This is a genomic window from Streptomyces sp. NPDC018029 (genome assembly GCF_044327655.1).
Lineage (GTDB): Bacteria > Actinomycetota > Actinomycetes > Streptomycetales > Streptomycetaceae > Streptomyces.
Genome location: NZ_JBIRFV010000016.1, coordinates 113475 through 170953, shown reverse-complemented (window position 1 = coordinate 170953; position 57479 = coordinate 113475). Strand labels below are relative to the sequence as shown.

The window sequence follows — 57479 nt, the reverse complement described above, 5'->3', positions numbered from 1 at the left end:
ATACACCAGCTCGGCCGGCCCTTTGACCCGCACCGTCTCGGCAAAAGACAGCGCCAGCTCATCCAGACGCCCCCACCGCTCGGCCAGGAACTGCAGACTGCGCAGCGCCGAACGGCTGTTGTCGGCCGTCACCTCCGCCAGCCACACCGCATCCTGGGGCCGCTCCCGCGCAGCGGTGAACTCATGCTCCAACGTCAGCCGGCACCGCCCCTCCCCCAGCGCCAGCACACTCCACCGCCCGGTCATGGACGTCGCAGGCGCCATCAACGGACCCTGCCTAAACGTGATACAACGCCGCGCGGCATCCTGCACCCGGTGGGAAATCCACGAGGCCACCTGCCCATCGGCCAGCGACCACACCCGCAGCCGCTCATGCACCCCATCAAAATCCAGCCGCTGCGCATACACCGTGCGCGGCAGATACAACGGCCAACGCTCCGGATCCGCAATCAACGCATAAGCAACCGACGCGGGCGCAGCCACCTCAGCAGTATGCGTCAACCGGTGCACACCCTCACCGGACACCAAACCCCCCTCTCACCCACACCAACAACACCCATCCCCCACCCCAACCGGCCCGCACCAGCCCCACCCCGGCCCGTTCCGGTCGGCACCATCCCGGCCGACCACAACACAAAGCCACAACAACCCCCCACCCGCCCCGCCCCCGCACCGGTCCTCACCCGCGCCGGCCCAGCCGTGCCCTGCCGGTCATGCCACCCCCGCCCCAGCCCGCACCGCGGCCTCGCGCCGTGCCGGCCGTGCCACCCCAGCCCCACCCCGCCGTGAGCCCGCGACGTGCCGGGCCGGTGCGGACCAGGCAGGCACCGATACCTGCCGGCGTCGTACCACCCCAGCCCCACCCGCCGCGGGCCCGCGACGTGCCGGGCCGGTGCGGACCGGGCCGGCACCGATACCTGCCGGCGGGACACCGGGTAGGCACCGATGCCGGTCGGCGGGACGGGGACGCAGGACCGGCGGCGGGGAGGAGACCAGCCCATGGCGTGCGGGCCCGCCCACCCGGGCCGGCCCCCACCCCGCCCGCTCCCGGACCCCACCCGGTCTGTCCGGGCGCCGGCCCGGCCTGGCGGGCCGGCGCCCGGACACAACCTGCAGACGCCCGGGAAAGGGGCCGGGCCAGGGCCCGGGACATGCAAAGAGACCGCTCACGCCAGAGTGGCCGCACCCGCTCGACCCAGGCCCGCACCCGGCTCGAGCCCACCTGCGCCCCCGACCAGCAAAAACCCCGCACACCCTCACACCCCCGGACCACGCCAGCACACCGCAGGCAGTGCGCCACGGACAGCACACCGCGGGCAGCGCACCAGCACACCGCGGGCAGTGCACCGCGGGCAGCACGCCGCGGGGTGCAGCGGCACGCACGCACGGCAGTGCACCGCAGGGGTGCAGCGGTGCACTGCGACGTACTGTGCGGTGGTGCGACTGCGCGGTGATGCGGGCGTGCGGTGGCGGGTGGGGTCAGGCGGCGTAGAGGTCGAAGGTCGAGCTGCGCCGCGGACCGGCCACCACATCCAGCTGCGGATCAACGGCCAGCATGGCCTGGTGCAGCCGCTGCACCTGCGGCGAGGGCTCCACCCCCAGCCCCTCGATCATCCGGATCCGCAGCTTGCGGTAGATCTCCAGCGCCGACGCCTGCCGCCCCGACCGGTACAACGCCACCATGGCCTGCGAATGCAGCCCCTCATGCTGGGGATAACGGGCCGTCAACTCGGTCAGCTCGGCAATCAGTTCGGAATGCCGGCCCAGCCGCAGATCCGCATCGATCCGCCGCTCCACCGTCCCCAGCCGGGACTCCTCCAGCCGCAGCACCTCGATCTCCAAAATCGGCCCCACCCGCACATCCACCAGCGCCGGCTCCCGCCACAACGCCAGCGCCCGGCGGAACCGGTCGGCCGCGGTGACATCATCCCCGCCCTCGAACGCCGCCCGCCCCTCCGCGGCCAGCCGCTCATACTGGTGCACATCCACACTCTCGGCCGGTATCTGCATCAGATACCCGCCATGCCGGGTCGCCAGCACCTCCTTGGCCGCACCCGGAGCATCCGGCCCCAACGCCGTCCCCAGATGCCGCCGCAACTGCAAAATGTACGTCTGCAACGTCGTCAGCGCACTCTGCGGCGGGGCCGTGCCCCACAACTCCTCCATCAGCGTCGGGACCGGCAACACCTGACCCGGGTAGAGGGCAAAAAGAGACAGAATCTGCCGCGGCTTACTCGCCGTCGGAACAATCGATCCCCCGTTGACCTCGGCGCTCAACGGACCCAGAACCTGAATCTTCACGGGACTCCTCCGTACATCGTCGAGTTCCTGCACTGCACCGCACCACCACCACACCACCACCCCGAAAACCCCCACCCCCCCAACACCAACAGACAACCCAACCCAACCCAGACACACCACCCACCCACACCGCGAACAGCACGGGCAGCACGCCCGGCACGAGCAGCACGCCCGGCCCACACGGCACGGGGCCCACGCACCACACACAGCACGGCCAGCAACACACGACACGGGCGGCATACGCGGCGCAGACAGCATCCGCACGGCACAAGCAGCACACACGGCACGGGCAGCATCCGCACGGCCCGGGGCAGCATGCGCACGGCGCACGGGCAGCACACGCACTCACCCGCCCGCCGCAGACCTCACAACAGACGACCCACGCCACCACAGGACACGCAAAGCCGCCGGCACGGCACGCGGAGCGGGAGACCCGAAAACCCGGACGAGACCAGAAACCCCCACCACCCGGAAAACCCGGAAAACCTGAAGGCCCCGGGAAACCCCAACAACACCCACAGCCTCAACAGCCCGGCCAACCCCAGCAGCGGCGCCAACCCGCCCAACGGGGCAGCCCTCAGGGCCCCGGGAAACCCGGACAGCCCGCGACACCCGGCCCGAGCAAAGCGCCCGGCCGGCACGCGAGCCACCACAAGCAGGACGAGACCAGACAGAAACCGACAGCACCACCGACGGCACCAACGACCGCCGCCCGCCCACCACCACCGACCCGCCCCACCCCCCGATGCCCACAGCCTCTCCCCCCAGAAGACGACACCGCCCACGGCCACCCACCCACCGCCGCACCCCGATTCAAAGCCAAACCCCCACCCCTGTCAATACAAAACCGCGCAGCTGGTTTCTACCCCCACACCACCACCCCTCCACCACCCCACCACACACCCACAACCCACCCACAAGGCACCAACCCGACACCCGCCGGACACGGAAGAAGCCCTTTGGTCAAGGAAGATGGGGGTGCGCCGGGCCGGTGAGCCGAGCAGCATGTGGGGGTGACTGATCTGCTGTGGGATGCCGTGGGTTCCTACTTCGACCCAGACGTGATGGGGACGTTGCCGGACGTGCGTGTCCCGAATGCCTCGATGAACGATTGGCAGGCAGTCCTCGACCTTGTCGCGGAGAAGGGCTGGAAGTGCCAGTACACCGAGGGAGAATCGGTGCTTCCGGTGCCCGGGGCGGATGCCGTGCTGTCCCGCCCGAGCGATGCCGAGTGTCCGAGCCCGCGGGTCTGGCCTGCCGACGATGTGCTGGCGATCTTCCGTTTCCGTGCCGCCGATGAAGTCGACTTCGACGTTGACGTGCGGGAGTTGCAGGGTCAGGAACGACTCGACGTGTTCTGCGGCTTCCTTCGGGAAATCGGGCGGCGGTTGGGTAAACCGGTACTGATGGGCCCGGAAGGCGACGGCGGTCATCCGATACTCGGCTTCGACGTCGAAGCCGATCGAGTCGTCCTTCTTGCAGATCCGCAGGTCAGTGACTGAAGAACCAAAGCCGTGGCGTCGGCAGTACGAAGGACTGCAGAGCCCGCACTCCTGCAAAGACTGAGAGTTGTGGAAGCTGGCCGACAGCTCCGGTGCTCGCGCCCGTGGCTACAGCAGACGCCCAGGGTGCCCGCTGCGAACGGCAGAAGTCTCGGGCGCCAGGGGCTGTCGCAACTCGCGGCTGTCGTGACTCTCCCGGATGCCGTGAGCCTGAAGGGCTGGGGGCGTAGAGAGCACACAGCGAGACGGCAATGCAGGCTGCCGGGGCTCGGCAGGCGCCAGGCGGACCGTGCCTCCCCGCGCCCGGCACGGCCGCCCGCCCCAGCGGCGCACCCGCCGCCTCCCCCTCTACCTACAAGCGCACAAGGCGGAGCGAGGCACGACAAGCACGGCGGCGGGGCGGGCCTGGCACATGGGCCGCGTGCTCCGGCGGACCGGTAAACGACAAGGCGGCCAACCGCGGGCCGCCTCCGTCCTCCGCCCCTGCACCCCGCCTCGGTGCGGTGTGCAGGGCCAGAGGCGCGGTGCGGCGGTGTGCGCGGCTACTGCGGAGGATTACCGTGCTTGCGCGACGGCAAATCGGCATGCTTCGTGCGCAGCATCGCCAGGGATTTGATGAGGACCTCGCGGGTCTCGGCCGGGTCGATGACGTCGTCGACCAGGCCGCGCTCGGCGGCGTAGTAGGGGTGCATCAGCTCGGCCTTGTACTCCTTGACCATCCGCGCCCGCATCGCCTCGGGGTCCTCGGCGGCCGCGATCTGACGCCGGAAGATCACGTTCGCGGCGCCCTCGGCACCCATCACCGCGATCTCGTTGGTCGGCCAGGCATAGGTCAAATCCGCGCCGATGGACTGACTGTCCATCACGATGTACGCGCCGCCGTACGCCTTGCGCAGGATCAGCGAGATCCGCGGCACAGTCGCATTGCAGTACGCATAGAGCAGCTTCGCCCCGTGCCGGATGATGCCGCCGTGCTCTTGGTCCACCCCGGGCAGGAAGCCCGGCACGTCCAGGAGGGTCAGGATCGGGATGTTGAAGGCGTCGCACATCTGCACGAAGCGCGCAGCCTTCTCGGACGCCTCGATGTCCAGCACTCCGGCCAGCACCTGCGGCTGATTGGCGACGATCCCCACCACCTGGCCGTCCAGGCGAGCCAGCACACACACGACGTTGCGCGCCCACCGCTCATGAACCTCCAGGACCTCCCCGTCATCGACGAGTTCCTCGATCACCCGGTGCATGTCATAGGGGCGGCTGCCATCGGCCGGCACCATCTCCCCCAGGCTCTCGGTGGTCCGCCCCGCCGGATCACTCGAGGCGACCGTCGGCGGCGCCTGCCGGTTGTTGGAAGGCAGCATCGAGATCAGGTAGCGGACCTCGGCCAGGCAGGTCTCTTCGTCGTCGTACGCGAAGTGGCACACGCCCGACGTCTCGGCGTGCACATCCGCGCCACCCAGACCGTTCTGACTGATCTCCTCGCCCGTCACCGCCCGCACCACATCCGGGCCGGTGATGAACATCTGCGAAGTGCCACGCACCATGAACACGAAATCAGTGAGAGCGGGCGAGTACGCCGCGCCGCCCGCGCACGGGCCGAGCATCACGCTGATCTGCGGGATGACACCGGACGCCTTGGTGTTGCGCTGGAAGATGCCGCCGTAGCCGGCGAGGGCCGAGACGCCCTCCTGGATGCGGGCCCCGGCGCCGTCGTTCAGGGAGACCAGCGGCGCACCGGCCGCGAGGGCCATGTCCATGATCTTGTGGATCTTCGCGGCATGCGCCTCCCCCAACGCCCCGCCGAAGATCCGGAAGTCGTGCGCGTAGACGAAGACCGTCCGGCCCTCCACCGTCCCCCAGCCGGTGACCACACCATCCGTATACGGCCGCTTCGCCTCCAGGCCGAAGCCCGTGGCCCGGTGCCTGCGCAACTGCTCGACCTCGTTGAACGAGTCCGGGTCGAGGAGCAGCTCGATCCGTTCACGTACCGTCAACTTGCCCTTGGCGTGCTGTGCCTCGGTCGCCTTCTCGCTCGGCCCGCGCAGCGCCTCCGCACGGATCTCCCGCAGCTCCGCCACCCGCCCCCCACCCACACCTGACCCCGATCCCGATGTCATCACAGCCCCTCCCTAGCAACACCAGATCAACACCAATACCGGCCCAACCCAACCCACCAGACCGGCCGCACCAACAGACCAACCCGGCCGAACAACGCGCCCAGGCGACCGAAAGCAGCTGGGCCCACAGGCACTCAACTCAAAGCCGACTCAACAAACAAACCGCTACAGCGGTTTTGTGCAGGGAGGCTCTACCGGTCGCGCTCCGTGGCTCGCCCTCCACCTCCCCAGAGGCGACGCGGACGGTTATCGCCAGCTGTGCGGCGCCCGGTACGCCCCCGCATGCTCCGGCGGCCGCCACACCACCCGGCGCTCCCGACTCACCACACCCGGCCCCACCGCCTGCTCCGGATCCCGGCCGGCCGCCAGCGACCACAACGCTACCGCCAGTACCGCCAGCTCCTCCTCGCTGGCCTGCCCCCGCACCACTTTCAGCAGGGCAACCCCACCCATCGCAGCGTCCACAACCCCACCTCCCCCCAAGTCCCCCCACGGTCAGCCCTCCGCCTCAAAACAGACTCGCATCTCCCTCAAACAGCCAACCCCACCGCGGTCCCTGGCTCTTCGAGTTGAACCAACCGTGTGGACCGTTGCCGTGCGCACCGTTGGGGGGATGCTCCGGCGAGAGCTGCAGGAACAGCAGGAACTAAGCGAGCACCCCCGGAAGGGCAGTGGCTCCTCAACGCCCTCTAGGACCTGGGCTTGAAGCTGCCGCAGCGGAAGCCTCTACGGTCCTGGGGAGAGCCGGAAATTCCGGCTCGGTGAAGCATCGTGAGGGAGGCGGCGATGGCCTGGCCGATCGCGGAGGTCGCCCGGATGTCGGGTGTGACGGCCCGGACACTGCGGCACTATGACGAGATCGGCCTGCTGCCGCCGGCCTGGCTCGGGGCCAACGGCCACCGCTACTACGAGGAACGCCAACTGCTGCGGCTGCAGCAGATCCTTGTGATGCGAGCGATGGACCTGGGGCTGCCTGAAATCGGCCGGGTCCTGGCCGCGCAGGTCGACGAGTTGGAGGCTCTGCGGGGTCATCACCGTCGGCTGCTCGCCGAGCGCGACCGGCTGAATGTCCTGGCAGGCACTGTCGCCCGCACGATCACCGAACTGGAGCAGTCCAGAAAGGACGGCACAGACATGATCAGCATCAGCCGGCCGGAGAACCTGTTCGAAGGCGTCCGATCTGCCGAGTGCATGAAGGCTCTGCGCGGTTTCCCGGAGCTGGTCGGGGCCATCGAACGGCACACCTCGGCGTTGAGCGAGGCCGAGATCGAGGCCGACGAGCGCGAGCGCACGGCGCAGATGATCCGGCTGGCCGAACTGCTGGCTGCCGGCCTGCCCGCTGACGCCGACGCGGTGCAGGCCGAGATCGACACCCAGTACCGGACGCTGGCCCGGATCCGGGCAGCCACCGCTGACGAGTACCGCGCGATCGGGCGGTCCTGCGTGGAGAACGAACACTGGCACGCGGTGTACGAATCGATCGCGCCGGGCCTGGCCGCATACCAGCGGGCCGCCATCGAGGCGTACGCCGCAACTCGGCTGCGCTGAGCCGAGGCAGGGCCGCCGCCGCGGGGGTGCGGCGGCCCTGCCGAGTCAGGTCATGTGAGCGCGGCATGATCCCCCACGGTGTCGGCCACGGGTGCTACGGCGTGTGTTGGTAGACGAACGGCACCGCGTCGAGCCGTGTTACCTGGTCGACTCCGGTGGCCTGTGATACCTCGTCGCCTTCGACACCGACGAGGACAACTGGCGTCTCTTCCGCCCGGACCGCCCAGTGCGCGGACGCAACAGCCGTTCGTCTGCTGGCATGCCGATCCGGCCTCAAGCCTGGCGAAGCTACCCGGCCCGGCCCTCCGGCCTTGCTAGCAGGTGCTGTCAGAGCCCTACTGCGTCTGGCGCGGTGCGGGCTGGCCGTCGTCCCAGAGCCGCAGCTGGCGCCACAGTGGGGATGGGCAGTCAGGAATCTTCACCATCACCTGGACCATCGGAATGGCGATCAGGTCGAAGGGGAGCACCATCCTGCGGCCCCGCCACTGGATGCCATGCCCCGGGCCACCTCGTACGCCCCGGATTCCGAGGAGCGAGATGTAGAAGAAGCCGTGGTAGCGACCGGCGAGAGAGTAGATGTCGATGCGGCCGGACTTTCCGGCCGGGATCTGATGGGTGCTGCTGGTGGAGTCGCCGTCTGCCCAACTGGTGGTGTTGGTCGTGCTGTAGGAGTACTGGAAGGTCGCGGTTCCGGAGACTTTCACGGGGTCCTTGCCGAGAGTGATCCCCAAGGATCCACCGGCAGACCACCCTGATGTGGTCGACTTGGTTTGCGTGACGGTGTGGGAGACCGTGTAGCTCAAGGAAGCTGGCCCTTGCACGCTGTCCGTCGACCTCAGCCAGGGGAAGTCGAGATCGGCCTCTCCGACGAACATGCACCGGTCAGTACCCACCAAGTCGACGAACTCGTCGAGGTGGTGCAGCAGTTCGTTCTCAAACCAGTGGTCCGTCTTCTTCGCGTGGGCCTCGTGCGCCCACACCTGGCGGTTGAAGGCCGCGTCGTTGAAGTACTGCGGTGCCGCGTTCTTGGCCAGTTGGAAGGCGTTTCCGGTGCGCACCATCGCCACCTGAGGATCGACGTCACGCCACTTGGCGCCCTGGGGGATGCCCTTGACTGCGGCGAAGTCCGGGACCTGGTAGCCGGTTGCGAACGGTACGAACGGCGGCGGGCCGACGGCGTACGTCAGCCCTTCTTCCGTACCATCGGCTGCCGCGTACTCCACTGTGTCCTCAGCCGAGTCTTCTGCGCGTTCCATTTGAACGAGAGGCATGTCGTTCGGGAACTGGGTCTCTTGCTCGCTACTCACGCTGCGGCCCCTTCCGTAAGCGTCCTGGCCGCGCCTGGCGTTCCTCATCGCGGCCTTCCATACCGCCAACGCGGCGGACACCCGTCGGGAAACGGCGTAAGCGGAGACTCTCACGGCTATGCCGTGCGCATCCCCGAGACTTCGAACTGGACAGTGCGGAGACAGGCACTCTCGACCGGAGCGAGCGCGCCGACGTCGTCGTCGTGACCGGAGGCCACGACAGGCGGCGAGGGCATCGTGGACATTCGCCTCGCGCCCCCGCCGTGGAGCACACACCCACACCCCTAACCAGGCGCAGTTTGAGATGAGCTTCTCACCTGAGGCGGGTCCAGGGCTTGTTGCAGATCAGCTTCTTGCCCGGGCTGACGCATGAGGTCTCGTGCACATGCCCGTCGGTGGTGATGGCCTTGATCCAGACGGTCTGGCCCTGCTCGCTGAGGGTGATGTCACAGGCGCGTGCGGGGTAGCCCTTGTTGTCGGACAGCTCCTGCCACACGATGTTCTTGGCCTTCTTGTCCCAGGCTCCGGCGTAGGCGCGGCCGTCGGCGAGGGCGACGGTGTGCTCCTCGTTCTTGTTGGGGGCGAAGGAGTCGATGGCCCGGCAGTTGGGCCCGCCGTGGCGGGGTTCGGTTGCGGCATGCGCCGGTGCGGCCAAGGCGGCCAGCGCCAAGATGAACGGGGCCGCAATGCCCAGGGCGCGACGTGTGTTGAGAGTCATGGTTCCTCTTTGCCGATCGGGAGTCAGTTGCCCGGAAAAGTCACGGGCACAGATCCCTCATCGGCGGCCCAGGACAACCACTGAAGACGGCTGATGTGATGATCACCCCTGTGGTCGTACGTTTCTTCCCAGCGCCACCCTGCTTGAGAAGACGGCTGTAAGCGCGGCTACTCCTAGTCGTTCTTCTTGACGCCCTTGTCGGTACAGGGCAGGCGGCCGTTGCCATAGGCGGTGGTGTAGTCGTCGGTGATGTCTCCGGTGACGCCGTTGATGGCGGTGGGAGAGATCTGGATGGCGCCGCTGAAGGGCCGCTCCACATCCCGGATGACGAGCAGGACAGTCGTGAGCAGGGCGGTGAGGACGATCAGGCCACCGGTGACGAGCAGGACGTTTTTGCGTGGGAGGCACAGAGCCAGGGCGACCACGAGGAAGGCCAGCGCGGCGAGGGTGAGCCAGTACACGGCGCTGGGGATGGCCGGAGTGGACTCGGCGATGCGGGTCTGGCGGGCCTCTGAGCGTTCCTTGTCCGCGGAGACCAGCATGTTGAAGGCGGAGGCCTCGGTGCCCATCTGCTTCAGGGCGGCACGGAAGTCAGTGGTCCAAGTGCTGGGTTGTTGTGCGCCGCGGCCGTCGGCCATGGCCGGCCATTCATAGGCGCGTACGGCGCGGGCATAGCAGACGACATCGCCCTGCAACCGCTGGCGCTGCGACGCGGGGGCGTAATCGGCGACTTCGAAAATGTGGTCCACCACGCCGGCCTCTTTCCGGGCGGCCTCGTCCGCTTTGCCGTTGGACGTGGAAGCGGTCACCAGTACGAAGGCGAGCACGAAAACGGTCAGGGTCTGCAGGGGTAGGACGAAGTCCCGAATCGTCAGGGAGGGGGTTTCCGTTTCCTCCAAGCGGCGGCGCAGCACCCAGTGAGCGGTCAGCCCGCCGATCAGAGCCAGGGCCGCTACGACGATGGTGATGATCACGCGATACCTGTTTCGTTCTGAGCCGACGCCCCGCGAAGCGATCATCACGCCCTGATCACCTCGTGCCTGTTCAGCGACCCGGCCGCGATGCGGCAGATCACCCTTTCAGCTGCTGGTTCGTGCGTGTTGCGCTGACCCTGCCTGCTGGTGACGGTCCCGCGGATCTGGTCGAGCTCCGTGTGTGTTGTTGCCTTGCTGCGCCGGAGCGGAGGTGGTTCACGGCTGTCGTGGGGACGAGCGCGCAATGGCTGGGCCGCCGCACACATCACCAACGACGCGCGTTTCCCACGAGCCGGGTCGATCCGGTCTCCACCAGGACGCAGCGTTACGCAACTGACAGGTTGGAAGTTGGCACAAACGCGGGCGCGTGCAGCAGCCGGTTCGCTGGTCGCGTGAGCGGACGGACATGAGGCCGACGGGAGCGGACGGACATGAGGCCGGCGGGAGCGGACGGATGTGGGGTCGGCGGGAGCGGACGGGTATGGATCTTGTGGAGGTCGGCGCGGTGCTCGACGCGCGCAGTGGCGTGCGGTGGGAGACCGGGGACGCGTGGCTGGGCGGCGGCACCTGGCTGTTCTCCGCACCTCGGCCCGGGGTCCGCCGTCTGTGGGATCTGAGCCGGATGGGCTGGGAACCGCTGGCGGTCAGTGAGGCCGGTCTGGAGCTCGCTGCGACGTGCACGGTAGCTGAACTGCTGTCCTTCGCCGTACGACCGAACGGGCCGTGGCCCGCTGCACGCGCCCTGATGGCGGATTGCTGCCGGGCGTTCTCCTCGTCTTTCAAGGTATGGAACACGGCCACGGTGGGCGGCAACGTGTGTCTGGCACTGCCGGCCGCGCCGATGGTGTCGATGGCGGCCGCCTTGCACGGCGTGTGCGTGCTGCGTGCCGCCGATGGCCGCGAGCGCCAGTTGCCGGTGCGCGATTTCGTGACCGGTTACGGCCGGACGCGTCTGAGGCGTGGTGAAATGCTGCGCTGTCTTCGGCTGCCGGCCACAGGCCTGGTCCAGCGGATGGCGTTCCGCCGCGTGAGTCTGCGCCCCGGCGGGCACTCGGCAGCACTGGTGATCGCGACATCGGCCCTCGAACACGGGCGTTTCACTGTCACGCTCACCGCGGCGACCACACGCCCCGTGCAACTGGCCTTCCACCGGCTGCCCACGGCGGCCGAGCTGCGCGCGGCGATCGAGCAGGCTGTCGGCCCAACGCTGATCGTGGACGATGTCCACGGAGCCCCGGCATGGCGCCGTCACCTCATCGTTCACTTGGCCGACGAAGTGCGGCGCGAACTTGAGGCGGCGCACTGACATGGACCTTCCCATCAGGCTCAACGGCCGGCTCGTATCCGAGCCCCCGGCCCCAGGGCAGTGCCTGCGCACATATCTGCGTGAGCGCGGCTGCTTCGGGGTCAAGAAGGGGTGCGACAGCGGGGACTGCGGCGCCTGCACCGTGCATGTGGACGGCATGGCCGTACACAGCTGCCTCTACCCGGCCGTACGTGCTTCGGGGCGCATGGTGACGACGGTGGAGGGCCTGACCGAGGGAGGCCCGCTGCACCCCGTGCAGCGGGCCTTCGCCGCCACCCAGGCCTTCCAGTGCGGCTACTGCGCCCCGGGGTTCGTCATGACCACTGCCGCCAGGGATGACAACCAGACCACCGGACTCTCCGAAACCCTCAAGGGCAACCTGTGCCGCTGCACGGGCTACCGGCGTATCGAGGAAGCCATCCAGTCAACGCAGCAAGGCCAACCCGCGGACGAGTCGGCCACCACCGTGGCAGGAGACACCTCTGCCGCCGGAGTGACCGACACTGAAGGCGTTGTCACTGGCAAGGCCCGCTTCACCCTCGACCACCCGGACCCTGTGGGGCTGTTGCACGTCAAGCTGGTCCGCTCCCCGCACCAGCACGCCCTCATCACCGCCATCGATTCCGCCGATGCCCTTGCCGTGCCGGGCGTCCACACCGTCCTGACGCACCACGACGCGCCCACGATCCGCTTCTCCACCGCGCTGCACGAACACGCCGACGAAGACCCGGCCGACACCCGCGTCCTGGACGACGTCGTGCGCCATGTCGGCCAGCGCGTGGCCGCGGTGGTGGCCGACAGCGAAGCCGCAGCCGACGAGGGCTGCCGCCGTGTGCGCGTCACCTATCGGATCCTGCCCGCTGTCACCGACACGGACCACGCTCTGTCGCCCGACGCCCCCCACGTACACCCCGGCGGCAACATCGTCGACGAACTGCACACCGCCACCGGCGACTTCGATGCCGCACTGGCCGAGGCGGACCATTCCTACGAGGGGACGTTCCGCACGCACCGGGTACAGCATTGCGCGCTGGAAACCCACGCCACCCGCGCCTGGGAAGACAGCACGGGGCGGCTCCATGTCCACACCGCCACCCAGGCCCCCCACCTGACCCGTCGGCTTCTGGGCGCTGTTTTCGGCCTGCCGCTGGAGCGCGTACAGGTCACGGCCGCGCGGTTGGGCGGCGCGTTCGGCGGGAAGCAGGAGATGCTCACCGAAGACATCGCCGTCCTCGCCACGCTACGCACAGGACGGCCGGTCCAGTTGGAGTACACCCGGGCCGAGGAGTTCACGGCCACGACCCGTCACCCCTTCAAGGTCCGGGTGAGGATCGCTGCCCGTCGGGACGGCACACTCACCGCCCTGGGGCTGCACGTCCTGTGCGATACCGGCGCCTACGGCAATCACGGCCCCGCCGTCCTGCGCCGCGCCTGCACCGAAACCCTCAGCCTCTACCACTGTGCGAACATCATGGTTGACGGCTGGGCGCTGTACACGCACAGCGTGCCGGCGGGCGCTTTCCGCGGCTACGGCATCGGCCAGGTCGCCTTCGCCGTCGAGTCCGCCCTCGACGAACTCGCCCGCACCGCCGGCCTCGATCCTCTGGCCCTGCGACGCAAGGCTTACCTGCGCTCCGGACAGTCCGCACCCGCTGTGGCGGCCGACGGCACGCCGCCCGTCGCCGACCACGGCATCACCGGCTGCCTCGACATCATCGAAGCCGCCCGCGCCCGACACAAGGCCGCATCCCCTGCGCTTCCGGAACCGTCCTGGCTGGTGGGGGAAGGCATGGCCGTCACCGTCACCCACACCCTCCCTTCCGACGGCCATGTCACCCAGGTCACTGTCACCCTGCGCGCAGACGGCACCTACGACCTGTGCACCGGTGCGCCGGAGTTCGGCAGCCAGGCAACGACCGTGCACCGGCGGATTGCCGCCACCGCACTGGCCACCGCCGTCGACCGGATCCATGTCCGGCAGGGCGACACCGATCTGCTCTCCCACGACACCGGGGGCTTCGTCTCCACCGGCTCCACCCTCGCCGCCCGCACCGTCCACGACGCTTGCCACCGCCTGCGCACGGCCGTGCTCGAAGCCGCAGCCGCCCACACCGACACCGCCCCGGAAAACTGCCGCCTCCGCCAAGACGCTGTCGACTGCGACGGCCGCCTCTTGCCCCTGCCCGTGCTGTACCGCGCCTTGTGCGAGGCCGGCCACGAACTCACCGCCACGGCCTCCCATTGCGCCGACAGCGGGGCCCCCGGCCTGGCCTCCAACGCCCAGTGGATCCGCCTGGCCGTCGACCCGGACACCGGCCTGGTCACCCTCCTGCACTCCGTCCACGCCAGCGATGCCGGGACCGTCCTGGATGCCCGGCAACTGCGCGGCCAGATCGAAGGCGCCGTCGCCCAGGGCATCGGCACCACGCTGATGGAAGAACTGCGAACCGACCGGCACGGCCGCGTCATCACGCAGGAACTGCGCACCTATCCGATCCCCCATGCCGCCGATGTCCCCCACACTGACGTCCACTTCGTGCCCGCGTCCTCCCCCGGCGGACTCCAGGCGGCCAAACCCGCGAGCGAAGCCGCCTTCAACCCCGTCGCCCCCGCCCTGGCCAACGCCCTCCGCGACGCCACCGGCATCCGCTGCACGAATCTCCCGCTGCGCGCCGACACCATCTGGGCGCAACTGAACGCACGCGCGCCGCACCTACGAGGAGAGCGCACCGCGGCGGACCACCCCTCACCAGCGCCAGAAACGCCTCCCGGTGGCTGAAGCCCCTCCTCCGATGACGCCGGACCACGTCACCGAGACCGAACCCCGCTTGTTCGCTCCGCCGCCGCGATGGCAGACCGTGTGGTGATCTATGGGGTGCTGTTACATGAACTGCGGATAACCGCCATGACGGTTGAACTAGGTTGATTAAGCACTCACCGCACAGCACGGACGGCGAGGGCAAACAGGACAGCTCCCGGTGCGGCGCCGCCCGACCAGCGGAGCCGTGCCGTGCGTGCGAACAGATCCATGACCGTGAAGGGGAACCACGCTATGCGTAACACCACCCACCGCCGCAGCGCCCTGCGTACTGCCACCGTTTCGGTCCTCGCCGGTACGGCGCTCCTGGCCCCGGCGGCAGCCGCTCTGGCGAGCGCGCCCGCCACGGAGCGGCCCGCCGCGGTGCGGAGCGTCGCCGCCAAGCCCGTGAAGATCGACATCGGTGCCGGCGTCACCATCCCGGTCAAGGATGGCAAGCCGTACTACAACGGCAAGGCCCTCAAGCCGGGCCAGACGGTCAACGACGGCATCTACCTGCACCTGAGCGCCGACGGCAAGCGCCTGTACAGCAAGACGCAGGGCGGCGGCACGCCGTACGCCATCTGGGACGTCAAGACCGGCAAGAGCCTCGGTACCCAGAAGAACAGCCCCACCGCCGCGGTGAAGCCCGCGCTGACCGCCAAGCCCTCGGCGACCTCCGTGAAGGCATGGCAGGAGCTGCGCGTCAGCGGCAAGGCCACCGGCATCAAGGCGGGCGCCAAGGTCGGCCTGCAGCAGAAGCAGCACGGCACGTGGAAGACGCTGCCCGCCTCCACGACCGTCAACAAGTCCGGCGCGTACACGCTGCGCGTCAAGCTCGGCCTCAAGGGCAAGAACGAGCTGCGCATGCAGAGCGGCTCCACTCTGTCGCCCGTCTTCACGGTGACGGTCCGCTGACACCGCCGCGACACGCGCACGACGCCCGGGCGCCCGTGACCCCCAGGGGTGGCGGGCGCCCGGGTGCTGCACATATGGGACTGCACATGCGGGGCTGCACACGCTGACCGAATCGGTCCGCTTCGGGACCCGATGCGGCCTGTTGCCGCCCCGCCCGGCGGCTCAGGCTTGGGGCATGAACCGAGCACTGATCGTCATCGATGTCCAGGAGTCCTTCCGCGCCCGCCCGCTCTGGGCGACCACCTCCGACCTGAAGATCACCGATCAGGTGAACCGACTGGTCCGGCTCGCCCGCCGAGCGGGGGACCTGGTGGTGTGGGTGCTGCACTCCGAGCCCGGCACCGGCGATGTCTTCGACCCGGCCCTCGGCCATGTGCGGCTGATGGAGGAGCTGGAAAGGGCGGATGGAGAGCCGCTGATCCACAAGACCTCGCACAACGCCTTCACCACCACCAACCTGCAGCAACTCCTCACCGAGCGCGGCATCCGCGAACTCATCATGTGCGGCATCCGCACCGAGCAGTGCGTGGAAACCACCACCCGTGTGGCCGGCGACCTCGGCTACCGGGTCACCGTCGCCATCGACGCGACCGCGACCAACCCCATCCCCCACCGCGACGCTCCCGCCGACCAGAGCATCGCCGAACTGCTGGCCGATCCCCGCACGCTGCCCGCCGAAGAGGTCATCAGACGCACCGAGTACGCCCTCGCCGGACGCTTCGCCACCATCACGACGGTCGACCGGCTGGAGGCAGCCGCGGGACTTCCGTCATGATGACCGAATCGTGAGTCACATCGTCTTCTTCCTCGTGCCCGGCGTCCACCTCCTGGACCTGGCAGGTCCCGCGCAGGTCTTCTCCACGGCCGCCGGCTTCGGGCATTCCTACACGCTCTCGTACGTCGCCGAGCAGCCCCGGGTCTCCACCGCCCAGGGGCTGCCGCTGGTGGCGGAACTCGACTGGCCCGAGCTCGGGCCCGAGGATCTCATCGTGGTGCCCGGCTGGCGGACAACCGCCCTGGCCGACGCACCCGCCATCGGCGCCGCCTCCTTGCAGGTCCTCCGGGACCACCACGCCATGGGCGGGACCGTGGCCAGCGTCTGCAGCGGAGCCGAGGCGCTCGGCCAGGCCGGTCTCCTCCACGGCCGCCACTGCACCACCCACCACGACGTGCAGGACGAGCTGGCCCTGCGCCACCCCGGGGCGGTGGTCGTCCGCGACGTCCTGTTCACCGCCGACGACCGGGTGATCACCTCGGCCGGCATCGCCAGCGGCATCGATCTGGCCCTGCACCTGGTCGCCACCCGGCACGGCCCTGCCGTCGCGGCGCAGGTGGCCCGCGACATGGTCGTCTACGCTCGCCGCAACGGCCATGAGCCGCAGTCCAGCGCCATGCTCCGGCACCGGTCCCATCTCGACGACACCGTGCACCGCGCCCAGGACCTCATCGACGCCCGCTTCGACCAATCGCTCCCCCTCCCCGCCCTGGCATCGGCCGTCGGCGTGAGCGAACGCACCCTCACCCGCCTCTTCAGCCGCGCCACCGGGCTGACCCCGCTGCGCTACCAGCAGACCCTCCGCCTCGAACGCGCCCAACACCTGATCAGCCACGGCGCGACCATCGACGCCGCCGCCCGCTCGGTCGGTTTCGAAGACCCGCGCATGCTGCGCCGGCTCCGCGCCCGCACGGCCTGAGGACGCCACGGCTCTCGATGCCCGCCCTGCCCACACGGCCCACGGACGTGCCACGTGACTGGTGGTGCAGAACGGCGTCCGAGGGGTTCCCGGTGCTGAAGTGTGGTGAGAGGCTCATGATCGGGCACGTGAAGGGGATGCCGGACGTATCAGCCCCTGTGATCAAACTGGTGCGGCGGACCACCGAGCCCGTCGCGGTGCAGACGCTGCGCTCCACTGCCGCCGCCGTCATCTCCTTCGTCGTCGCCCTGATGGTTCTCCCCGCGCAACCCGCTCCCCTGACGGCCCCGCTGACCGCACTCCTGGTCGTCCAGGTCACCCTGTACGCGACCCTCACCACCGGCATCCGGCGCGTGAACTCCGTCGTCGTGGGTGTCCTCATCGCCATCGGCTTCACCACCCTGGTGGGACTCACCTGGTGGAGCCTGGGACTGACGATCTTCACCTCGCTGATCATCGGCCGTTTCGTGCGAGTGAACGAGTTCGTGCCGGAGGTGGCGATCAGCGCAATGCTGGTCCTGGGGGTTTCCCAGGCCACGTCGGCCGCCTGGCACCGGGTCCTGGAGACACTGATCGGCGCCGGGGTGGGCCTGCTGTTCAACCTGCTGTTCGCTCCCCCGGTGTGGACGCAGTCGGCGGGGGCTTCCATCGACGGGCTGGCGCGCGGCATGGGCAACATGTTCCGCACCATGGGCGCGGAGATCGCCGAGGGCCACCTCCCCTTCCCGCACGCGGCCGCCCGGCTGCACGAGGCGCGGCGCCTCGACCACGACATCGTGGAGGTCGACGCCTCGCTGCGGCAGGCGGAGGAAAGCCTGCGGATGAACCCGCGCGTACGGGAAGGGCTGCTGTCCCGAGTGGTGCTACGGACAGGGCTCGACACCCTGGAGATCTGTGCGGTGGTACTGCGGGTGCTGACCCGGAGCCTCACCGACCTGGCGAAGTTCCGTACAGAGGAGTCACTGTTCCCACCGGACGTGTCGGCCGGCCTCCAGGAGCTGTTCGAGCAACTGGCCGAGGCCATCGAGAGCTTCGCCCGGCTGATCACCACCCAGGTGGCCGCCAACGCGGAGCAGGCCGAGGAGCGGCTGACCGCCGCCTTGGCCGCGAGTCGAGTCACCCGTGACCGGGTCGCCGAGATGCTGCTGGAAGACGTGCAGGAGCACCCCAGGCAGTGGCAGCTGCACGGCGCGCTGCTCGCCGAGGTCGACCGGATCCTCGATGAGCTGGACCTCGACAAGCGCACCGAGCGCCTCTTGCAGGAGCTGGACCGGCGCTCGGCGGAGCACAGCGAGCGCTATCCGAGGCTCGCGGCGCTGCGCCGGCGCCTGCGCGGCGACAGTGGCACAGAGCGACGGCCGGCCGTGGAAGCCTGAGTCCCCGTGGACTGGCTCTCGTTCTCGTCGTCGCTGCCGTCGTGACTGCCGTCAGGCGGTGCTCCAGGCCGGGGCGTCCGTCCCCCACAGGCCCGACGGACGTCGCCAGTTCACCGGGCCTCCTTCGTACCACAGCGGCGGCAGCGCGTGTCGCAGTCTGCCCATGGGGCTGTCGGTCTCGGTCAGCCAGTGTTCTGCGTCGAAGCCCTCATCGCCCTCGCCCGGAGCAGGCGCTGCGGGTGCCGTGGGTGCCGCAGGTGCTGCGGGCGCCAGATCGTGGACCAGCCAGTGCGCGGTCTGTGTCAGGGCCAGGCGGATCAGCCAGGTGCCGCCCGTGCGGTGCTGCTCGGTGAGCGCGCGCAGTACGCCGGCCGCGAGCAGATAGCCGGTGCCGTGGTCGAGCGCCTGGGCGGGCAGCACACCGGGCGAGTCCGGCGAGCCCTCCAGTTCGGCGATGCCGGTGGCCACCTGGACGAGGCTGTCGAAACCGCGCCGCTCGTGCCACGGACCGTAACGCCCCCACGCGGAGAGCTGGGCTATCACGAGGCCCGGGCGGCGCTCGGCGAGCGCCTCGGGCGTCAGCCCAAACCGTTCCAGCGCGCCCGGCCGATAGCCGGTGACCACCACGTCCGCCTCGTCGAGCAGTTCCTCGAAGCGCCTGTGGTCGGTGGGCTGTCCCAGGTCCAGGGTGGTCGAGCGCTTCCCCATCCCTGTGTCGTTGTGGGCTTCCTGACTCTCCGGCAGCTGGGGGGCGTCGATCCGCAGCACGTCCGCGCCGAGCAGCGCCAGCGTCCGGGTGGCGACCGGTCCGGCCAGCACTCGGGTCAGATCCAGGACACGCAGCCCCGCGCACGGGAGTGCGGCCCCACCGAGCATCCGGTCCGGAGCGTCACCGATGCGCGCCGTCGTCAGCAGCGGCTGCCCCGCGACGGCGATCCCCTGCTCGCTCTTGGTCCACTCCTCGGGGCTGCGTGCCGCGACGGCGAGGCCGCCGGCCGCGTACACCGCCTCCTCCACCTCCAGCACGGTGAGCCCCGCGATCGTCCGGCCCACCGCGTCCACCGTGTCCGCCGCGTCCTCGCCGGTGCCCTCCCGCACTCCGAGGGCGGCGAGCAACCGGGCCCGGTGGTGCGGGTAGTTGGCATGCGTACGAACCCAGCCGTCGGTCGCCCGCCAGAAGCGGGACAGCGGCGAGAAGGTCGACCACGCCCGCCCGTCGACCCGCACCAACCGGTCACTGAGGAACGCCGTCGCGACCGCCTCGTCATCGACCCGCACACGTGGCACGGGGCGCCCTGTGCGTACGGACGCGAGCTCGGCAGCCGCGAGCGAGCACACCGCGACGGTGGCCCGCGCCAGCTCCATGACCGGCAACCGCGCCGGCAGTCCGCCGGAGGGGCCTCCGTAGGACACCCGGCCGACCAGCGATGCATCGGCACCCAGTGCCGCCCAAGCCTGCGACGTCCCGGACTCGATGGGAGAGTTCATCCCCGCACTATGGCACTGAGTGCCACGCGGAGGGAAGGACGCCGCCACAGACCGAGGCATCGCACCATCGAAAGTCGTCCTCGCATGCATTGACCCACGGCGCACTCCGCGCTTTCATCGCGTGAGCCTCCGCACAGACCGTGCCGGGGCGTTGCCGGGAGAGGCACCAGCGAGGCACGCGGGGTGGCTGCGGCCCCCTCGGCCGAAGGGGGACCACCTGATGAGACCTTCCTTACGTATCTCCATGACCGCCGCCCTGGCGGCCGCCGTCACCTGTCTCGCCTGGCCCGCGGGGGCGGCGAGCGACGACCGGGCCCCACGCACCGAACGGATCAGCGTGGCACCCGACGGCACCGGCGGCAACCATCACTCGGTGGATCCGACCGTCAGCGCGGACGGACGCGTCGTCGCCTTCATGTCGTCGGCGACCAACCTGGTGCCCGGCACCGTCATGCCCAACAACGTCTTCTACCGGACGGCTCCCGACGCGCCCCTCAAGCGCGTGGAGCTGCCGGGCGAGTCGACGATGTTGCCCCGGGTGTCCGATTCGGGGCACCACCTGACGTTCACGTCGTACTCGGCCGCGACCCAGAAGTACTCCGTCCATGCCATGGACCTGCGCACCGGGCGCATCGAGCCCGTCGCGCCCGCGCTGGACGGCGGTTACCGCGCGACCTTCGGCGCGGCCCCGCTCAGCGCGGACGGGCGGTATGTCGCCTTCGTGGCCAAGACCGCTGCCGATGAGAACGGCACGTCCCGTTGCCGGATCATGCTCCTGGACCGCCGGACCCAGCAGCTGTGGCGGGCCGGCCCCTCCACGAACCGCGATTGCCAGGACATCTCCATGAGCGCCGACGGCCGCAAGGTGGCCTACCGGGTCGGCTATTCGGGGCCGTCCGACGACGACCAGGCGGACATTCTGGTGTACGACCGCGTGACCGGGCGGACCGTGCAGGCCGATGTCACCCACAACGGGGCGCCGGCCGACAGGTCGGCGCTTGCTCCGGTGCTGAGCGCCGACGGATCCAAGGTGGGCTTCAACTCGGTGGCCACCAACCTGGTCCCGGGCACCGACCCCAACGGGGACACCGGCACGTCCTGGAACGCGTTCGTCCGTGACCTGCGCACCGGCACAGTGCAGCGGTACGACGGCCACTCCCCCACCGATCTCACCCAGGTGTCGGATCTGTCGGCGGACGGCTCGAAGCTGCTCCTCAACACGGCCGACATGAACGGCACGACGCTGGGCCTGATCCTGCGCGATCCGCGCACCGGCCACGAGGAGTTGCTCTCACCCGGCCAGGACGGCAGGCCCGTCACCGTGGCCCGGGCGGCACTGAGCACGGACGAGTCGACGGCCGTCTTCAGCTCCTACCACCCCGGTCTGGTCCCCGACGACACCAACCTCATCGGAGACGTCTTCGTGCGCACCCTGCGCTGACCGGACTTCACCGAGCCCTCGGCTAAGCGGGGGGCGTCCCGCTCGGCGTGAAGTGAGACGCCCCCAGGGCCGCACGACCGCGCCCCGACATCGTTGTCTAAAGCGCGGAGCGCGCGGTCCTCCTACGGCGTGTAGACGGCGTTACTGCCGTACAGCTCCCTGGTGAATGCGGAGACATCGGCGCTGCGGTCGGAGCCGTCGAGGTTGTACGTCAGGTAGACGCCGTAGCCCTCCGCGACGGTGCGGCGGGCGAGGGCGGCGGATGTGCTCTGCGAGGTCCCGCCGATCTCCACGGCCGCCGGTGACAGCTTCGACTTGGGCAGGGCGATGCGCGGGACCTGCCAGGTGCCGTAGTACGGGTTCCATGCGTAGTCGAACTTGGACGAGATGTCGACGCCGCCGTAGGAGAGGCGCGATGCGGCCGGACCGATGTTGTAGAGACTGATGATCTTGTCCGGCATGTTCGCGCGCAGCGCCGTCACCAGGTGCACGAACGAGCTGGCGTTGGGCTGGCCGGTGCCGTTCTTGCCGTACTCGGCGTACTCGTCGTCGAAGTCGATGCCGTCGAGGCCGTACTTGGTCACGGTGTTCGACAGCTGCTTCGCGAACGCGGAGGCCGCCTTCTGCGAGGGGAAGTTGGCGAAGCCGGCGCCCTGGTGGTTGCCGAGCACCGAGAGGACGACCTTGATGCCCTTCTCCTGCAGCGGCCGTATCTCGGTGTCGGCGTTGTCGAGGACGCGCTGGACGTTCTCGTTGAAGTGCAGGTACGCCGACTTCGTACCCGTGTCGTAGTTGATGTTCGCTGCGAAGATCACGGCGACGTCGAAAACGTTGTCACCGCCGTTGGCGAGGGTGTACTTGCCGACGTTGCGCATGCTGTTGTTGTTCACCTCGACGTACGCCACCGAGGTCGGTCCCTGCTTCGCGGCAGCGGGGACGGGGGCGGGAGCGGGGGCCGCTGCCGCGCCGGTCGTGGCGGTCGTGCCGAAGGCGAGGGCCGCGACGGCCGAGAGGGCGAGCGCGGCCGTCCGCGCTCTGCTCCGTACCAGACTGAACATCGTTGATCGGTCTCCCATCGTGGGGTCGGCGCCCGGTCTGTTCGAAAGATCCGAGCGAGCCTCAGAGTTTTCCGCTCTCGTGACCGAATTCTGAAGATCCAGGGCGAACTCTTCACGACTTCCACGCAGTTGCGCCGTCGATCGGTGCCGGGCGCAGCCCCTGAAGGGAAGATCATTTTGTTGCGGCCGCATTGCGAGCCGTACAGCAATGTTGCGGGCTCAACGACAACGTTGCGAGCTCATGGCGGGACCGGTCACAACCTGGTGTGACCACCTAGTACGGACCAAGCTGACATTCGCCCCTTCGCGGCACCGTTCCGTACCCGTTCGCCCGCAGAAAGCTCCACCACCCATGCACTCGACCTGTCTCTCCGACGCCGTACCGGCGCACCCCACGCATGTGGTGAGGGGGTGGGCCGCCCCATGCGCTATGTAGTGCGCAAGGCGGGTGGCTGGCTCTTGATGATCGTGGTCGCGACCAACGCGACCTATTTCCTGTCCAGTTGGTTTCTGGACCCCCGGTCGAACTTCAAAGAGCTGCGCCCCGCCCGCAGCGAGGCACAGATCTCGCGGGCCCTCGCCCCGTACAACCTCGACCCCGGTGAGCCGCTCGTTCACCGGTGGTGGAACTGGCTCACCTCCGTGACCCTCGACTTCGACTGGGGGAGGTCGCCCACCGGCGTCTCCGTCAACGGCGAGGTGGGCCACCGCGCGCTGGTCAGCGCCCAGTTGGTCGTCACGGCGACCATCCTGTCCGTCGTGATCGGTGTCGCGCTCGCCGTCTACACCGCCGCACGCCAGTACGGCCTGGCCGACCGCGTCGCACAGGCCGTCTCCATCGCGGTGTTCAACGTCCCGACGTCCGTCGCCGCACTCGCCGTCGTCTTCGTCGCCATCTGGCTCAACCAGCACGCCGGCCTCGACTTCCTCTACGTCGCCGGGGAGAGCTCCCCCAACGTCGAGGGACTGCTCCCGACGATCGGTGACCGTCTCCTCCATCTGATCCTGCCGACGCTCACCCTGACGCTGATGGGTTACGTGGGCTACCACCTGACGCAGCGTTCGCTGCTGCTCGACACGATCAATGCCGACTTCGTGCGCACGGCCCAGGCCACCGGCCTGACCCGCGGCCAGGCCGTCCGCAGGCACGCACTGCGCGCCGCGCTGATCCCGACCGCGGCCTCCGTGGCGTTCAGCGTGCCCGCCATCTTCACCGGAGCCATCATCACCGAGACGATCTTCGGCTGGAACGGCATGGGCCGCTACTTCATCCAGACCATCAGCAAGAACGACGTGCACGGCACGGTCGCGACCGCCGCGTTCGCCGCGGTGCTCACCGCGATCGGCGCGATCCTCGCGGACATCGCCACCGTCTTCCTCGACCCGAGAGTGCGGGTGAACTGACATGGCGACAGTGACCGATGCCGTCCCGCCCCGGACCGATACGGCCCGGCCGCACGCGGAGCTCGGGCGCGGCCGGCTCTATCTGCGGCGCTTCCTGCGCAACCGCCTCGCCGTCGCCGGCGTCGTGATCTTCGGGCTGCTCGTGCTGTTCAGCGTCTTCGGGGGCCTGTTCACGTCCTACACCCACACCGACGCCGACTTCACCGCCCTCACCCAGCCGCCGAGCGACGTGCACTGGTTCGGCACCAACCAGGGCGGCAACGACATCTACGCCAGTGCGGTGCACGGACTGCGGCGCTCGCTCGTGATCGCCGTGAGCGTGTCCGTCCTGACGGTCGTCGTCGCCGCGGTCATCGGCTCCGGCGCCGCGTACTTCGGCGGCCGGGTGGAGCGGCTGACGCTCGCCGTCATCCACTTCCTGCTGATCGTCCCCTCGTTCCTCATCCTCGCCCTGGTCTCCAACCGGCTGGCCGGTGACTGGCGCGTCCTCATCGTCGTCCTCACCGTGTTCGGCTGGATGTCGACCGCGCGCGTCATCTGGTCCGTCTCGACCTCGCTGCGCGAGCGGGACTACGTGACGGCGGCGGAGTTCATGGGGGTGAGCCCGCTGCGCATCATCCTGCGTCACATCATCCCCAACCTCGGCTCCCTACTCATCGTCAACCTGACGCTCGGCGTCGTCGCGACCGTACTCAGTGAAACCGCGCTGTCGTTCCTCGGCTTCGGTGTCCAGACCCCGGACGTCTCCCTCGGCACGATGCTCGCCGACGGGGCGACCACCGTCACCAGCGCCCCATGGCTCTTCGCCTTCCCCGCGGCCCTCGTCGTCCTGCTCACCGTGTCGATGACGTTCATCGGCGACGGGCTGCGCGACGCCCTCGACCCCACCTCTGTGACCGGCGCGGCGGGAGGCCGACGATGACACTCACCACCCCTCTGCTCGACGGCAAGGCCTCCCCCACCGGCACCGCCCCCGTGCTCTCCGTGCGCGACCTGCGCGTCTCCTTCCCCTCCGAGGCGGGGCCCGTCGAAGCGGTGCGCGGCGTCAGCTTCGATCTGCTGCCGGGCCGCACCCTCGGCATCGTCGGCGAGTCCGGCTCGGGCAAGTCGGCCACCGCGACGGGCGTCATGGGCCTGCTGCCGCCCACCGCCGAGCTGCACGGTCAGGTCCTGCTCGGCGGTCAGGACCTGGTCGGCCTCGACGACCGGGCGCTGTCTCGGGTACGGGGGAAATCCATCGGCATGGTCTTCCAGGACCCCCTGTCCGCGCTCACCCCCATCTTCTCCGTGGGCAGACTGCTCTCCGACGCACTCCGGGTCCATCAGGACCTGTCCAAGAAGGCGGCCTGGAAGCAAGCCGTCGAACTGCTCGACCTCGTCGGCATCCCCGACCCCCACAACCGCGCCTCGGCCTTCCCCCACGAGTTCTCCGGCGGCATGCGCCAGCGTGTGGTCATCGCCCTGGCGATCGCCAACCGGCCGAGCGTCCTCGTGGCCGACGAGCCCACCACCGCACTCGACGTCACCGTGCAGGCGCAGATCCTCGACGTCCTGCGCCTCGCGCAACAGGAGACCGGCGCCGGGCTCGTCCTCATCACCCACGACCTCGGCGTCGTGGCCGGCCACGCGGACGACGTCGCCGTCATGTACGCGGGCCGCTTCGTGGAGAAGACGGACGTGCGCTCCCTCTTCCGTCGGCCGACGATGCCGTACACCGCGCGGCTCCTCGCCGCGGTGCCGACCGTGGACGGCGGGGTGCGCCGCCCACTCGTCCCCATCGGTGGAGAGCCGCCCGCCCTCGCGCGTCTGTCTCACGGCTGCCCCTTCGCGAGCCGGTGCGCACTCGCGCTCGACGCCTGCCGCACCGAGGAGCCCGAGCTGCGTCACGTGACGGGGCACGGGGACGTGGCGTGCCTGCGCGCGGCCGAGGTGGCCGACGGGACCCTGGACCCGGCCGGAGGCGTTACACCCGTCGACGACCGGCGGGCGGGCACGGCGAGTACCGAGCTCGGCGATGTGGTGCTGCGCGTCGAGGACCTCGTCAAGACCTTCCCCGTCACCAAGGGCGCGTTCGTCAAACGCCGGGTCGGCACCCTGCACGCGGTCAACGGTGTCAGCTTCGAACTGCGTGCCGGGGAGACGCTGGGCCTGGTGGGCGAGTCGGGCAGCGGCAAGACGACGACGTTGATGGAGATCCTGCGGCTCAGACGGCCGGAGGGCGGCCGGATCGAGATCGCGGGGAGGGAGGTCGGCGCGACGACCGCAACGGACGCCGGTACGTCGGATGCTCCTTCCGCAACCGGGCACGCTCGCACCCTGCGGCACGACGTGCAGATCGTCATGCAGGACCCGCTGGGCGCGCTGGACCCGCGCCTGCCCGTCCACGAGCTGCTCGCAGAACCCCTGCGGGTCGTCGGCCGCGACCGCGACGCGGTCCGCTCCCGCGTCCACGAACTGCTGACGCTCGTCGGCCTCGACCCCACGGTGAGCGACCGCTTCCCCGCCGCGCTCTCGGGCGGCCAGCGCCAACGCGTCGGCATCGCCCGCGCGCTGGCCACGGACCCGAGACTGCTCGCCCTCGACGAGCCGCTCTCCGCCTTGGACGTATCGGTCCAGGCCGGGGTGATCAACCTGCTCGGCAGGCTCAAGCGCGAGCTGGGCCTCGCCTATCTCATGGTCGCGCACGACCTCGCCGTGGTCCGCTACATCTGCGACCGCATCGCGGTGATGTACCTGGGGCACATCGTCGAGACCGGCGACACGGAGACGCTCTTCTCCGACCCGAAGCACCCCTACACGCGGGCGCTGCTGTCGGCGATCCCCGTCCCCGACCCCGAGCGCGAGCGCACCCGCGAGCGGATCGTCCTGAAGGGCGAGCAGCCCAGCGCCACGGACCTGCCGCGCGGCTGCGTGTTCATCGACCGCTGCCCGTTGTACCGCCTCGCCGACGACGAGGTCCGGGAGCGGTGCCGCACGGAACGCCCCATGCCCACGCCGGTACCGGGCCAGCCGGGCCACGCGTACGCCTGCCACGCCGCGTGAGCCGCACCCACTCCCCCTGCTCCCACTCCATTTCCCACCCCACCTTCAACACAAGGACGCTCTCCCATGCGCGCAAGACTGACCCTGCCCGTCGCCCTCATAGCAGCCATCTCCGTCACCGCCACCGCGTGCCAGTCCTCGCCCGGTGACGGCGCCGCGGGCTCGGCGGGGAAGGGGACCCCGTCCGCCGCGTCGGGAGCCGCCGACTACAACCCGACGGCGTACGACAAGCTCAAGGACGGCGGCACCTACACGACGGCGGGGACGTTCGACGAGCAGGGCAACCCGTTCAACGTCAACAGCACCCTGACGGCGACCCGGGTGTGGGCCTGGTACAACGCGAACGCGATCACCTTCTCGCCGACCGGTGAAGTGCGCTACAACCCGGACTACTTCAGCGATGTGAAGGTGTCCGTGAAGGGCGGCAACCAGAAGGTCGTCCTGACGATCAACAAGAAGGCCACTTTCAACGACGGAACGCCGATCGACTGGACCGCGATCAGAGCCACGTGGAAAGCCAACAACGGTACCGACAAGGACTACGCGGCCTCGGCCACGGACGGCTACGACCAGATCACCGAGGTCGCGCGGGGTAAGGACGACAAGCAGGCCGTCGTCACCTTCAAGGGCGTCAACGCCTCCTGGCCGAGCCTGTTCACCACGTTCCTGCATCCGAAGGCCGCGAAGGTCGACAACTTCAACAAGGCGTACGTGAAGAAGGCGCATCCCGAGTGGGGCGCGGGCCCGTACACGGTCGGCAAGTGGGACACCCACTCGGGCAACATCACCTTCGTCCGCAACCCGAAGTGGTGGGGCAGGAAGGGCAAGCTCGACAAGCGTGTCTACGTGAACCTGGAGTCGACCGCGGCGGTCAACGCGTTCAAGAACGGTCAGCTCGACTACGTCTCCGCGGTCGACGCCGAGAGTCTGAAGCAGGTGAAGGGGCTCAAGGGCACCGAGATCCGGAGCGGTGGCAGCCCGTTCGTGTACTCGCTCTACTTCAACACCAAGTCGTCGGTTCTCGGGGACAAGGCGGTGCGCAAGGCGATCCAGGAGAGCATCGACCGCAGCCAGATCGCGAAGATCCAGTTCCAGGGGCTGGACTACAAGGAGCCGCTGCCCGGCTCGGGGCTGCTCTACAGCTTCCAGAAGGGGTACGAGGACAACGTTTCGGCCGTCCTGAAGTACGGGCCCGAGCAGGCGAAGAAGGACCTCGACGCGGCGGGCTGGAAGCCGGGGAGCGACGGGATCCGGGAGAAGGGCGGCAAGAAGCTGGAGGTCGGCTACACGCTGCTGGGCGACGACCCGCTGGGCAAGGCCACCGCCGGCGCCCTGACCGCGATGCTGAAGCCGGTCGGCGTACGCCTCACCGTCAAGAAGGCCGACGACGCGGACTTCTCCAACATCCTCAGCGAGCGGAAGTTCGACCTGTTCCTCTCGGGCAACCGCTCCATGGACCCCTACGGAGCTCGCTATCTGTGCGAGATGTACTGCTCCGACCGTGACTCGAACCTCACGGGAGCCGGGTCCCCGGCGCTGGACGAGGAGATCCGCGCCACGGCGGACATCGCCGATCCGGACAAGCAGGCAGCGGCGGCGAACAAGGCCGAGCAGAAGGCCTTCCAGGACTACGCCCGGCTCCCGATGTACAGCGGCCCGTCGACGTACAGCGTCAAGAAGGGCCTGGCGAACGTGGGCGCGACCATCTTCCTCAACCCGCTGCCGGAGACGGTGGGCTGGGAGAAGTAGGCCTCACCCAGCCCCCGGGGTCTGTCCCGGGCAGCGGGCCCGCTCACTCCCTCGCCCCCGACGCCCCCTGCCCAGGCGCCGCCGTCCCCGGCGCCATCGGGTCCGGGGGCGGTGGAGACGGCGGGCCCACCGTGCCCTCGCGAAGACGTTCGAAGACGAGGTCGAAGGTGAAACCCGCCGTGAAGCCGAGCGGGATGGTGAAGAACAGCAGACGGCGTACGTCGAGGGCGTCGAGGAGCGTGGGCACGCTCAGAAGCTGGGAGGCGAAGTACAGCAGGACCGAGACCAGGCCCGCACCCAGTCCCCGCACCGACGCCCGGCCCCACCGCGCGTCGCCCTCGAAGGAATTGCGGATGATCGCGCCCGCCGCCGCGGCGACGAGCGGGGCGCCCACCAGGACCACCAGGTCCTGTGCGCGGGCCGGGCGTGGCGGACTGGCCGTGACCAGGCCCGTCAGCGCCGTGACCAGGCACACGGCCGCCGCGGCCAACCCGGTCGCCGCACGCCGTGTCGCCGCGTGCTGTTCGCTCTCGGCCTCCGCGAGGCGCCGCAGTTTCCGCTCGCGCTGGCGCTGCAGGCAGGCGACTAGCCTGGCGGCGGAGTCCGGGGTCCAGTTGTCGCCCATGAGGCGGATGTCGGCGTCGTCCGCGTCGTTGCGCACGCGGTCGAAGTTGACCCACACCTGGCCCGCCCCGCCGCCGAAGGCCGCGACCGGCACCAGTGGCAGCCGCTGCGACAGGGCGACGATCCCCGCCACCCTCGTGGACTGGCCGCCGCCCATCAGCAGGACTCCGTCGCACACCAAGAGCGTGCGGTAGAAGGCGACTTCCCACTCACCGCTGGTGTCCCGCAGGATCTCCACCCGCACATGCGCGCGCGGCGACAGACCGAAGTCCACGTCGCGGTGGCGCGGCGGGTAGGCGGCCACCCGGCCGGGGAGCCGCTCGGTGCAGGCGTCCGCGTAGCCGCGTACGACATCGGTCTCGATGTATTCCGGGCTGCTGGAGAAGACCGCCACGTCGCATCCCGCGCGGGCGAGCTCCGCGCCCAGGCTGCGGCAGGCCCCGGGCGCGAGGTGTGCCGCGACGAGCGGGTGGGCGAACGTACGGCTCGGGTCCACGCTGCCGATCACGGCAATGAGCGGACGCGGCTCGTGCGACGAAGGCATGCTCCAGTCTAGCCGTGCGGCGCCGTACGGCAGCGGGGCGTGAGCGGTCCGCGAGCGCCCACGGCTCCGTCCGCCCATGTCCGTCCGCCATGGTGTACTCCACGGCGGAAACGGGGAGGGAAAGGAACATGTCCGGCAGTAGCCGTATCCGCCAACAGGCGCGCACCCCCGCCTATTTCAGCCACAGCTACTGGGCGGAGGACCGGGAGCTCAACGAATACTTCTGGGACATCTTCTGGGACGAGGGCTTCACGTTCGCCGTCGACCCGAAGACGAATCCGTTGTCCCCGACCCATCTCGAACTGCTGATGCGGCAGAGCGCCTGCCTGGTGGGCGTGGTGACCCGCCGCGAGGAAGAACGGCGTTACCGGGCCTCGCCGTTCATGGTCCACGAACACGATCTGGCCCTGCAGGCGAAGAAGCCCCGCCTGGTCTTCATGGAGAACGGCGTCTCGGCCGGCTTCTTCCCCGTCGCCGATGAGCAGCGCGTCGTCTTCAACCGGCGCCGGCTGCCGGGGCCGGAGGAACTGCGCCCCGCCATCGCGCGGTTGGCCGCACGAAGCGGTCCGGAAGGGCATACGGCCAAGGGGCTCATCGGCACGGTCGGGCTGATCCTGCCGGACGATCCGGCGTACCGCGCCGCCCTGCCGCACATCCGGGACTCGATCGCCCACGCGGGATACGCGTCACGGGAGATCCCGCTGGACTTCCAGGACGTGTTCGAGTTCCTGCTCGCGGTCGACGCCTGCGACTTCGTCATCCTCGACGTGGCCTCGCCGCGCGCCGCGGACTGGGTCTTCCCGCTGCTGCACGGCCGGTTCGTCCCCACACTCAAGCTCATCCACGAGCCGCCGGACGGGAGTTACGTGCCCCGCCCGTCCCCGCTGTTGAGCGGCGCCGCCCTGCGGGCCGTCGAGCAGGCCGACCGCATCGCCGTGTACTGGTCCCATCCCGAACAGCTCGGCGGCCGGCTCCAGGATCTCGTGGACCGCTTCTACCGGCCACGCCTCGAGTTCGAGACGTACGAGGAAGGCATCGGCTACTTCCGCAGCCTGGGCCGCGCCGAGGGCAGCGTCTTCCTCAGCAACGCCTTCGAGGACAACTCCCTTGCGCAACAGGTGTGCCGCGCCTTCGAACTGCACAACCTCCCCTACTTCCACTATCTGCGCCGCAACTCCATCGAGCTCGGCGCGGACTGGCACAGCCAGCTGTCGGCGAACGTCGCGGCGTGCCGCGTCTTCGTCCCGCTGATCAGCCAGCGTTACTGGGACAGCAAGTACTGCCGGGAGGAGTACCGCATCGCCGAACGCCTGCGCGCTGACGGCCAGTTGGTGATCCTGCCGTACTTCCTGGAGGCCGGGGTCGCCGGGCAGGTCAGCTTCCAGGGGCGGTCCGTCGACCTGCTGGGCCGCGACGAACAGGTCGCCGTCATCGGCCAGGACGTCGACCGTGAGTTCGTCGAGCGCCGCAGGCTCCGGGAGCGCCTGCATCCCGGGCGCTCCCTGTCACCGGGCGGCGCCGCGGCCGGGCGGCACGCCGACATCGCCGTCATCAGCCTCCTGCCCGAGGCGCATCAGGCGCTGCGCCGGCATGTGGAGACCACCGGTGCGCGGGTGGAGTCCGTGCGGCGTGGTGCGGGCCGCACCTGGCTGCGCGCCGGAGTCGAGGCGGTCGGCCGCAGTACCGCGTACGAACTGGTGCTGGCCGAGCCCTGTTGCGGTCCGGACGGTGTGAGGGGCGCGTTCGCCGCCACGATCGAGGAGTGGCGGCCGGAGACGGTGGTCTTCGTCGGTCTCTGCTGCGGCCTCGAAGCGAACCTGGCCCCTGGCGATGTCGTGATCTCCAGCCGCGTCCACGGCTACACCCTCGACAAACTCGACCAGGCCTGTCTGCCGCGCACCGACCGCAGCCATCTGGCCCACGAGGGGATTATGGCCCTGGGTGAGAGCATGCACCTCAACCACGCCTCCTGGGCCGCGAACATCTATGAACAGCCGCCCGCCACGCCGCCCCGGGAGAGCGGGCCCGGCATCCTCGTCGGTGCCGTCGCCTCAGGTGACTCCCCCGTCGATGGGAGCGCGGACCCGGCGCTGCGCTCGCTGCTCGACACGTGGCCCGATCTTGCCGCGGTGGAGCTCGACGGCTCCGACGCGGCGGGAGCCGTCACCCACGTGCGCCGCGCCGGTCGCACCCATGTCCCCGTCTCGCTGGTGTGCGGGGTGGCGGGTACGGAAAGGGCCGGGGCAGGGACCGGTTCGCACCGTCCTGACCAGGACAAACTGTGGAGGGCGTACGCTTCCGATGCCGCCGCCACACTGCTCGTCGAAGCGATCCGACGGGCGTGGCCGAGCCCGCCGAGGAGGGCCGGATGAACTTCCGCGGGCGCAGGAACGCCCGCACGCAGAAAGGGAGTTGGGCACCGGCCGCCGCCGAGACCGACGGCGTGGAGGTCCCCGAGAGCCTGCACGCGCTGGTCGAGGTCCTCGCGGAGCACGCGCACGACAACTGGGCGCGGCAGCGGCTGGCGGAGGGCTGGCGTCACGGCCGCCGCCGCAGCGACCGCAGACGCACGCATCCGCTGCTGGTGCCCTACGCCGACCTGACGCACGAGGAGCAGGAGACGGACCGTCTGCTGGCCCTGGAGACGGTCAAACTGATCCTGCTGTACGGCTACACATTCGAAGAACCGGACCCGGACGGGAAGTGACCTTGCGCAGTCTGACCTTCGTCATCGGAACGGGCCGAAGCGGCTCCACCGCGCTGTCGGGCATCCTGAACAGCCACCCCGACGTGCTCAGCCTCAACGAATACATGGCCTCGGTCGGGGACGCGGCCTTCCCTGCAGGCTCCGTGTCGGGAGCGGAGTTCTGGGAGGCGCTCTTCCGGCCCACCCCGTACTTCGCGAACATGATCCGCAGCGGGGTGCTGATGCCGGAATTCCTCTACACCCGCCGCCCGGGGCGGTACGCGGCCGAGACCACGAGCATCCCGGCGCTCTCCCTCATGGTGCTGCCCCACCTGACCGCCGACCCCGACGGCCTGCTCGACGAGATCCGTGCGGCGGTCCTCGGCTGGCCCGACCGCACCGCCGCCGCACACCATGAGGCGCTCTTCGCGTGGCTCGGCGCACGGTTCGGCCGCTCCCACGTCGTGGAGCGTTCCGGCTACTCGACGGGCTGGGCACCGGGGCTGCGCGCGGCCTTCCCGTACGCGAAATTCGTGCACCTTTTCCGGGACGGGCCGGACTGCGCGCTGTCCATGAGCCGCCATCCCGGATACCGCGTGATCGCCTTGCTGCGTGAGATCCGCGAACGGACGGGGGTCGAGAGCTTCGCCGACCTGACGGCCGAGCAGGTGCGGGCCCTGCCCCCGGAACTCGCACCGCTGCTCGACGACCGCTTCGACCCGGCGCTCGTACGAGACCGCGACATCCCTCTGCGCCGTTTCGGCACCCTGTGGTCCGAGCTCATCACCCAAGGGGTCCGATTCCTCGACGACCTGCCGCACGACCGGCGCATGACGCTCGCCTACGAGGACCTCATCGACGCGCCGCGCGAGGAACTCACCCGCCTCGCCGCGTTCGTCGGCGTCGAGCCGTCCCCTCAGTGGCTGGACGGCGCGTGTGCCCGGCTCGACGCCGGCCGCCGCGGCTCGGCCGAGAAGCAGTTGACGGCCGCCGAACTCGACGAGCTGAGGAGCAGCTGCGCTCCGGGCACCCGCGCGCTGCGGGAGCGACCGGACCGCCTGTGACCACCGCCCTCGAAGAGGAGCAGTGGTCACAGGGGCGTGTGCCGGGTTACGGCAGGCGGACCGACTGGGCGTGCCGGAAGATGTCCTTCGGGTCCCAGGCCGCCTTCGCCTTCTGCAGGCGGGCGTAGTTGTCCTTGTAGTAGAGGCTGTTCCACGCGGTCGACGAGGTGTTCCAGGCGGCGTCGCCGAGGTCCTTGTCGGGGTAGTTCACGTAGCAGCCGTCGTTGATGTCGTTCGGCACCGGAACGCCGCCGGTCTCCGCGTACACGTCCTTGTAGAAGTCGCGGATCCAGGCCAGGTGCCTGGCCTCGTCGGCCGGGTCGGTCCAGTACGTCTGGTACTGGAGCTTGAGCACCGAGTCGCGCTGCGGCACCGCGGTGTCGCCGGGCTTGACGCTGTTGATGCGGCCGCCGTACGAGTCGACTTGGAGCAGCGCGTCGCCGTTGCTGTAGTCGGTGCGCGTCAGGTGCTTGTACATCGCCTTGATCTGGGTGGCGGAGAAGCCCTTGCGCGCGTATGCCGACTTGTACTTGCCGTACAGCGTGGGGTTGCCGCCGCTGAGGTAGTCGGTGGCGATGTACCAGGGCAGCGTGCGCGGCTTGGCGAACTGCGGCATGGCCGCGTGCTCACCGGACCGCTGGGTCATCGCTCGGCGGGTGACGCCCACGCCCGCGGAGACCGCGGCCAGGTAGTCGTCCAGGAGGGCCTGGGCGTCGGGGACGGTGGCGTCCATCTGCGTGAGCAGGACGATCTCCGACCGTTCGGCGTTGGCGCGCTGGTTCAGCTTCAGCAGGCCGAACAGGGAGTTGTACTTGGAGTCCGGCGCGCTGTTCCGCTCGTGCCAGGTGCCCCAGTTCTGGAGGAGCCGGGTGAAGGACGCCTCGGTCATGTCCTTCCAGGGGAAGGCCGTGGCGTGGACGAAGACCTCGGACGGCGGCTTCGGCAGCAGTTTGGTGGGGTCGGTGCCGGTGGCGCCGGGGGTGCGCAGCCAGTAGCGGGTGATCAGGCCGAAGTTGCCGCCACCGCCGCCGGTGTGGGCCCACCACAGGTCCTTGAGCGCGGTGTCGGTGGAGTCGCGGGTGGCGACGACGGCCTTGGCCGTGCCGTTCTTGTCCACCGTGACGACCTCGACGCCGTAGAGGTGGTCGACGGTCAGGCCGTGCAGGCGGGAGAGCAGGCCGTAACCGCCGCCGGATATGTGACCGCCGGCGCCGACGGAGGCGCAGGAGCCCGCCGGGAGCGTGACGCCGTACAGCTTGTAGAGCGTCTCGTATATCTGGAGGTTGGAGGCGCCGCCCTCGACGGCGAAGGCGTTCCTGCCGCTGTCGTAGTAGACCTGGGTCATCCCGGACATGTCGATGACGACCTGGACGTCCTTGTTGAAGACGAAGTCCTCGTAGCAGTGCCCGCCGCTGCGGACGGTCAGCCGCTTGCCCGCGGCGACCGCGTCCTGGACGGCCCGCACGGCCTGGGCGGTGGTGGTGACCAGGCGGACGTAGTCGGGCTTGGCGACCCAGCGCTGGTTGATGCCGCGCACCAGGTCGGGGAAGCGGGCGTCGCCCGGGGCGACGGTGATGTAGTCGGGCGTGCCGGGGGCGGTCTGCGGGCCGGTGGCGACGGCGGCCGCGGCAACGCCCCCGGGGCGCGCGGGTGTCTGGGCGGCCGCGGGCGGGGCGGTGGTCAGGGCCGCTCCCCCGGCGACCGCGGCGGCGCCGGTCAGAAGGGATCTTCGACCCAGCGCTCCACCCTGATTCGCCTCATCCGAGCCGTTTGTCTTGTTTGTCCTTCTCATGGCCACACTCCACCAACTGGTCTTGTCCCAAAGGAAGTTGAAGACGCATCGAACGATGATCGATCACGACATTAGCCCAGCGGGTCAGGGGTGACGCAATAGCTTCATTGAGAAAACTGTCCGAACTGCCGGTCACGCCATGGTTGGTTGCAACATGTGCAACTATGCGCACCCGAACGGCCGCTCAGGTGCCCTTCGCGCGGACTGTCCAGTCGCTCCATTCGGGCGCGGCGCGAGTGAGGCAACGGCGCACGAGACCCCGGACGCTGCGTACGGGTGGTGTGGGTAAGTCAGACAGGCCACCCTCCGAGAAGGAAGGGTGGCCTGGGAGCCGACGGCGTGCCGGGGTTACTTCTTCGGGCAGGTCTCCCCGGCGGCGGTGGGCGTCCTCGCGGGAGGCCCAGCTCGTCGTCCGGCTGGCTGCGCGCGAGGTGGGCGTCCTCGCGGGAGGCCCAGCTCGTCGTCCGGCTGGCTGCGCGCGACTTGCCGGCACGGTCGGGCCGGCCAGACGGGTCACCGGGTTCGGCACACGGCCGAGCCGGGGTCAGAACCGGGTGTCGTCGACCACCGGAACGGAAGCGGGAGCCGGGGCGGGCGAGCGCTTGAACTTCGCGGCCGCAGGGGGCTTGGTGCCGCAGAAGGCCGGTTCGAGGGTGTTGGTCAGGGCCTGGGTGACTCCGCTGTTGTTGGAGGCGTTGGCAAAGGCCACCACCGTGCGGCGGCCGTCGCGGGTGGCGAAGGACTGGGTCTGGTAGCCCTGGACGATGCCGCCGTGGCCGTACACCTTCCCGCAGGACAGGGTGATCTCGCGCAGCCCGAGCCCGTAGGAGACCTTCGCCGTCGGAGTGGGCAGCGCGGTCGTCATCTGCCGTACCGACTCGTCGGAGACCAGACCGCCGGCGCCGCCCGCGAGCAGCGCCGACAGGAAGGTGTCCAGATCGGCTGCCGAGGAGATGACGGCACCGGCGGAGCCCACCCAGGAGCCGTTCTGCTCGGTGGAGTCCAACAGCGGCTTGGTGCGATCGTCGTTCGTCAGGTAGCCGGTGACGTGCGCCCCTGTGATGGTCTTGCGGGGAACCACATAGGACGTCTTGCGCAGACCGAGCGGCTCGATGATCTGCTTGCGCAGGGCCTGCGCATAGGACGTGCCGGTGACGTGCTCGACGGCCATGCCGAGCAGGACGTAGTTGGTGTTCGAGTACGAGTAGCGCGATCCCGGCGTGAACTGCTTGCCGTGCTTCACCGAAAGCGCCACCAGATCGGCGGGCCGGTAGACGGTGTTGCGGATGCGCTGCTCGAACGCGCTGGTGGTCTCCTCCCCCGGTTGCTCCAGGAGGTCATTCGTGTGGTCGAAGATCCCGGAGCGGTGCTGGAGGACCTGGCGTCCCGTCATGTCCCAGTCCGCGGGCAGGGTGCCGGCCGGGAGGTAGTCGCGCAGCGGCTTGTCCAGGTCGATGCGTCCCTGCTCGGCGAGGCGCAGCACGAGGACGGACGTGAACATCTTGGTGTTGCTGCCCACCCGGAACCGCCGGTCGGTCTTCATCGCCGTGCCGTTCAGATTCGACTTGCCGACGGCGACACGCAGGTCCCGGCCCGCGTCGTCGCGGTCGTGCACGACGGCGAAGGCGCCGGGGGCGCCCGCGGCGACGGTGCGGTCGAGGGCGGCACGCACCGGCGCCGGGTCGGTCTGCGAGCCGCTCCCGGGCTCGGCCACGGCCGTCGTCGCGCCGAGCGCGGCGAACACCGCACTGGTCACGGTCACCGTCGCGGTACGACTGAACTTGGTTCTTGTCATCAGGTGTTGCCCCCACCTTTGGAGCGCTCGGTGCGCTTCATGAGAGCGGGCATCGGTCGGTGCCCGCCTGGCCATGATCGTAACGACAGTCGGCCGACGGCTCGGCCTACGGCGCGTGAACGGCAGGCCAAAAGGGGCGGCGTCCGTTGCGGACGCCGCCCCTCACTTGACCGATTCAGGAGTTACTTGACGTTGACGCCGGTCCAGGCGGCGGCCACGCGCTTGTACTCGGTGGAGTTGGAGCCGTACAGGTCCTTCGCCGCCTTCAGCGTGCCCTTACGGGCCGCCTTGTAGTCGGTGGTCGAGGTGAAGTACGTCGTCAGGGCCTTGTACCAGATCTTCTCGGCCTTGCCGCGTCCGATGCCCAGCACCTTGGAACCGTCCGCGGTCGGCGAGTTGTACTCGACGCCGTTGATCCGCTTCTTGCCGCTGCCCTCGGACAGCAGGTAGAAGAAGTGGTTGGCGATGCCCGAGGAGTAGTGGACGTCGACGTTCCCGGCGTTGGTGCTCCACTTGTCCAGGGAGCCGCCGTCCTTGCTCGGCTTGTCCATGTACCGCAGCGGGGTGCCGTCGCCGTTGATGTCGATCTTCTCGCCGATGAGGTAGTCACCGACGTCCTTGGGGTTCTTGGCCTTGAACTCCACGGCGGTGGCGAAGATGTCGGAGGTGGCCTCGTTGAGGCCGCCGGACTCACCGCTGTACTCCATGTTGCCGGTCGCCGAGGTGACACCGTGCGTCATCTCGTGCGCCGCGACGTCGATCGAGGTGAGAGGCTTCTTATTGCCCTCACCGTCGCCGTACGTCATGCAGAAGCAGCTGTCGTCCCAGAACGCGTTGACGTAGTTGTTGCCGAAGTGGACCCGCGACCTCGCGCCCTTGCCGTCACCGTTGATGCCCTTGCGGCCGTGCACGGACTTGTAGTAGTCCCAGGTGAGCTGGGCACCGTAGGCGGCGTCGACGGCGGCGGTCTGCGCGTTCGAGGGCTTGCCGTTGCCCCAGACGTCGTTGGCGTCCTTGAAGAGCTTGCCGGCGCCGCTCTCCGCGTGCTTCAGGTCGTAGGTGCGGTGCCCGCCGCGGGCCTTGTCGGTCAGCTCATAGCCGCTCGCGACCTTCTTGGAGCCGACCTTCACCTTGCCGCTGTACTGGCTGTTGCCGGTGCCGTTCTCGATGGCCTGGTACTGGTACAGCTTCTTGCCGGTCGCGGCGTCCGTGATGACGTGCAGCCGGCTGGGGGTGCCGTCCTTCTGCACGCCGGTGACGACGGTCTCGTACGCCAGGACGGGCTTGCCGGAGGCGGCCCAGATCACCTTGCGCGGCGACTGGGCGTCGGCCTCGGCGGTCTTCGCCTTGGCTGCGGACGACTCGGCGGACTTGGCGACCGAGGACTTGCCCAACTTCGCATCCGTGGAGGCGACCTTCACGGTGGCCTCGGTCGCCTTGGTGACGCTCTTCACCTTGCCGCTCTTGGCGGCGTGCACGACGAGGTCGCCGCCGAGGACGGGCAGGCCTTCGTAGGTGCGCTCGTAGCGGGTGTGGGTGGTGCCGTCGGCGTCCTTGACGACGTCGCGGACGACCAGCTTCTCCTTGGCGCCCAGGCCGATCTTGTCGGCGGTCGCCGATCTGTCGGCGGTCGCGTCCTGGAGGAGGTCCGCGCGGGCCGTGGCCGACAGGGCGACGGGGGAGCCGGACGGCTCGGTGTCGTTGTCCGGCTGGGCGGAGGCGCCGGTGGTCAGTCCGGCGGTGAGCAGCGCTCCGGCGGCGACGGCGGTGGCGATCGTCAGTGTCGAACGCTTACGGGATATGTGAGAGGTCACGCAGGCTCCATCTGTGGGGGCCCGGGAGGCATGGAGGGCCGCCCGAGGCAGAAAAAGACGCGATGCGGGCGTGCAGCGTGTTGCTGTACGTGCAGCGTGTTGCGGGGAAGCGTGCCATTCGAGCCAGGTACATGTCAGCATTTGGGCTGGATGTTGGCTGAATATGGTCCGTTGAGCGATGGTCGACATACGCAATGCGAACAGGTGGTGCACGCCAGCGGCACCAGCAACGCGCTTACCGCCCCGGGGAGTTGTTCACCCGGGGCGGCGGTGTGTCAGGGTCGAGGAGCAACCCGCGTTTTATGAGTGGCCGGAATCCTGGCTCGGGGTGCGGTTCAGTCCTGGTGGAGTTCGTTGCGGCCCGGCCCGCCTGACAGCTTGTCGGTGCCCGTGCCGCCCCACAGGACGTCGTCGCCGCTGTTGCCCCACAGCGTGTCGTCGCCCGCCTCGCCGTACAGCTTGTCGTTGCCCTTGCCGCCGTAGAGGACGTCGGCGCCGCCCTTGCCGTGCAGAACGTCGTTGCCGTCCTCGCCGTGCAGCGTGTTCTCCTCGCCGGTGCCGGTCAGGGAGTCGTTGCCGGGGCCGCCGAAGCAGTCCTGGCTGCAGCGGGTGAGGGTGTCGTTCCCGGCGTCGCCCCACGGGCCGAAGCCCATCGGACCGCCACCGCCGTCGAGGCGGTCGTCTCCGTCGCCGCCGTGCAGGAGCGCGGACTCCGACGCCTTGATGACATCGTTGCCCTTGCCGCCGTAGATCCCGGCCCAGGCTTGGCTGTCCAGCGAGAGGGTCGCGGTGTCGTCCATGTCGCCGAGGTCGATGTCGTAGCTGTCGGAGTCGTCCGAGTTCTCCGGGATCTTCACCGCGCAGCGTACGGCGGTGTGGTCACCCTCCTCGGGGTACACGCACTCGTCCCACTCCGCCGCATCGGCGGAGATGGCGATGTCGTACCGGTCGTGGAAGGTGAGGACGTAGTAGGAGTCGTGCTCGCCGCGGTGGTCGATCTCTTCGTCGACCGTCACCTTGTTCTGCTGACCGGGCGCCGCCTTGTACCAGAGCTCGCCGTCCGCGACGACGACGGAGGCCGTGGCCCGAGCGGCGGACGGGGCAGTGGCTTGGGCGGTCGACGCCGTTAAGGCGGCCGTACCGAGAGTCAGGGCGAGGGTGGCGGTGGCGGCGATGGTCCGGTGAATGCGCATGCGGAAGTGACCTTTCAGGGTGCACGTGTGCGGTGGTGCTTCTGGTCACCCGGTTAGACAGGAGGCCTGAGAACGGAGTTGCCCGGCAGCTCATGAACAGCGGTGGACAGAGTGGTGACCGGTACGTGGACGGCGCCGCGCCGCGACAGCTCTCTCAACACGGGAGGGCCCAGGCCCACCCCTCCGCTGCCCTGATGCCCTGATGTCGCAGGGCCAGCACGGAACGCTTTTGCTCAGGAGGGGCTCTCACTACCTGTACGGCTGTACCCCTCTGAGAGGAGTTGTTCTGCACAATGCGTCGCTTTCGTGTACTGCTGCTGACCGCCCTGGTGTTGGTCACGGGCTCGATCATGTCGTCCCCTCCGGCCTTCGCCGTAATCGGCGGATCAAAGAGCACCTACGGTCCGTGGGCGGTACGCATGCTCGTTGACGGCAAACCGGCCTGCACAGGAACCGCGGTCGCCCGCCAGTGGATCCTCACCGCCTCGCACTGCTTCTATGAGCAGGCGCAGCCGGTCGCCGACAAGCGGATCTCCTTCCGGGTGGGCAAGCTCGACATGCGGAGGGGCACCACGGTCCGCCCCATCCGCGGCAAGCGCGTGGGCAGCGCGCACGCCGACATGATGCTCGTCAAGGTGCCGCCGATGAACATCCCCACGGCGCGCCTGGCCACCGTCGGCGTCCACCGCGGGCAGGCCGTGCGGGTGTACGGCTGGGGTGCCACCTGCACCACCGACGAGAGCGCCTGCCAGTCCCCCGTCCTCAAGCAGTCGGACCTGAAGGTCGTCCGGCCCAACGACCCCCTGTGCGCAGGCCACACCGCGCCGGGCGGCCCCGACTTCTGCATGAAGAAGGTGTCCGGGATTCCCGCCGGGGGCGACTCCGGAGGCCCGGTGATGACCGTCGGCCCGCGCGGCACCGAAACCCTCATCGGCGTCTTCAACGGCTCCGACCGGGAGAAGAGCGCCGAGGCCGGGGAGGTGTCCCAGCAACTCTCCTGGATTCGCTCGGTCATTCGCCGATAGCGCCGGCACGCGCACGCGGCGCCGGCATGTCACCGGCGTCGCGTCACGGTCTACATCGCCCGTGCATCGACCCATGCATCGGCCTATGCATCGGCCCGCCGCCGATCGTGGCAGAGTCGTCTCACATGATCGATGCTTTCGCGAAAGAGTACCTGCACAACGACCTGCGAGTGGTGCGCGAGGCGCTGCTCTGGAAGCTCGACGGGCTCGCCGAGTACGACATCCGACGCCCGCTCACTTCGACCGGCACCAACCTCCTGGGCCTGGTGAAACACCTGTCGATCTGGGAGTCCCGGTATTTCGGCGAGGTCTTCGACCGGCCGTTCCCCGAGCCGCTGCCCCGATGGGACGACGACGCCGAGCGCGGCACCGACATGTGGGCCACCGAACACGAGACGCGCGAGGAGATCACCGGCCGCTACCGTCGGGTGTGGGAGCACTCGGACGCGACGATCATGGGCCTCGCTATCGACTCCCCCGGTCACGTTCCGTGGTGGCCGCGCCCCGACGTGCGGTTGTTCAACATCCTGGTCCACATGCTCATCGAGACCAGCCGGCACGCCGGACACGCGGACATCCTGCGTGAACAGCTCGACGGCTCGACAGGGACAACAGCCGAATACGCGGCCCAGCAGGGCGACATGGCCTTCTGGGAGGCGCATCGAGCGAAGATCGAGCGAGCCGCCAAAGAAGCCGACGCCGCGTCTGACAGGTGATGTGGTCCTAGGTCGCAGGTCGGTGGGCAAGAGGCGCGCGGCACCAGAAGATTGGCGACGTGACATCTCACAGCTTCGACGTGTATACGTTCCTGCAGCGGCCGCTCACCGCTCGTATCGCCACCGACGGCCCCACTGTGCGCCCGGTCTGGTTCCTGTGGGAGGACGGCGCGTTCTGGGTGCTGACGGGTCCGTGGACCCGCTTGTTCGACCGCGTGAAGAACGACCCGAGCGTGGCGCTCGTGGTGGACGAGTGCGATCTCTTGACGGGATGTGTGCAACAGGTGATCGCCCGGGGGCAGGCTGCGCTGGTGCCGTTCGACGTGCCGAGGGGGCGTCGCAAACTGGCCCGCTATCTGGGAGCGGACGAAACCCTGTGGGATGCGCGGTTCGTGAGCTATCTGTATGACGATCCGAGCGAACGAGGCACGATGTGGCTGCGTTTGGCGCCCACTTCGCTCACGGCCCAGGACCTCAGCTATGCCGTCGTTCCGTCCTGAGCCGTGAGCCCTGTGTCGCCGCCGTGGATCAGGTGCCCGGCTTGCGGCCGTAGACGAAGACGTCGTCGCCCTTGCGCAGCATGTTCCAGTACTTCACGGCGTCCTTCTTCGTCATGTTGACGCAGCCGTGGGAGCCCGGCGGGGACCAGACGCTGATGCCGACGGAGTGGAATGCCTGGCCGCCGTCGAAGAACTGGCTGTAGGGCATCGGCACGTGGTAGATGCTCGACACGTGGTCGATGTTGCGCCAGTAGACCTTCTTCAGGCCGGTGCGGGTCTCGTGGCCGTTGCGGCCGGTGCGCACCGGGACCGGACCGTACTTGAGGTTCTTGCCGTCCTGGATCCAGCTGAGCTGGAGCGTCAGGTCGACACAGGCGATGCGCCCCTTGTCGGTCGGGCACTTGCCCGCCTTGTTGGGGTTGTCGCCCACCGCCTTCTGCTTGTTCATGAGGTTCATGACGCCCCAGGTGACGCTGCCCGCGTACCCGGCGTTCGGGCTGATCTTGTGTTTCGTCTGGAAGGCCTTGATGGCCTTGCAGTCGGCCGGCGACTGCTTGCCGTCCACCGGGCGGCCGAGGAACTTCTCGACCTGCTTCTGGTACGGCCCGGTCTGCGTCGAGCACGATGCGGCCTGAGCACTGCCGGTGCCCACCGCCACCGTGAGCGGGGCCACCAGCATGGTGATCCCCAGAGCCACGGCTCCTGATCTGCGTATGTCCCCCACTGCTGTCCACTCCTCATTCGTCACGCGGCATGCGTCATTCGTCCGCGGGTCGGACTCCACCTGCTAGACAAGCCAGACCCATGGTTCGTTGCAGGACGAATTGGCACAGGTGTGTAACAGAGACCCGCCCTGGCGGCAGTGGTGCCCAGAGCCGACGTGCCGGCCGAGCCGGGTCAGCCCGTGTCGCCGGTCAGACGGCCGTTCCCGCTGGTGCCGACCGTGCTGTCGGGCGGCACCGGAGGCTGCCGGGGGACGGCGGCGGAGCCGCCTTCGGCCTGGCACTCGAAGTCGTACAACAGGCAGCTCTTCGCCGGTGTCGGGGCGGCGCTCGGGCCGCTCTCCGTCTTGCTGGTGGGTTTGGCCGAGTGGGCAGTGGGCGCTCGGGACGACTCGGGGTCGGGCGTGGTGCTGCCACCGAACACGGTGATCAAGACGACGCCGACGCCGGCGATGGTGAGCACCGCGCTCACCACATAGCCGACAGCGCGGCGGGAGGGCGGTGGCACGTTCACAGCGTTCCTTTCGAGCGGGACCGGGACGCCGGACGTCTGAACCTACGACGAACTCGGGGTGCGGTCACCTGCCGGGTCGAAGCGGTGAGGGCAGACCTGGCCGGTTTTCGATACCCCAGTGTGAGCTTGCCGGGCCACAAGATGACGCGATTCCACGACGGCTCCGCGCCGGGACCTGCCATGCTGAGCAGGTTCGAGTCGATCCTCATGCCTTGGAGGCTTGATGCGTGCAGGCGTCGTTGTCGCCGCGCGGCCCGGTGTGGAGGAACTCGCTGCTCGGGCCGAGGAGTTGGGCCTGCACAGTTTCTGGGTCAACGACACCCCGATGGTCCACGGCGACCCCTTCGTCGCCCTGAGCCTGTGCGCGAAGGCCACCAGCCGCATCAGGCTCGGCATCTGCGTGACCTCACCGGCGCTGCGCTCGGCCCCGGCCGCCGCGAGCGGGCTCGCCAGCCTCAACGCCCTGGCACCGGGCCGGATCAGCTGCGGCGTCGGCACCGGGAACACCGCCCGGCGCACCCTGGGCATGCGGCCGACCACGACGGCCAGGCTGGAGCGATTCACCGCCGCACTGCAGGACCTGTGCGCCGGACGTTCGACCGAGTACCGCGAAGGTGACCGGATCCGCGACATCCGGTTCCTGCACGCCGGGGCGCAGGTGAACACCGCGGACCCGATCGAGTTCGTCGTGGCCGCGCTGCTCGGTCCGAAGGCCGCCGCCGTCGCCGGCCGCCGCGGCACCGGCCTCATCTCCGTCGGCATGCTAGACCCCACCGCCTGGCACGCGCTGCACGAAACCCGCCGCCACGCCGCCCAGGACGCGCGCCGCGACCCCGACTCCCCCATGGAGTCCCGGGCGAAGTCCTACGTGCTCACCTCGCTCCACCTGCTCGACGAGGACGAGGATCCCGACGGCGACGCGGCCCGGGACGCGACGGGTCACCTCGTCCTGTCGCTGCTGGCCTTCGCCGCCGACACAGCCGCCGACGCATCCCCGTTCTTCGATCAACTCGGCCCCGAGGAACGCGATGCGGTGCGGCGGCTCCTCGACCGGCGCGGTACTACCCCCACCGCGCCGGACCGCCACATCAAGCTCTACCCCGGCTACCTCGGACGCATCGCGCCGCAGGACCGGGACCTGGTTCTGCCCTCGCTGATGAACGCCCTGGCCCTGGTCGGCACCCGCGACGACCTCCTCACCCGCATCACCGCCCTGGAACAGGCCGGCGTCGACGAACTCCTCATCCAGCCCGTGGTCGACCCACCCGCCGAGATGGCCCGGCTCGCGCAACTCCTCACCTGAGTGGACGTCCGCACTTGGATTCGATGCGCCCCATGGGGGCGGCGCTCTCCGACAACGCCTTCTGCGCTGCCATCCAGTCGGCGTCCTCGATGCCGAGTGCGTGGTGGAGGTAGGCCCAGGTGACCCGTTGGATCAGGGCCACGCGTTCGGGGTTCTCGTCCGTCGTCTCCCGGACTTCGTAGCCGGTGATTCCGCCGAGGGAGTGCTCCGCCCCGAAGAGAGTGAGGAGGCTCTTGCGTCCCGGGCTCAGGTGGTAGGGGTCGGTGAGCCACTCCGGCCCTCGGACGGACATCCGCAGGTCATCCCTGTCCCCCGCGACCACGAGGGTCGGTGTGGTCATGTGCGTGAAGTCCGGCCCCTTCAACCACGGGAGGTTCTCGGCCGCGAAGGGTGTCAGGTCGGCTCCGCCCCTACCGGCCGTGGCGAGCAGCACGCCCGCCTTGATCCGCGGGTCGGACAGGTCTTCCACCTTCTGGCTCACCGGATCGAGGACGCGCAGACCCAGCAGGTTGCCCGCCGTCTGGCCGCCGAAGGAGTGTCCGGCCGCGGCGATGCGGCTTCGATCCAGGCGTCCGCCGAGACCGGGAACGGCGGCCTCCAGCAGATCGAGCCGGTCAAGGATGCGCTTCACGTCGTCGACGCGGAGACGCCAGATCCGCGGTGTGCGGGGATCGTCCTGGGAAAGGCCCACGGTCCTGGAGTCGAGATGGGTGGGCTGAATCACCACGAAACCGTGAGCAGCCCAGAAATCGACCAGAGGACCGTAGCCGTCCGATGACGACCCGAAGCCGTGCGAGAAGACGACGACCGGGAGTTCGCTCCCGGTTGTCGGCGCGGAAATCCTTACCTGCAAGTCCTCACCGCGGCCCGGCACTTCCAGCATCACTGGCTTCACCGAGACGACGGGGGCGGGGAGGAGTGCGGGAGCAGGGGTGAGGGAGGGGGCAGTGATGGCGACGTTCGTGGTCACCGCGTCTGATGCCGGCATGGGCGGATCTTCCTTCGCATTTCCGATGGCGATGCTGTCGTACAGGGGGGCAGGCGGGGCAGGGGGGCACGGCCTTGCTCCTCGCCTTCACGGAGGAGGTGAGCCGTCACGGGATACGCTAAAACCTGACGTTGACGTCAGAGGCAAGCAGAGTGGCCCGGCTCACATCGGAGAGACATGATGCGTATCGGCGAACTCGCCACCAGAGCAGGCGTCAGCGTCCGGGCGCTGCGCTACTACGAGGAACAGAATCTGCTCACCTCACGACGCAGCCCCAGCGGCCAGCGGCAGTTCCCGGACAGCGCGGTCGACCGTGTCCGGCTGATCCAGCAGTTGTACGCGGCCGGGCTGCCGAGCAAGTCGATCGCGGATCTGTTGCCGTGCGTCGTGAACGGTGAGGCCACGCCCGAGCTGCTCGACCGGCTTTCGGCGGAACGGGATCGCATCGACGGCCGGATCGGCGCTCTGGTGGACGCGCGGGACAGGCTGAGCACCGTGATTGCCGCCGCCACCGCGAACTTGCGCACAGGCCAACGCTGCGGACAGCAGTAGTCAGCGGGCCGAAGACTGGAGCCGCGAGCAGAGACGCTCCCCCGCGCCGCGGATGATGATCAGTCAGCCGAGCCGGGCTTCTTGCGCTGGTTGGCGTTGAAGCGCGCCTTCTTCTGACGATTCCCGCACGTGTTCATGTCGCACCATCTGCGGGTGCGACTTCGACTGGTGTCGAGGAAGGCGGCTCGGCAGGTCGGCGATGCGCACAGGGCCAGTCTTCCGTCTCGCTCGCCCGCGATGATGCTCACCGCGTCGGCGGCGATCACGCTGAGGGCATCCTCCACGCGGGAAGCCGAGCCGAGCTGCCAGCGCCGCTTGCCCTCGGGCGTCAGGATCGCCGCGGCACGCCCCTGGGTGCTGCGGTCATTGATGACGTGGACAGCAGGAGCGGGGAGAGCGTCCTGGAGCGCGGCCGCAGTCGCGGCGGCGTGAATCGACTCCCTCAGCTCCCGGGCGAGGTCGAGCTGGGCAGGGGTGCAGGAGTCCACGGCGAGGCCGCTCACCGCCAGCCAGTCGACGAGCCGGTCCGGCGTGGGAATGCGCTCCACAGCGTCGCCATGACGCTCCGACAGAGTCCCGGTGAAGCTGGTCGCCAGCACATTGCCGAGGCGGAAGTCAGGGAACGCGGCACGCATGGAACCACCTTAGCCGGTTGCAGCGTGGCTCGGAGTCCTGCTAGAACCGTCATTGCCGGTTCGCGATAGATCGTAGCCGGTTCCGCGATGGCCAGGAGGTCTCATGCCCCGTCCGACCAGCGACGTACAAGCATTTGAAACCCACGCAACCGACACCGAACTCGACGATCTCCGCGTGCGACTGGCCGCGGCGCGCCTACCGGAGGCCGAGACGGTCCATGGCGCCGCGCCCGGCCCTCGCCGATGGGAACAGGGTGTTCCGCTCGCCGACCTCGTCGATGTCGTGAACTACTGGCGCACTGGATACGACTGGCGGCCGTTCGAAGAGCGCCTCAACCGCATCGGTCAGTTCCGTACGACCATTGACGACCTGGGAATTCACTTTCTGCACCGCCGCTCCGCGCGCGCGGATGCCACTCCTCTGCTCCTGACGCACGGCTGGCCGGACAGCATTGTCCGTTTCGTCGATGTAGTGGACGATTTGGCGGATCCGCAGGACGCGGACGCGCCGGCGTTCCACGTCGTGGTTCCGTCGCTGCCCGGATTTGGTTACAGCGACAAGCCGACCACCACGGGGTGGGGAACCGAGAAGATCGCGGCCGCCTGGGTGGAACTGATGGGAAGGCTCGGCTACAGCAGGTTCGCAGCACACGGCGGCGACTGGGGAGGCAATATCACCACGGTTCTCGGCGGCAGGTTCCCGGCGCACGTTCTCGGCATCCACAGTACGTTCGCGGAGGCGCCGCCCGGGGCGACGACGGACGGGCTGACGACGCTCGAGCGCGCGTGGGCCGAGGACACCCGCGATTTCTGGCGCCATCGCGCGGCGTACGCGAAGCAGCAGGCGACCCGGCCGCAGACCATCGGCTACTCACTCGTCGACTCACCCGTCGGCCTTCTGGCCTGGATCCTCGACAAGTTCGCCGAATGGACGGACACCGAAAACAGTCCGTTCGAGACGATTTCCATGGACACCGTTCTCGACAACGTCACCCTGTACTGGCTGACGCGGACCGGTGCGTCGGCGGCCCGCATCTATTACGAGAGCCACAACTCGCTGGACCCCGAACTCCGTGTCGACGTCCCGACAGCACTCACCATGTATCCCCGCGACGTCGAGAAGTGTCCGCGCCCCTGGGCGCAGGAGCGGTACCGGCAGATCGTCCGATGGAGGGAGCCCGAGAAAGGGGGACATTTCCCGTCGCTGGAGGTTCCCGGGTATTTCGTCAAGGATCTGCAAGAGGGCCTCGCGGCAGTGCTGGCCGCCCATCGGTGAACACGGCTCGTGCCGGATTCGGTGAACACGGCTCGTGCCGGATGAGGAAGAGCCGGACGAGGAAGAGCCGGGCGAGGAAGAGCCGGGCGAGAACGCACCCTTGCGGCGCGTTGGAATGTCCATGACCATGGGCCGCATGTCGCAGCAGACGGGCACTTCCCGGCGTACCGTCCTGACCGCGGCCGCGGCCGCCACCACGGCCGGAGCCGTCGGCCTGCAGACGGGCCACGCCGCCGCGCGTGACGGCAGCGGGCTCACGGCCCAGGAACCGCCACGTGAACTGCGCGCGATCCTGCGGGAGATCGACCACCGGCGCATCGAGGCGACGGTGCGGCGGCTCGCCGCGTTCGGGACCCGGCACACGCTGTCCTCGCAGGACGACCCCGTACGCGGCATCGGCGCCGCCCGCGACTGGATCCTCGCCGAGCTGCGGCGCCACGCGCGGCGCTCGGGCGGGCGGATGACCGTCGAGCTCCAGTCGTACGTCCAGGAACCGGGCCCGCGCATCCCCGCTCCGACGCGCATCACCAACGTCGTGGCCACCCTGCGCGGTTCGGTGTCCCCCGACCGCCTGTACGTCGTCTCCGGGCACTACGACTCGCGCGCCAGTGACGTCATGGACTTCACGAGCGACGCGCCCGGAGCCGACGACGATGCCTCCGGAGTCGCGGTCGTCATGGAGCTCGCACGCGTCATGGCGACCCGACGCGTCGGCGCGACGATCGTCTTCGCGGCCGTCGCGGGCGAGGAACAGGGACTGTTCGGCGCGGCGCACATGGCGGAGCGGTTCAAGCAGCGCAAGGCCGACGTCCAGGGAATGTTCACCAACGACATCGTCGGCAGCTCCACCGCCGACGACGGCACCCGCGACCCGCGGACGATCCGCCTCTTCGCGGAGGGCGTGCCCTCATCAGAGACACCGGAGGAGGCCGCCGTCAGGCGTTCGGTGGGCGGCGAGAACGACTCGCCGGCCCGCCAGCTCGCCCGCTTCGTCAAGGACGTGGCCGCGAACGACGCGACCGGGATGCGGGTGCGCGTCGTGTACCGCCGCGACCGCTACCTGCGCGGCGGAGACCACATCCCCTTCCTCGAACGCGCCTACCCCGCCGCCCGGTTCACCGAGCCCGCCGAGGACTTCGCCCACCAGCACCAGGACGTCCGCTTGGAGGACGGCAAGCAGTACGGGGACCTGCCGGAGTTCTGCGACTTCCCGTTCGTCGCGCGCGTCGCCCGCGTCAACGCCGCCGCCCTGTGGAGCCTCGCCCAGGCCCCCGGCACCCCGCGCGGCGCGAAGATCCTCACTGCCGCGCTGACCAACGAGACCGAGCTGGTGTGGGAGCGCGGTACCGAGGCCGATCTCGCCGGGTACGAAGTCGTGTGGCGCGAGACGACCGACACCGACTGGACCCATGTGATCGACGTCGGCGACGCCACCCGTCACACCGTCGACCTGTCCAAGGACAACGTCTTCTTCGGCGTACGCGCGGTCGGCCGCTCCGGCCTGCGCAGCCCCGTGGCGTTCCCCGCACCGCAGCGCTGAGGCGCCACGAGGGCGGCGAGGGCCGCGTGGGACGGGGTGTCCTGTTCGGCCGCGTACGTGACCAGACACTGGTCGCCCTCGTCGGGCAGGCGCAGCGTCTCGCGGCGCAGGGTCAGCTCACCGGCCGCGGGATGGCGCAGGCGCTCGATGCCGTGGGCGTGCTCGCCGACGTGGTGCTCGGCCCACAGGGCGCGGAAGTCCTCGCTGCGCACGGACAGTTCGCCGAGCAGGTCGCACAGCCGGTCGTCGCAGGAGTGCCGGCCCAGGTCCATGCGCAGGGCCGCGACGGTGCCGCGCGCGGTCTCCTCCCACGCCTTCCGGTCCGGGTACAGGCCGCGCACGGCCGGGTCGAGGAAGATCAGCCAGGCGGCGTTGCGCTGCCCGGGCGGCAGGGCGTCGAAGTCGGTGAACAGCGCCCGGGCCGACCGGTTGGAGGCCAGGATGTCCAGGCGGCGTCCCAGTACGTACGCGGGCACCTCGCCGAGCGCCGTGAGCAGCACCTGCACGCCTGTCCTGACCGGCTGCGGGTCGGGGGGCGTGGAGGCCGGGTGGCGCAGGGCGCGGGTGAGGTGGCCCAGGTGCGCGCGTTCGGCTTCGTCCAGGCGCAGGGCCCTGGCGACGGCGTCCAGGACGGCATCGGAGACGTTGTGGGTGCGGCCCTGTTCGAGCCGTACGTAGTAGTCGACGCTCACCCCTGCCAGGTCCGCCAGTTCCTCCCGACGCAGGCCGGGGACGCGTCGGCGGCCGCCGAACGGGCGTACGCCGAGGTCATCCGGTCGCAGCCGGGCGCGGCGGGAACGGAGGAACGCGGAGAGCTCGGTGCGGAAGTCCATGGATCAAGTGTCCGTCACAGGGTGGTTCTGCCAGACCCAGGGTCGAGCGGAGCCCTGGGTGGGCGCGTGGATCTCCTTCAGAGTCGGTACCGCGAGGCACCGCAGGGCCCTGCAAGGCACCGCAAGACGCCTGAGGGCCTCGCACCGAACGCGGTGTGCACACGCACCCAGCACCAAGCACTTAGCACTCAGCACTTCCTGGAGACCACCATGACCGTCACCGCCCAGACCACCGAGGCCACCGAGCAGGCCGCCTCCCTCGCCCGCCCCCTCACGGGCCGGGTGGCCGTCGTGACCGGAGCCTCCAGCGGTATCGGTGAGGCGACCGCGCGCCAGCTGGCCGCGCAGGGCGCGCATGTCGCCCTGCTGGCCCGGCGCGCCGACCGGCTGGAAGAGCACGTGGCCCGGATCGAGGCGGCGGGCGGCACCGCCCTCGCCCTGCCGACCGACGTGACCGATCCCGCCTCGCTCACCGCGGCCGCCGCCGGCATCCACGCCCGCCTCGGCCGCGTCGATCTCGTCGTCAACAACGCCGGCCTCGCCCTGCCCGACGTCCTGGACGGGGACGGGTCCGTCGGCACCAACTGGCGGCGGATGATCGATGTGAACGTCACCGGCGCGTTCGCCGTCGTGGAGGTGTTTGTCCCTGACATGCTCGCGGCAGCGGCCGAGCGGGGCCACGCGGACCTGGTCAACATCTCCTCCGTGGCCGCCCAGTCCGTCCTGCCCGGCTTCGCGGGGTACGCCGCCTCCAAGGCCGCCTTCAGCCACCTCTCCCGCAATCTGCGGGCCCGGCTCAGCCCCGCCGACGTACGCGTGACGAACATCGAACCCGGCGCCGTCGACACGGAGTTGCGCGACCACATCGAGGACCCGGCCATCAGCGCCGCCGTCAAGGAGGCCGTGGGCTCCATCGAGGGCATCCCCTCCGGGGACGACGTGGCCGAACTCATCGCCTTCGCCGTCGGACGCCCGCGACACGTCAACCTGTCCCAGATCTCCGTGCTGCCCACACGGGAAGCGTAGTCGTCGACTCGCTCTCTCCGGGGGGCTTCTCCTAGGCGCTACTCTCCGGCGATACGCCTCTCAACCGGCCGTACGAGGAACAGGAGAAACCAGCATGGCGATTCAGCGGATGGACAACGTCGGCATCGTCGTCGAGGACATGGACGCCGCCATCGCGTTCTTCGGGGAACTGGGCATGGAGCTGGAGGGCAGGACGGAGGTCGTGGGCCTCTTCGCCGACCAGTGCACCGGACTCGACGGCGTCCGCTGTGACATCGCGATGTTGAAGACCCCTGACGGTCACAGCCGGCTCGAACTGGCGAAGTACCGCAGCCCCGCGGCGATCAGCGCCGGGCCGCGAAACCAGCCGCACAACATCCTGGGCACGCACCGCGTGATGTTCGCCGTCGACGACCTCGAGGACACCGTTGCCCGCCTGCGCCCGCACGGCGCCGACCTCGTCGGTGAGATCGCCCGGTTCGAGGACAGCTATCTGCTCTGTTACGTCCGCGGCCCGGAGGGCATCATCGTCGGCCTGGCCGAGCAACTGCGCTGAGCAACTACGCCGAGCAACTGCGGCCGAGCAACTGCGCCGAGCACGAGGAGCCGATCCGGAGCCGCTGCCCCGTCTGAGAACGCGCTCAAGGGCGGGGCGTGGTCGGCCGATGGCTGGGACATGCACTCACCATCCGTGATTAGGGATCGCCGCCCTCTCGCCCGGCGCCTGCTCGGGACAGTTGTCGGACTGTCCGCCGTCCTGCTGTCGACCCTCGCGCAGAGTCCGGCGGCCCGTCCGGCCGAGGCCGCCACGCCGCATTCGGCGGTGACCGCGGACGGCAAGGGACTGCGAGCGTTGTTCGGTTCGGAGAACCGGGTGATCCGTACGCGCGATCGGGTGATCGCCGTGACGTTCAACGCGGCCTGGAACGACGCCGGCCTGGACAGCATCCTCGGAGAGCTCGCCCGCCGTCGCGCGGCCGCCACGTTCTTCCTGACCGGCGACTTCGCCGAGCGCCACCCCATGGTGGTGAGGAAGATCGCGGCGGCCGGCCACGGGCTGGGCAACCACTCCTTCAGTCACCCCTACTTCAAGGACCTGGGCAAGGCGGGACGACAGCACGAAGTGGTGGCGGCGGACGCTGCGCTTCGCGCGGCCGGGGCGGGCCGGGCGGTGACACCGTTCTTCCGGTTCCCGTACGGCGAGACCAGTCCCGCTCACATCAGGGAAGTCAACGCTCTCGGGTTCGCAGACATCGAGTACACCGCCGACACCAACGGATGGAAGGGGACCGAAGGCGGGATGACGGTGGACCGCGCGGTGAACAGGGCGCTGGACGCCCTGCGTCCTGGAGCGATTCTGCAGATGCACGTCGGCGCGTCGCAGGGCCGCACCGAGGTCATCGACGCCCAGGCCCTGCCCCGTATCCTCGACGCGATCACCGCTCGGGGCTACCGCGTCATCGACCTGCGCACTCTGCTCACGCCCTGACCACTCACCACGGCGTGGTCCTGATCGGACGCGCCTGGCCAGGTACGCATGCGGCTCGCGTTCACACCCTCTGGGTGCTGATCCGGAGCGACCGGCCGGGTTCCGGCGGGCCCGGCTCGGCCATGCGTTCGGAATGGTGGGCGCATCCGGAGGGAGAGACCGACCGCTCCGGGGACGAGTCCAGCCGCTCCGCCGGGTAGAAGATGTCGATGTCGACCTCCTCGCCGCCCACGATCTGTGTGTCCCACGCACCGCTGCGGACCAAGGTGTACAGGGTCCGGCTGTGCAACGTGTCCAGGTGCTTCAGGAGTGTCGCGTCGTCCGGCATGCCGGGGACCCGGGGCGCCAAGCGGGCGCGAATCGTCCGGAGTTGCGTCATGAGTGCTTCGAGGTCGGCCTCCCGGTCCAGGTCACGCCCCTCCTCCAGGGACTCCGAGATGCTCTCCTGAATCTTGTCCTTGATGGCCCGCGTCACTCCGTGCTCATCCGTGGTGATCATGGAGTTCCAGGCGCGGCTCTTGTGCCGGTACTGGAGCATCGACATGGCCGCCTCGTGGCGGACGAAGTCCGCGTCGCGGAACGCACGCCCGCGCCAGGTGCCGCTGAGGGACCGGGCGAGCGAGATGACCGATCCCCAGCCGCTGTTGAGGCCGCGTCCCGGCCAGAAGTGGATGGCGTTGGCGGCGTCCCCGAGCAGGAACCCGTAGGTGCCGGGGCCGGCGGATGTCCTCGGATACAGCCGTGCGGTGAACCGGGGCCGCTGGACCATGTCGAGCCGGAACGCGGTGACGGCGGTCAGGTCCGACTCGGGCACGGCGAAGAGTGCCAGGCCCTCCTTGACCCTCTTCCACAGCGCCGAGCCTTTGACCAGGGCGGGCAGGAAGAGGGTGCTGTGGGTGTCGCAGCAGAAGTCTCCGTCCTCGCTCCGGTTCATCACGCACGGGCGTGAGGCGACGCACTCCTCGAACACCCGCCGGACGGGGTCGATCCCCACGACTTCCTTCGCCTCCTCGTCGGTCAGCCGCATGTTGAGAAAGCCCTCACCGCGCAGGGAGTTGAGGAGGAAGCGGTTCTGCGCCACAGTCAGCAGCACGGACATCGGATCCGGAAGCCGCGACTTCACCTTCAGGCCGAGCACGACGTCCTGGAGATGTGCGCCTTCCAGGGAGTAGATGGACTTGTCGGCCTGCCCGAACTTCTCGGCGAAGTGCTCGCGTGTCCGGGAACGGCCGCCTTCACAGATGGCGAGCACGTGGTCTGCGGACGCGGTCTGCTCGTGCTGGAGCGCGTCGAACTGCTCCGGGACGAGGCGGATGCGGTCCGGCTTCTCGTTGGCCATTTCGAGGAGGGTGTCCTCGACGTAGGCGATACGGATGTTCCGGGGGTTGTGCCCGTCGATCGAGTCCGGACCCGCCGGCCACATCTCGCTGTACGCGCCGTCCCTGAACAGCCTCGTCCGGACCTCTTGGGGAAGGCCCAGATACTGGCGGCTCTGGACCGTGACGACCTGCTGCCGCCGGACATTGCCCTGCTTCGCGTCCTTCCAGACGACCCTGTCTCCGGCCCGGGTCCAGCGACCGTCGTAGACCGTGATGGCGACCCGGGGGCCCATGAGGGATTCGAGCAGCAGGGCGAAGGCCAGCCCGACGGGGCCGCCGCCCGACACCGTGACCTTGAGCACCGGCACCGGCTGCTCGGCGGGGGGAGGTGTAAGCGCCTGGAGCACGGAGAGGTCGATGATGGTTTCCATCGGATCCGCCGCCTCGAAGCGGAACGTTTCCTTGCCGATGGTGATCAGGTCGCCAGGCTGCAGCACGTGGGAGGTGGCGCGTTCTCCGTTGACGTAGGTGCCGTTGCTGCTTCCCAGGTCGTACAGCATGAAGCCGTGCCCTTCACGGCGCACCTCGGCGTGGAACCGCGAGATGCTCACGTCGCGGATCACCACGTCGTTCGCCGGTTTGCGGCCGAACGTGAGGGGCTTCGTGCCGATCCGGAACCGCTCTCCGGCCAGGGCGCCTTGACGACTGACGATCTCAGGAGGCATGGGTCCTCGGAGTCCCTTCACTCGACGAGCCGGAACGCGCAGCGAGGGCGGCCTGACCTAGGCCGCCGGGTGTCACTGAGTTCATACGGCGGGGTGCGGTAGTGCGTTCAACGGGGCATTTCGATTGCCCGGAAACCGACGCCACGCCGTTGTTAGGTTGGCCGGATGTGGTCGTGGCCTCGCCGGTAGGGGGAATGTGACTGTGAACGTCGGGGCGGCACGTTTCGCCGCAGGTCAGTGGGTCGCCCGGTATGCCCGGACCGATGCCGGCTATCGGGGCGCGTACTTCAGCGGCTCGACCGTCGGGCTGTCGGACGATGCCGAGTTGGCGCCCTCGTCCGACGTCGACATCTCGGTTGTCACCGCCGCCGACAGACCGCCGGTCAAGCCGGGGAAGTTGCGCCACCAGGGTGCCCTGCTGGAAGTCAGCTATCTGCCCTGGGCCGAGCTCGCCTCACCCGATGCGGTCCTCGCGTCCTACTATCTGGCCGGCAGCTTCCGCACCGACACGATCATCGATGACCCCACAGGCCATTTGCACAGGCTGCACGCACACATCTCGCCCCGGTTCGCCGCTCTGCCCTGGGTTCGCCGCCGGTGCCAGGGTGCCCGCCACCGGGTCGAAGCCCGGCTCGCGGCGATCGACACCTCAGCACCGTTCCACGAGCAGGTGGCCGCCTGGCTGTTCCCCACGGGCGTGACCTGCCACGTGCTTCTCACCGCCGCCCTGCGCAACCCCACCGTCCGCCTGCGCTACCCGGCCGCGCGCGAGGTCCTCGCCGCGTACGGCCACCTCGACCTCTACCCGGCTCTCCTTAACCTACTCGGCTGTTCACACCTGTCCCCCCACCGCGTCCAGCACCATCTGCACGAACTCGCCGCGACGTTCGACGCCACCGCCCGGGTGGCGAAGACGCCGTTCTTCTTCAGCAGCGACATCACCCCCGCCGCACGGCCGATCGCCATCGACGGAAGTCAGGCCCTCATCGATGCCGGTGACCACCGCGAGGCGGTCTTCTGGATCATCGCAACCTTCGCCCGCTGCCACACCGTCCTGGCCGCCGATGCTCCCCGACTCCACGCGTCCCTCGCACCACCGTTCCAGGCAGCCGTCGCCGACCTCGGCATCAGCTCCACCCAGGACATCCTCCACCGGGCCGAAGAAGTCAGCCGCTTCCTGCCCCGGCTCTGGCAGACCACCGAGGACATCCTGGCCAGAAACTCCGAGATCACCGCATAGGGCCACGTGAAGGAAGGACGAAGGACACACCTTCAAGGGGAGCCCGACAGCGGGTCAGCGCAGTCCGAAGCGGTCGGCCCAGGCGGTCACATCGGCGGTCGTCGCATTGCCGCCGCAGACCACCAAGCCGAGCCTGGCACCCTCACCGACGCGCTCCAGGACCTGGCGTGCCGCGGGCAGCAGACATCCGGCGGCCGGCTCGGCCCAGACCTTCGCGTGGTCGGCCAGGTCGAGGGTGCCCTGCACTGCCTCGGCGTCGGTCACCGTGAGGACGTCGGTGACCAGCGCCGAGACGTGTTCGTAGGTGAGCTGTGAGGCACTGGGGGCACTCAACGTCGAGACGATCGAGGACAGTTCGGCCCGCACCGGCCCGCCGAAGGCCAGGGCCTCCGACATGGCCCCCGCGCCTTCGGTCTCCACGCCCCAGATCCGTACACCGGGGCGGCGCGCGTGCAGCGCGGTGGCGACCCCGGAGATCAGTCCCCCGCCTCCGATGCTGACGAGTACGTCGGTGATCTCCCCGGCATCCTCCGCGAGCTCCAGGCCGACCGTGCCCTGGGCAGCGATGACGACGGGGTCGTCGAAGGGATGGACCAGGGTGAGCCCCTTGGCCTGGAGCTCGTCCACGAGGGCGAACGCGCCGTCCATGGTGTCGGCGAGGATGACGCTCGCCCCGGCAGCCTCGGCGACGTCCACGGCGTGGCCGGGGGCGGACCGTGGCATGACGACGGTCGCCTTGATGTCCAACGCTCCGGCCATGACCGCGGTCGCGATGGCGTGGTTGCCCCCGCTCACGGCTACGACCCCGGCGGCGCGTTCAGCCTCGGTGAGGGTGAGGAGCTTCGCCG

The 57479-nt window shown here is 69.3% G+C and carries 48 protein-coding genes (2 of these 48 cut by a window edge); 27 read left to right on the top strand and 21 right to left on the bottom strand.

Features of this window, described 5'->3' with window-relative positions; all coding sequences use genetic code 11:
- A protein-coding gene (locus ACH4D5_RS36440) for an SRPBCC family protein (RefSeq protein WP_398311722.1) crosses the window boundary here: on the bottom strand, positions 1 to 510 show its 5' end (the start). The gene continues 588 nt to the left of window position 1, outside the view; only the first 510 of its 1098 coding nucleotides appear in the window; the start codon lies at positions 508 to 510; its stop codon lies beyond the left edge, outside the window.
- Between the two features lie 969 nt (positions 511 to 1479).
- Complete coding sequence (locus ACH4D5_RS36435) at positions 1480 to 2301, bottom strand: BTAD domain-containing putative transcriptional regulator (protein ID WP_398311668.1); 822 nt, start codon at positions 2299 to 2301, stop codon at positions 1480 to 1482.
- 1013 nt (positions 2302 to 3314) lie between these two features.
- Here ACH4D5_RS36435 and ACH4D5_RS36430 point away from each other — a divergent pair.
- Positions 3315 to 3803: a hypothetical protein gene (locus tag ACH4D5_RS36430; RefSeq protein WP_398311666.1), complete on the top strand. Its 489-nt coding sequence runs from the start codon at positions 3315 to 3317 to the stop codon at positions 3801 to 3803.
- A 542-nt stretch (positions 3804 to 4345) separates the two neighbouring features.
- On the opposite strand, the gene ACH4D5_RS36425 is transcribed toward ACH4D5_RS36430, so the two are convergent.
- Both ACH4D5_RS36425 and ACH4D5_RS36420 read right to left on the bottom strand, forming a co-directional pair.
- A complete protein-coding gene (locus tag ACH4D5_RS36425; protein WP_398311664.1) occupies positions 4346 to 5917 on the bottom strand; it encodes an acyl-CoA carboxylase subunit beta in 1572 nt (523 codons plus the stop codon).
- A gap of 246 nt (positions 5918 to 6163) precedes the next feature.
- A complete protein-coding gene (locus tag ACH4D5_RS36420) occupies positions 6164 to 6370 on the bottom strand; it encodes an acyl-CoA carboxylase epsilon subunit (RefSeq protein ID WP_398311719.1) in 207 nt (68 codons plus the stop codon).
- A 333-nt stretch (positions 6371 to 6703) separates the two neighbouring features.
- Here ACH4D5_RS36420 and ACH4D5_RS36415 point away from each other — a divergent pair, with 333 nt between their 5' ends.
- The gene (locus ACH4D5_RS36415) at positions 6704 to 7465 is read left to right on the top strand and encodes a MerR family transcriptional regulator (RefSeq protein WP_398311662.1); all 762 of its coding nucleotides are present in this window, start codon (positions 6704 to 6706) and stop codon (positions 7463 to 7465) included.
- A gap of 335 nt (positions 7466 to 7800) precedes the next feature.
- On the opposite strand, the gene ACH4D5_RS36410 is transcribed toward ACH4D5_RS36415, so the two are convergent.
- The 3 genes from ACH4D5_RS36410 to ACH4D5_RS36400 all read right to left on the bottom strand — a co-directional run bounded on the left by ACH4D5_RS36410 (position 7801) and on the right by ACH4D5_RS36400 (position 10464).
- The gene (locus ACH4D5_RS36410; protein ID WP_398311725.1) at positions 7801 to 8772 is read right to left on the bottom strand and encodes a hypothetical protein; all 972 of its coding nucleotides are present in this window, start codon (positions 8770 to 8772) and stop codon (positions 7801 to 7803) included.
- A gap of 313 nt (positions 8773 to 9085) precedes the next feature.
- Positions 9086 to 9490, bottom strand: coding sequence for a hypothetical protein (locus ACH4D5_RS36405; RefSeq protein WP_398311660.1), 405 nt, complete (start codon positions 9488 to 9490; stop codon positions 9086 to 9088).
- A gap of 173 nt (positions 9491 to 9663) precedes the next feature.
- Positions 9664 to 10464: a hypothetical protein gene (locus ACH4D5_RS36400; RefSeq protein ID WP_398311658.1), complete on the bottom strand. Its 801-nt coding sequence runs from the start codon at positions 10462 to 10464 to the stop codon at positions 9664 to 9666.
- Positions 10465 to 10945: 481 nt separating this feature from the next.
- Between ACH4D5_RS36400 and ACH4D5_RS36395 the strand changes: the two genes are divergently transcribed.
- The 6 genes from ACH4D5_RS36395 to ACH4D5_RS36370 all read left to right on the top strand — a co-directional run bounded on the left by ACH4D5_RS36395 (position 10946) and on the right by ACH4D5_RS36370 (position 18555).
- On the top strand, positions 10946 to 11770 hold the full coding sequence (locus tag ACH4D5_RS36395) for an FAD binding domain-containing protein (RefSeq protein ID WP_398311656.1): 825 nt from the start codon (positions 10946 to 10948) through the stop codon (positions 11768 to 11770).
- A gap of 1 nt (position 11771) precedes the next feature.
- Positions 11772 to 14549, top strand: coding sequence for a molybdopterin-dependent oxidoreductase (locus ACH4D5_RS36390; RefSeq protein ID WP_398311654.1), 2778 nt, complete (start codon positions 11772 to 11774; stop codon positions 14547 to 14549).
- Between the two features lie 273 nt (positions 14550 to 14822).
- Complete coding sequence (locus ACH4D5_RS36385; RefSeq protein WP_398311652.1) at positions 14823 to 15485, top strand: hypothetical protein; 663 nt, start codon at positions 14823 to 14825, stop codon at positions 15483 to 15485.
- Positions 15486 to 15660: 175 nt separating this feature from the next.
- The gene (locus ACH4D5_RS36380; RefSeq protein ID WP_398311650.1) at positions 15661 to 16260 is read left to right on the top strand and encodes an isochorismatase family protein; all 600 of its coding nucleotides are present in this window, start codon (positions 15661 to 15663) and stop codon (positions 16258 to 16260) included.
- 10 nt (positions 16261 to 16270) lie between these two features.
- Entirely contained in the window at positions 16271 to 17179 is a 909-nt protein-coding gene (locus ACH4D5_RS36375; RefSeq protein ID WP_398311647.1) for a GlxA family transcriptional regulator, read from the top strand.
- Positions 17180 to 17316: 137 nt separating this feature from the next.
- A complete protein-coding gene (locus ACH4D5_RS36370) occupies positions 17317 to 18555 on the top strand; it encodes an aromatic acid exporter family protein (protein WP_398311716.1) in 1239 nt (412 codons plus the stop codon).
- Between the two features lie 51 nt (positions 18556 to 18606).
- On the opposite strand, the gene ACH4D5_RS36365 is transcribed toward ACH4D5_RS36370, so the two are convergent.
- Positions 18607 to 20043: a CoA transferase gene (locus ACH4D5_RS36365; protein WP_398311644.1), complete on the bottom strand. Its 1437-nt coding sequence runs from the start codon at positions 20041 to 20043 to the stop codon at positions 18607 to 18609.
- A 244-nt stretch (positions 20044 to 20287) separates the two neighbouring features.
- On the opposite strand from ACH4D5_RS36365, the gene ACH4D5_RS36360 reads away from it, so the two are divergent.
- A complete protein-coding gene (locus tag ACH4D5_RS36360; RefSeq protein WP_398311641.1) occupies positions 20288 to 21484 on the top strand; it encodes a TolB family protein in 1197 nt (398 codons plus the stop codon).
- 122 nt (positions 21485 to 21606) lie between these two features.
- Here the strand turns inward: ACH4D5_RS36360 and ACH4D5_RS36355 are convergent, their stop codons facing one another.
- Positions 21607 to 22542: an endo-beta-N-acetylglucosaminidase H gene (locus ACH4D5_RS36355; protein WP_398311638.1), complete on the bottom strand. Its 936-nt coding sequence runs from the start codon at positions 22540 to 22542 to the stop codon at positions 21607 to 21609.
- Between the two features lie 423 nt (positions 22543 to 22965).
- On the opposite strand from ACH4D5_RS36355, the gene ACH4D5_RS36350 reads away from it, so the two are divergent.
- The 4 genes from ACH4D5_RS36350 (at position 22966) to ACH4D5_RS36335 (ending at position 28737) form a co-directional block, all read left to right on the top strand.
- A complete protein-coding gene (locus tag ACH4D5_RS36350) occupies positions 22966 to 23946 on the top strand; it encodes an ABC transporter permease (RefSeq protein ID WP_398311635.1) in 981 nt (326 codons plus the stop codon).
- Position 23947: 1 nt separating this feature from the next.
- Entirely contained in the window at positions 23948 to 24868 is a 921-nt protein-coding gene (locus ACH4D5_RS36345; RefSeq protein WP_398311632.1) for an ABC transporter permease, read from the top strand.
- On the top strand, positions 24865 to 26988 hold the full coding sequence (locus ACH4D5_RS36340; protein WP_398311629.1) for a dipeptide ABC transporter ATP-binding protein: 2124 nt from the start codon (positions 24865 to 24867) through the stop codon (positions 26986 to 26988). Before ACH4D5_RS36345 ends, ACH4D5_RS36340 begins: the two co-directional genes overlap by 4 nt.
- A gap of 66 nt (positions 26989 to 27054) precedes the next feature.
- The gene (locus ACH4D5_RS36335) at positions 27055 to 28737 is read left to right on the top strand and encodes an ABC transporter family substrate-binding protein (RefSeq protein WP_398311626.1); all 1683 of its coding nucleotides are present in this window, start codon (positions 27055 to 27057) and stop codon (positions 28735 to 28737) included.
- Positions 28738 to 28780: 43 nt separating this feature from the next.
- Here ACH4D5_RS36335 and ACH4D5_RS36330 read toward each other — a convergent pair whose 3' ends face one another.
- A complete protein-coding gene (locus tag ACH4D5_RS36330) occupies positions 28781 to 29869 on the bottom strand; it encodes a hypothetical protein (RefSeq protein WP_398311623.1) in 1089 nt (362 codons plus the stop codon).
- A gap of 164 nt (positions 29870 to 30033) precedes the next feature.
- Here ACH4D5_RS36330 and ACH4D5_RS36325 point away from each other — a divergent pair, with 164 nt between their 5' ends.
- From ACH4D5_RS36325 to ACH4D5_RS36315, 3 genes are read left to right on the top strand one after another with little or no spacing between them, the layout of a single operon-like run.
- Entirely contained in the window at positions 30034 to 32277 is a 2244-nt protein-coding gene (locus ACH4D5_RS36325; protein ID WP_398311620.1) for a TIR domain-containing protein, read from the top strand.
- Positions 32274 to 32612 carry a RyR domain-containing protein gene (locus ACH4D5_RS36320; protein WP_398311617.1) on the top strand — a complete coding sequence of 113 codons (339 nt, stop codon included), beginning with the start codon at positions 32274 to 32276 and terminating at the stop codon, positions 32610 to 32612. Before ACH4D5_RS36325 ends, ACH4D5_RS36320 begins: the two co-directional genes overlap by 4 nt.
- Positions 32609 to 33655, top strand: a complete 1047-nt coding sequence (locus ACH4D5_RS36315) for a sulfotransferase (RefSeq protein ID WP_398311614.1) — start codon at positions 32609 to 32611, stop codon at positions 33653 to 33655. Before ACH4D5_RS36320 ends, ACH4D5_RS36315 begins: the two co-directional genes overlap by 4 nt.
- Positions 33656 to 33701: 46 nt before the next feature.
- Here ACH4D5_RS36315 and ACH4D5_RS36310 read toward each other — a convergent pair whose 3' ends face one another.
- The 4 genes from ACH4D5_RS36310 to ACH4D5_RS36295 all read right to left on the bottom strand — a co-directional run bounded on the left by ACH4D5_RS36310 (position 33702) and on the right by ACH4D5_RS36295 (position 40249).
- Complete coding sequence (locus ACH4D5_RS36310; RefSeq protein WP_398311611.1) at positions 33702 to 35447, bottom strand: FAD-binding oxidoreductase; 1746 nt, start codon at positions 35445 to 35447, stop codon at positions 33702 to 33704.
- Between the two features lie 544 nt (positions 35448 to 35991).
- The gene (locus tag ACH4D5_RS36305) at positions 35992 to 37242 is read right to left on the bottom strand and encodes a serine hydrolase domain-containing protein (RefSeq protein WP_398311608.1); all 1251 of its coding nucleotides are present in this window, start codon (positions 37240 to 37242) and stop codon (positions 35992 to 35994) included.
- Between the two features lie 182 nt (positions 37243 to 37424).
- Entirely contained in the window at positions 37425 to 39056 is a 1632-nt protein-coding gene (locus ACH4D5_RS36300) for a M4 family metallopeptidase (protein ID WP_398311605.1), read from the bottom strand.
- Positions 39057 to 39391: 335 nt separating this feature from the next.
- A complete protein-coding gene (locus tag ACH4D5_RS36295; RefSeq protein ID WP_398311602.1) occupies positions 39392 to 40249 on the bottom strand; it encodes a calcium-binding protein in 858 nt (285 codons plus the stop codon).
- A gap of 293 nt (positions 40250 to 40542) precedes the next feature.
- On the opposite strand from ACH4D5_RS36295, the gene ACH4D5_RS36290 reads away from it, so the two are divergent.
- The 3 genes from ACH4D5_RS36290 to ACH4D5_RS36280 all read left to right on the top strand — a co-directional run bounded on the left by ACH4D5_RS36290 (position 40543) and on the right by ACH4D5_RS36280 (position 42490).
- Positions 40543 to 41274: a S1 family peptidase gene (locus tag ACH4D5_RS36290; RefSeq protein WP_398311599.1), complete on the top strand. Its 732-nt coding sequence runs from the start codon at positions 40543 to 40545 to the stop codon at positions 41272 to 41274.
- Between the two features lie 125 nt (positions 41275 to 41399).
- Positions 41400 to 41990, top strand: a complete 591-nt coding sequence (locus ACH4D5_RS36285) for a DinB family protein (protein ID WP_398311596.1) — start codon at positions 41400 to 41402, stop codon at positions 41988 to 41990.
- 59 nt (positions 41991 to 42049) lie between these two features.
- Complete coding sequence (locus ACH4D5_RS36280; protein WP_398311593.1) at positions 42050 to 42490, top strand: pyridoxamine 5'-phosphate oxidase family protein; 441 nt, start codon at positions 42050 to 42052, stop codon at positions 42488 to 42490.
- A gap of 28 nt (positions 42491 to 42518) precedes the next feature.
- Here the strand turns inward: ACH4D5_RS36280 and ACH4D5_RS36275 are convergent, their stop codons facing one another.
- Entirely contained in the window at positions 42519 to 43214 is a 696-nt protein-coding gene (locus ACH4D5_RS36275; protein WP_398311713.1) for a L,D-transpeptidase family protein, read from the bottom strand.
- A 173-nt stretch (positions 43215 to 43387) separates the two neighbouring features.
- Entirely contained in the window at positions 43388 to 43720 is a 333-nt protein-coding gene (locus tag ACH4D5_RS36270; RefSeq protein ID WP_398311590.1) for a hypothetical protein, read from the bottom strand.
- 229 nt (positions 43721 to 43949) lie between these two features.
- Here ACH4D5_RS36270 and ACH4D5_RS36265 point away from each other — a divergent pair, with 229 nt between their 5' ends.
- The gene (locus ACH4D5_RS36265) at positions 43950 to 45029 is read left to right on the top strand and encodes an LLM class flavin-dependent oxidoreductase (protein ID WP_398311587.1); all 1080 of its coding nucleotides are present in this window, start codon (positions 43950 to 43952) and stop codon (positions 45027 to 45029) included.
- On the opposite strand, the gene ACH4D5_RS36260 is transcribed toward ACH4D5_RS36265, so the two are convergent.
- Entirely contained in the window at positions 45022 to 45912 is an 891-nt protein-coding gene (locus tag ACH4D5_RS36260) for an alpha/beta hydrolase family protein (RefSeq protein ID WP_398311710.1), read from the bottom strand. The two genes, ACH4D5_RS36265 and ACH4D5_RS36260, sit on opposite strands and share 8 nt — an antisense overlap.
- Positions 45913 to 46197: 285 nt before the next feature.
- Between ACH4D5_RS36260 and ACH4D5_RS36255 the strand changes: the two genes are divergently transcribed.
- Positions 46198 to 46569, top strand: a complete 372-nt coding sequence (locus ACH4D5_RS36255) for a MerR family transcriptional regulator (RefSeq protein WP_398311707.1) — start codon at positions 46198 to 46200, stop codon at positions 46567 to 46569.
- A 59-nt stretch (positions 46570 to 46628) separates the two neighbouring features.
- On the opposite strand, the gene ACH4D5_RS36250 is transcribed toward ACH4D5_RS36255, so the two are convergent.
- Entirely contained in the window at positions 46629 to 47204 is a 576-nt protein-coding gene (locus tag ACH4D5_RS36250; protein WP_398311584.1) for a CGNR zinc finger domain-containing protein, read from the bottom strand.
- A gap of 103 nt (positions 47205 to 47307) precedes the next feature.
- Here ACH4D5_RS36250 and ACH4D5_RS36245 point away from each other — a divergent pair, with 103 nt between their 5' ends.
- Together ACH4D5_RS36245 and ACH4D5_RS36240 are read left to right on the top strand one after the other, a co-directional pair.
- A complete protein-coding gene (locus ACH4D5_RS36245) occupies positions 47308 to 48480 on the top strand; it encodes an epoxide hydrolase family protein (protein WP_398311581.1) in 1173 nt (390 codons plus the stop codon).
- 136 nt (positions 48481 to 48616) lie between these two features.
- The gene (locus ACH4D5_RS36240; RefSeq protein ID WP_398311578.1) at positions 48617 to 50020 is read left to right on the top strand and encodes a M20/M25/M40 family metallo-hydrolase; all 1404 of its coding nucleotides are present in this window, start codon (positions 48617 to 48619) and stop codon (positions 50018 to 50020) included.
- On the opposite strand, the gene ACH4D5_RS36235 is transcribed toward ACH4D5_RS36240, so the two are convergent.
- Positions 49918 to 50853, bottom strand: coding sequence for a helix-turn-helix transcriptional regulator (locus ACH4D5_RS36235; RefSeq protein ID WP_398311576.1), 936 nt, complete (start codon positions 50851 to 50853; stop codon positions 49918 to 49920). The genes ACH4D5_RS36240 and ACH4D5_RS36235 overlap by 103 nt on opposite strands.
- Before the next feature lie 210 nt (positions 50854 to 51063).
- Here ACH4D5_RS36235 and ACH4D5_RS36230 point away from each other — a divergent pair, with 210 nt between their 5' ends.
- The 3 genes from ACH4D5_RS36230 (at position 51064) to ACH4D5_RS36220 (ending at position 53347) form a co-directional block, all read left to right on the top strand.
- Positions 51064 to 51879 (top strand): SDR family oxidoreductase, encoded by an 816-nt coding sequence (locus ACH4D5_RS36230; RefSeq protein WP_398311573.1) that lies wholly within the window; start codon positions 51064 to 51066, stop codon positions 51877 to 51879.
- Positions 51880 to 51973: 94 nt separating this feature from the next.
- The gene (locus tag ACH4D5_RS36225; protein ID WP_398311570.1) at positions 51974 to 52414 is read left to right on the top strand and encodes a VOC family protein; all 441 of its coding nucleotides are present in this window, start codon (positions 51974 to 51976) and stop codon (positions 52412 to 52414) included.
- 120 nt (positions 52415 to 52534) lie between these two features.
- Positions 52535 to 53347 (top strand): polysaccharide deacetylase family protein, encoded by an 813-nt coding sequence (locus ACH4D5_RS36220; protein ID WP_398311567.1) that lies wholly within the window; start codon positions 52535 to 52537, stop codon positions 53345 to 53347.
- A gap of 61 nt (positions 53348 to 53408) precedes the next feature.
- Here ACH4D5_RS36220 and ACH4D5_RS36215 read toward each other — a convergent pair whose 3' ends face one another.
- Complete coding sequence (locus tag ACH4D5_RS36215) at positions 53409 to 55391, bottom strand: FHA domain-containing protein (protein WP_398311565.1); 1983 nt, start codon at positions 55389 to 55391, stop codon at positions 53409 to 53411.
- A gap of 202 nt (positions 55392 to 55593) precedes the next feature.
- Here ACH4D5_RS36215 and ACH4D5_RS36210 point away from each other — a divergent pair, with 202 nt between their 5' ends.
- A complete protein-coding gene (locus ACH4D5_RS36210; protein ID WP_398311704.1) occupies positions 55594 to 56631 on the top strand; it encodes a hypothetical protein in 1038 nt (345 codons plus the stop codon).
- Between the two features lie 54 nt (positions 56632 to 56685).
- Here the strand turns inward: ACH4D5_RS36210 and ACH4D5_RS36205 are convergent, their stop codons facing one another.
- Positions 56686 to 57479: the 3' portion of a threonine/serine dehydratase gene (locus ACH4D5_RS36205; RefSeq protein WP_398311701.1), read on the bottom strand. It continues 166 nt past the right edge of the window; only the last 794 of its 960 coding nucleotides appear in the window; its start codon lies off the right edge, out of view; the stop codon is at positions 56686 to 56688.

What these genes read in the sequence shown, in the direction of transcription:
- ACH4D5_RS36425 (WP_398311664.1), bottom strand. Translation starts at nt 5,917, where the DNA reads ATGACATCGGGATCGGGGTCAGGTGTGGGTGGGGGGCGGGTGGCGGAG.
- ACH4D5_RS36420 (WP_398311719.1), bottom strand. Translation starts at nt 6,370, where the DNA reads ATGGGTGGGGTTGCCCTGCTGAAAGTGGTGCGGGGGCAGGCCAGCGAG.
- ACH4D5_RS36415 (WP_398311662.1), top strand. Translation starts at nt 6,704, where the DNA reads ATGGCCTGGCCGATCGCGGAGGTCGCCCGGATGTCGGGTGTGACGGCC.
- ACH4D5_RS36405 (WP_398311660.1), bottom strand. Translation starts at nt 9,490, where the DNA reads ATGACTCTCAACACACGTCGCGCCCTGGGCATTGCGGCCCCGTTCATC.
- ACH4D5_RS36395 (WP_398311656.1), top strand. Translation starts at nt 10,946, where the DNA reads ATGGATCTTGTGGAGGTCGGCGCGGTGCTCGACGCGCGCAGTGGCGTG.
- ACH4D5_RS36390 (WP_398311654.1), top strand. Translation starts at nt 11,772, where the DNA reads ATGGACCTTCCCATCAGGCTCAACGGCCGGCTCGTATCCGAGCCCCCG.
- ACH4D5_RS36385 (WP_398311652.1), top strand. Translation starts at nt 14,823, where the DNA reads ATGCGTAACACCACCCACCGCCGCAGCGCCCTGCGTACTGCCACCGTT.
- ACH4D5_RS36380 (WP_398311650.1), top strand. Translation starts at nt 15,661, where the DNA reads ATGAACCGAGCACTGATCGTCATCGATGTCCAGGAGTCCTTCCGCGCC.
- ACH4D5_RS36370 (WP_398311716.1), top strand. Translation starts at nt 17,317, where the DNA reads ATGCCGGACGTATCAGCCCCTGTGATCAAACTGGTGCGGCGGACCACC.
- ACH4D5_RS36365 (WP_398311644.1), bottom strand. Translation starts at nt 20,043, where the DNA reads ATGAACTCTCCCATCGAGTCCGGGACGTCGCAGGCTTGGGCGGCACTG.
- ACH4D5_RS36360 (WP_398311641.1), top strand. Translation starts at nt 20,288, where the DNA reads ATGACCGCCGCCCTGGCGGCCGCCGTCACCTGTCTCGCCTGGCCCGCG.
- ACH4D5_RS36355 (WP_398311638.1), bottom strand. Translation starts at nt 22,542, where the DNA reads ATGTTCAGTCTGGTACGGAGCAGAGCGCGGACGGCCGCGCTCGCCCTC.
- ACH4D5_RS36350 (WP_398311635.1), top strand. Translation starts at nt 22,966, where the DNA reads ATGCGCTATGTAGTGCGCAAGGCGGGTGGCTGGCTCTTGATGATCGTG.
- ACH4D5_RS36345 (WP_398311632.1), top strand. Translation starts at nt 23,948, where the DNA reads ATGGCGACAGTGACCGATGCCGTCCCGCCCCGGACCGATACGGCCCGG.
- ACH4D5_RS36340 (WP_398311629.1), top strand. Translation starts at nt 24,865, where the DNA reads ATGACACTCACCACCCCTCTGCTCGACGGCAAGGCCTCCCCCACCGGC.
- ACH4D5_RS36335 (WP_398311626.1), top strand. Translation starts at nt 27,055, where the DNA reads ATGCGCGCAAGACTGACCCTGCCCGTCGCCCTCATAGCAGCCATCTCC.
- ACH4D5_RS36325 (WP_398311620.1), top strand. Translation starts at nt 30,034, where the DNA reads ATGTCCGGCAGTAGCCGTATCCGCCAACAGGCGCGCACCCCCGCCTAT.
- ACH4D5_RS36320 (WP_398311617.1), top strand. Translation starts at nt 32,274, where the DNA reads ATGAACTTCCGCGGGCGCAGGAACGCCCGCACGCAGAAAGGGAGTTGG.
- ACH4D5_RS36310 (WP_398311611.1), bottom strand. Translation starts at nt 35,447, where the DNA reads ATGAGAAGGACAAACAAGACAAACGGCTCGGATGAGGCGAATCAGGGT.
- ACH4D5_RS36305 (WP_398311608.1), bottom strand. Translation starts at nt 37,242, where the DNA reads ATGACAAGAACCAAGTTCAGTCGTACCGCGACGGTGACCGTGACCAGT.
- ACH4D5_RS36295 (WP_398311602.1), bottom strand. Translation starts at nt 40,249, where the DNA reads ATGCGCATTCACCGGACCATCGCCGCCACCGCCACCCTCGCCCTGACT.
- ACH4D5_RS36290 (WP_398311599.1), top strand. Translation starts at nt 40,543, where the DNA reads ATGCGTCGCTTTCGTGTACTGCTGCTGACCGCCCTGGTGTTGGTCACG.
- ACH4D5_RS36285 (WP_398311596.1), top strand. Translation starts at nt 41,400, where the DNA reads ATGATCGATGCTTTCGCGAAAGAGTACCTGCACAACGACCTGCGAGTG.
- ACH4D5_RS36265 (WP_398311587.1), top strand. Translation starts at nt 43,950, where the DNA reads ATGCGTGCAGGCGTCGTTGTCGCCGCGCGGCCCGGTGTGGAGGAACTC.
- ACH4D5_RS36260 (WP_398311710.1), bottom strand. Translation starts at nt 45,912, where the DNA reads ATGCTGGAAGTGCCGGGCCGCGGTGAGGACTTGCAGGTAAGGATTTCC.
- ACH4D5_RS36255 (WP_398311707.1), top strand. Translation starts at nt 46,198, where the DNA reads ATGCGTATCGGCGAACTCGCCACCAGAGCAGGCGTCAGCGTCCGGGCG.
- ACH4D5_RS36250 (WP_398311584.1), bottom strand. Translation starts at nt 47,204, where the DNA reads ATGCGTGCCGCGTTCCCTGACTTCCGCCTCGGCAATGTGCTGGCGACC.
- ACH4D5_RS36245 (WP_398311581.1), top strand. Translation starts at nt 47,308, where the DNA reads ATGCCCCGTCCGACCAGCGACGTACAAGCATTTGAAACCCACGCAACC.
- ACH4D5_RS36240 (WP_398311578.1), top strand. Translation starts at nt 48,617, where the DNA reads ATGTCGCAGCAGACGGGCACTTCCCGGCGTACCGTCCTGACCGCGGCC.
- ACH4D5_RS36235 (WP_398311576.1), bottom strand. Translation starts at nt 50,853, where the DNA reads ATGGACTTCCGCACCGAGCTCTCCGCGTTCCTCCGTTCCCGCCGCGCC.
- ACH4D5_RS36230 (WP_398311573.1), top strand. Translation starts at nt 51,064, where the DNA reads ATGACCGTCACCGCCCAGACCACCGAGGCCACCGAGCAGGCCGCCTCC.
- ACH4D5_RS36225 (WP_398311570.1), top strand. Translation starts at nt 51,974, where the DNA reads ATGGCGATTCAGCGGATGGACAACGTCGGCATCGTCGTCGAGGACATG.
- ACH4D5_RS36220 (WP_398311567.1), top strand. Translation starts at nt 52,535, where the DNA reads ATGCACTCACCATCCGTGATTAGGGATCGCCGCCCTCTCGCCCGGCGC.
- ACH4D5_RS36215 (WP_398311565.1), bottom strand. Translation starts at nt 55,391, where the DNA reads ATGCCTCCTGAGATCGTCAGTCGTCAAGGCGCCCTGGCCGGAGAGCGG.